General features: G+C 60.1%; 55 protein-coding genes, 4 tRNA genes and 1 riboswitch (1 of these 60 only partly in view). Of the genes, 42 read left to right on the top strand and 17 right to left on the bottom strand.

All coding sequences use genetic code 11. The features are described 5' to 3' along the window. Together htpG and EYC95_RS22070 are read left to right on the top strand one after the other, a co-directional pair. On the top strand, positions 1–544 hold the 3' portion of the coding sequence (gene htpG / locus EYC95_RS22075; RefSeq protein WP_131062216.1) for a molecular chaperone HtpG. It extends 1,361 nt beyond the left edge of the window; 544 of the gene's 1,905 nt are visible here — the last part of the coding sequence; the start codon falls outside the window, past its left edge; its stop codon occupies positions 542–544. A 66-nt stretch (positions 545–610) separates the two neighbouring features. Then, positions 611–1,339, top strand: a complete 729-nt coding sequence (locus tag EYC95_RS22070; RefSeq protein WP_131062215.1) for a dienelactone hydrolase family protein — start codon at positions 611–613, stop codon at positions 1,337–1,339. Positions 1,340–1,473: 134 nt separating this feature from the next. Here EYC95_RS22070 and EYC95_RS22065 read toward each other — a convergent pair whose 3' ends face one another. After that, complete coding sequence (locus EYC95_RS22065) at positions 1,474–2,334, bottom strand: pirin family protein (RefSeq protein ID WP_131062214.1); 861 nt, start codon at positions 2,332–2,334, stop codon at positions 1,474–1,476. A gap of 61 nt (positions 2,335–2,395) precedes the next feature. Then, entirely contained in the window at positions 2,396–2,812 is a 417-nt protein-coding gene (locus EYC95_RS22060; protein ID WP_131062213.1) for an OsmC family protein, read from the bottom strand. A gap of 142 nt (positions 2,813–2,954) precedes the next feature. Between EYC95_RS22060 and EYC95_RS22055 the strand changes: the two genes are divergently transcribed. The 3 genes from EYC95_RS22055 to EYC95_RS22045 all read left to right on the top strand — a co-directional run bounded on the left by EYC95_RS22055 (position 2,955) and on the right by EYC95_RS22045 (position 6,664). Next, positions 2,955–3,965: an amidohydrolase family protein gene (locus tag EYC95_RS22055; RefSeq protein WP_371928432.1), complete on the top strand. Its 1,011-nt coding sequence runs from the start codon at positions 2,955–2,957 to the stop codon at positions 3,963–3,965. A 147-nt stretch (positions 3,966–4,112) separates the two neighbouring features. Then, positions 4,113–5,489, top strand: coding sequence for a pyridoxal-phosphate dependent enzyme (locus EYC95_RS22050; RefSeq protein WP_131062211.1), 1,377 nt, complete (start codon positions 4,113–4,115; stop codon positions 5,487–5,489). Next, entirely contained in the window at positions 5,486–6,664 is a 1,179-nt protein-coding gene (locus EYC95_RS22045) for a PLP-dependent aspartate aminotransferase family protein (protein ID WP_131062210.1), read from the top strand. Before EYC95_RS22050 ends, EYC95_RS22045 begins: the two co-directional genes overlap by 4 nt. 63 nt (positions 6,665–6,727) lie before the next feature. Here the strand turns inward: EYC95_RS22045 and EYC95_RS22040 are convergent, their stop codons facing one another. From EYC95_RS22040 to purM, 3 genes are read right to left on the bottom strand one after another with little or no spacing between them, the layout of a single operon-like run. Continuing rightward, positions 6,728–7,441, bottom strand: a complete 714-nt coding sequence (locus EYC95_RS22040; RefSeq protein WP_131062209.1) for a DUF3108 domain-containing protein — start codon at positions 7,439–7,441, stop codon at positions 6,728–6,730. Between the two features lie 8 nt (positions 7,442–7,449). Then, positions 7,450–8,100, bottom strand: a complete 651-nt coding sequence (gene purN / locus EYC95_RS22035) for a phosphoribosylglycinamide formyltransferase (RefSeq protein WP_077749781.1) — start codon at positions 8,098–8,100, stop codon at positions 7,450–7,452. Between the two features lie 11 nt (positions 8,101–8,111). Then, a complete protein-coding gene (purM, locus tag EYC95_RS22030; RefSeq protein WP_131062208.1) occupies positions 8,112–9,170 on the bottom strand; it encodes a phosphoribosylformylglycinamidine cyclo-ligase in 1,059 nt (352 codons plus the stop codon). Between the two features lie 384 nt (positions 9,171–9,554). Here purM and EYC95_RS22025 point away from each other — a divergent pair, with 384 nt between their 5' ends. From EYC95_RS22025 to EYC95_RS22000, 6 genes are all read left to right on the top strand, one after another. Beyond that, positions 9,555–10,616: a DUF2066 domain-containing protein gene (locus EYC95_RS22025; RefSeq protein ID WP_131062207.1), complete on the top strand. Its 1,062-nt coding sequence runs from the start codon at positions 9,555–9,557 to the stop codon at positions 10,614–10,616. 38 nt (positions 10,617–10,654) lie between these two features. Next, the gene (locus EYC95_RS22020; RefSeq protein WP_131062206.1) at positions 10,655–11,728 is read left to right on the top strand and encodes an AI-2E family transporter; all 1,074 of its coding nucleotides are present in this window, start codon (positions 10,655–10,657) and stop codon (positions 11,726–11,728) included. Between the two features lie 230 nt (positions 11,729–11,958). Next, positions 11,959–12,663 carry a DnaA regulatory inactivator Hda gene (gene hda, locus EYC95_RS22015; protein ID WP_010456804.1) on the top strand — a complete coding sequence of 235 codons (705 nt, stop codon included), beginning with the start codon at positions 11,959–11,961 and terminating at the stop codon, positions 12,661–12,663. Between the two features lie 226 nt (positions 12,664–12,889). Continuing rightward, the gene (locus EYC95_RS22010; protein ID WP_131062205.1) at positions 12,890–13,531 is read left to right on the top strand and encodes a C40 family peptidase; all 642 of its coding nucleotides are present in this window, start codon (positions 12,890–12,892) and stop codon (positions 13,529–13,531) included. Positions 13,532–13,750: 219 nt separating this feature from the next. After that, complete coding sequence (locus tag EYC95_RS22005; protein WP_131062204.1) at positions 13,751–14,287, top strand: C40 family peptidase; 537 nt, start codon at positions 13,751–13,753, stop codon at positions 14,285–14,287. Between the two features lie 22 nt (positions 14,288–14,309). Further along, on the top strand, positions 14,310–14,963 hold the full coding sequence (locus tag EYC95_RS22000) for an O-methyltransferase (protein WP_131062203.1): 654 nt from the start codon (positions 14,310–14,312) through the stop codon (positions 14,961–14,963). Between the two features lie 56 nt (positions 14,964–15,019). Here the strand turns inward: EYC95_RS22000 and EYC95_RS21995 are convergent, their stop codons facing one another. Beyond that, the gene (locus tag EYC95_RS21995; protein WP_131062202.1) at positions 15,020–16,333 is read right to left on the bottom strand and encodes a sorbosone dehydrogenase family protein; all 1,314 of its coding nucleotides are present in this window, start codon (positions 16,331–16,333) and stop codon (positions 15,020–15,022) included. A gap of 67 nt (positions 16,334–16,400) precedes the next feature. Further along, a complete protein-coding gene (locus EYC95_RS21990) occupies positions 16,401–16,985 on the bottom strand; it encodes a hypothetical protein (protein ID WP_131062201.1) in 585 nt (194 codons plus the stop codon). A 156-nt stretch (positions 16,986–17,141) separates the two neighbouring features. Then, positions 17,142–17,445, top strand: a riboswitch (cobalamin riboswitch). 275 nt (positions 17,446–17,720) lie between these two features. Between EYC95_RS21990 and cobO the strand changes: the two genes are divergently transcribed. The 14 genes from cobO (at position 17,721) to EYC95_RS21925 (ending at position 29,371) form a co-directional block, all read left to right on the top strand. Then, complete coding sequence (gene cobO, locus EYC95_RS21985) at positions 17,721–18,332, top strand: cob(I)yrinic acid a,c-diamide adenosyltransferase (protein WP_131062200.1); 612 nt, start codon at positions 17,721–17,723, stop codon at positions 18,330–18,332. A gap of 10 nt (positions 18,333–18,342) precedes the next feature. Continuing rightward, a complete protein-coding gene (locus EYC95_RS21980) occupies positions 18,343–19,758 on the top strand; it encodes a cobyrinate a,c-diamide synthase (protein ID WP_131062199.1) in 1,416 nt (471 codons plus the stop codon). Beyond that, positions 19,755–20,405 carry a 5,6-dimethylbenzimidazole synthase gene (gene bluB / locus EYC95_RS21975; protein ID WP_131062198.1) on the top strand — a complete coding sequence of 217 codons (651 nt, stop codon included), beginning with the start codon at positions 19,755–19,757 and terminating at the stop codon, positions 20,403–20,405. The genes EYC95_RS21980 and bluB overlap by 4 nt, the downstream gene beginning before the upstream one ends. After that, on the top strand, positions 20,402–21,310 hold the full coding sequence (cbiB, locus tag EYC95_RS21970) for an adenosylcobinamide-phosphate synthase CbiB (RefSeq protein WP_131062197.1): 909 nt from the start codon (positions 20,402–20,404) through the stop codon (positions 21,308–21,310). The genes bluB and cbiB overlap by 4 nt, the downstream gene beginning before the upstream one ends. Further along, a complete protein-coding gene (gene cobD, locus EYC95_RS21965; RefSeq protein WP_131062196.1) occupies positions 21,303–22,295 on the top strand; it encodes a threonine-phosphate decarboxylase CobD in 993 nt (330 codons plus the stop codon). The genes cbiB and cobD overlap by 8 nt, the downstream gene beginning before the upstream one ends. Then, complete coding sequence (locus EYC95_RS21960; protein WP_131062195.1) at positions 22,292–23,743, top strand: cobyric acid synthase; 1,452 nt, start codon at positions 22,292–22,294, stop codon at positions 23,741–23,743. The genes cobD and EYC95_RS21960 overlap by 4 nt, the downstream gene beginning before the upstream one ends. 154 nt (positions 23,744–23,897) lie before the next feature. Continuing rightward, positions 23,898–24,419 (top strand): bifunctional adenosylcobinamide kinase/adenosylcobinamide-phosphate guanylyltransferase, encoded by a 522-nt coding sequence (cobU, locus tag EYC95_RS21955; protein ID WP_131062194.1) that lies wholly within the window; start codon positions 23,898–23,900, stop codon positions 24,417–24,419. Then, positions 24,416–25,471 (top strand): nicotinate-nucleotide--dimethylbenzimidazole phosphoribosyltransferase, encoded by a 1,056-nt coding sequence (gene cobT / locus EYC95_RS21950; RefSeq protein WP_131062193.1) that lies wholly within the window; start codon positions 24,416–24,418, stop codon positions 25,469–25,471. The genes cobU and cobT overlap by 4 nt, the downstream gene beginning before the upstream one ends. After that, positions 25,468–26,043, top strand: coding sequence for an alpha-ribazole phosphatase family protein (gene cobC / locus EYC95_RS21945; RefSeq protein WP_131062192.1), 576 nt, complete (start codon positions 25,468–25,470; stop codon positions 26,041–26,043). The genes cobT and cobC overlap by 4 nt, the downstream gene beginning before the upstream one ends. 2 nt (positions 26,044–26,045) lie before the next feature. Beyond that, on the top strand, positions 26,046–26,777 hold the full coding sequence (locus EYC95_RS21940; protein ID WP_131062191.1) for an adenosylcobinamide-GDP ribazoletransferase: 732 nt from the start codon (positions 26,046–26,048) through the stop codon (positions 26,775–26,777). 202 nt (positions 26,778–26,979) lie between these two features. Next, positions 26,980–27,384: a MarR family winged helix-turn-helix transcriptional regulator gene (locus tag EYC95_RS21935; RefSeq protein WP_131062190.1), complete on the top strand. Its 405-nt coding sequence runs from the start codon at positions 26,980–26,982 to the stop codon at positions 27,382–27,384. Between the two features lie 52 nt (positions 27,385–27,436). After that, positions 27,437–28,645, top strand: coding sequence for an MFS transporter (locus EYC95_RS21930; RefSeq protein WP_131062189.1), 1,209 nt, complete (start codon positions 27,437–27,439; stop codon positions 28,643–28,645). Beyond that, a complete protein-coding gene (locus EYC95_RS30715) occupies positions 28,642–28,764 on the top strand; it encodes a hypothetical protein (RefSeq protein WP_255142658.1) in 123 nt (40 codons plus the stop codon). The genes EYC95_RS21930 and EYC95_RS30715 overlap by 4 nt, the downstream gene beginning before the upstream one ends. 55 nt (positions 28,765–28,819) lie before the next feature. Then, on the top strand, positions 28,820–29,371 hold the full coding sequence (locus EYC95_RS21925) for a glutathione peroxidase (protein WP_131062188.1): 552 nt from the start codon (positions 28,820–28,822) through the stop codon (positions 29,369–29,371). A gap of 89 nt (positions 29,372–29,460) precedes the next feature. Here EYC95_RS21925 and EYC95_RS21920 read toward each other — a convergent pair whose 3' ends face one another. The 3 genes from EYC95_RS21920 to EYC95_RS21910 form a co-directional block, all read right to left on the bottom strand. Continuing rightward, positions 29,461–30,732 (bottom strand): OmpP1/FadL family transporter, encoded by a 1,272-nt coding sequence (locus EYC95_RS21920; RefSeq protein WP_131062187.1) that lies wholly within the window; start codon positions 30,730–30,732, stop codon positions 29,461–29,463. A gap of 146 nt (positions 30,733–30,878) precedes the next feature. Then, entirely contained in the window at positions 30,879–31,361 is a 483-nt protein-coding gene (locus tag EYC95_RS21915; protein WP_131062186.1) for a hypothetical protein, read from the bottom strand. A 277-nt stretch (positions 31,362–31,638) separates the two neighbouring features. Further along, complete coding sequence (locus EYC95_RS21910; RefSeq protein WP_008031832.1) at positions 31,639–31,863, bottom strand: hypothetical protein; 225 nt, start codon at positions 31,861–31,863, stop codon at positions 31,639–31,641. A gap of 940 nt (positions 31,864–32,803) precedes the next feature. On the opposite strand from EYC95_RS21910, the gene EYC95_RS21900 reads away from it, so the two are divergent. Both EYC95_RS21900 and rmuC read left to right on the top strand, forming a co-directional pair. Then, positions 32,804–33,127 (top strand): sel1 repeat family protein, encoded by a 324-nt coding sequence (locus EYC95_RS21900; protein ID WP_131062185.1) that lies wholly within the window; start codon positions 32,804–32,806, stop codon positions 33,125–33,127. Positions 33,128–33,302: 175 nt separating this feature from the next. Beyond that, on the top strand, positions 33,303–34,667 hold the full coding sequence (gene rmuC / locus EYC95_RS21895) for a DNA recombination protein RmuC (protein WP_165557492.1): 1,365 nt from the start codon (positions 33,303–33,305) through the stop codon (positions 34,665–34,667). A gap of 163 nt (positions 34,668–34,830) precedes the next feature. On the opposite strand, the gene EYC95_RS21890 is transcribed toward rmuC, so the two are convergent. Then, complete coding sequence (locus EYC95_RS21890; RefSeq protein WP_131062183.1) at positions 34,831–38,301, bottom strand: hybrid sensor histidine kinase/response regulator; 3,471 nt, start codon at positions 38,299–38,301, stop codon at positions 34,831–34,833. Between the two features lie 259 nt (positions 38,302–38,560). Further along, the gene (locus EYC95_RS21885) at positions 38,561–39,100 is read right to left on the bottom strand and encodes a TetR/AcrR family transcriptional regulator (RefSeq protein WP_131062182.1); all 540 of its coding nucleotides are present in this window, start codon (positions 39,098–39,100) and stop codon (positions 38,561–38,563) included. 91 nt (positions 39,101–39,191) lie between these two features. On the opposite strand from EYC95_RS21885, the gene EYC95_RS21880 reads away from it, so the two are divergent. The 4 genes from EYC95_RS21880 to EYC95_RS21865 all read left to right on the top strand — a co-directional run bounded on the left by EYC95_RS21880 (position 39,192) and on the right by EYC95_RS21865 (position 43,970). After that, entirely contained in the window at positions 39,192–40,385 is a 1,194-nt protein-coding gene (locus EYC95_RS21880; protein ID WP_131062181.1) for an MFS transporter, read from the top strand. 42 nt (positions 40,386–40,427) lie between these two features. Next, positions 40,428–40,739, top strand: a complete 312-nt coding sequence (locus EYC95_RS21875; RefSeq protein WP_131062180.1) for a cupin — start codon at positions 40,428–40,430, stop codon at positions 40,737–40,739. 106 nt (positions 40,740–40,845) lie between these two features. Next, the gene (locus EYC95_RS21870) at positions 40,846–41,997 is read left to right on the top strand and encodes a TDT family transporter (RefSeq protein ID WP_131062179.1); all 1,152 of its coding nucleotides are present in this window, start codon (positions 40,846–40,848) and stop codon (positions 41,995–41,997) included. A 98-nt stretch (positions 41,998–42,095) separates the two neighbouring features. Further along, positions 42,096–43,970: an MFS transporter gene (locus EYC95_RS21865; RefSeq protein WP_131062178.1), complete on the top strand. Its 1,875-nt coding sequence runs from the start codon at positions 42,096–42,098 to the stop codon at positions 43,968–43,970. Between the two features lie 98 nt (positions 43,971–44,068). Here EYC95_RS21865 and sugE read toward each other — a convergent pair whose 3' ends face one another. From sugE to rdgC, 3 genes are all read right to left on the bottom strand, one after another. After that, the gene (gene sugE, locus EYC95_RS21860; protein ID WP_131062177.1) at positions 44,069–44,383 is read right to left on the bottom strand and encodes a quaternary ammonium compound efflux SMR transporter SugE; all 315 of its coding nucleotides are present in this window, start codon (positions 44,381–44,383) and stop codon (positions 44,069–44,071) included. 119 nt (positions 44,384–44,502) lie between these two features. Beyond that, positions 44,503–45,468, bottom strand: a complete 966-nt coding sequence (locus EYC95_RS21855) for a bile acid:sodium symporter family protein (RefSeq protein ID WP_131062176.1) — start codon at positions 45,466–45,468, stop codon at positions 44,503–44,505. 195 nt (positions 45,469–45,663) lie between these two features. Next, on the bottom strand, positions 45,664–46,584 hold the full coding sequence (gene rdgC / locus EYC95_RS21850) for a recombination-associated protein RdgC (protein WP_131062175.1): 921 nt from the start codon (positions 46,582–46,584) through the stop codon (positions 45,664–45,666). A gap of 160 nt (positions 46,585–46,744) precedes the next feature. Here rdgC and EYC95_RS21845 point away from each other — a divergent pair. The 4 genes from EYC95_RS21845 (at position 46,745) to EYC95_RS21830 (ending at position 47,286) form a co-directional block, all read left to right on the top strand. Further along, positions 46,745–46,820 (top strand) — tRNA-Val (locus EYC95_RS21845). A gap of 18 nt (positions 46,821–46,838) precedes the next feature. Further along, positions 46,839–46,915 (top strand) — tRNA-Asp (locus tag EYC95_RS21840). 199 nt (positions 46,916–47,114) lie between these two features. Next, positions 47,115–47,190 (top strand) — tRNA-Val (locus EYC95_RS21835). Between the two features lie 19 nt (positions 47,191–47,209). Beyond that, positions 47,210–47,286, top strand: a tRNA-Asp gene (locus EYC95_RS21830). Positions 47,287–47,371: 85 nt separating this feature from the next. On the opposite strand, the gene EYC95_RS21825 is transcribed toward EYC95_RS21830, so the two are convergent. Continuing rightward, a complete protein-coding gene (locus EYC95_RS21825) occupies positions 47,372–48,505 on the bottom strand; it encodes a catalase family protein (RefSeq protein ID WP_131062174.1) in 1,134 nt (377 codons plus the stop codon). Continuing rightward, a complete protein-coding gene (locus EYC95_RS21820) occupies positions 48,502–50,313 on the bottom strand; it encodes a di-heme-cytochrome C peroxidase (RefSeq protein WP_131062173.1) in 1,812 nt (603 codons plus the stop codon). The genes EYC95_RS21825 and EYC95_RS21820 overlap by 4 nt, the downstream gene beginning before the upstream one ends. Before the next feature lie 269 nt (positions 50,314–50,582). Here EYC95_RS21820 and EYC95_RS21815 point away from each other — a divergent pair, with 269 nt between their 5' ends. The 7 genes from EYC95_RS21815 to EYC95_RS21785 all read left to right on the top strand — a co-directional run. After that, complete coding sequence (locus tag EYC95_RS21815) at positions 50,583–51,296, top strand: FKBP-type peptidyl-prolyl cis-trans isomerase (RefSeq protein ID WP_131062172.1); 714 nt, start codon at positions 50,583–50,585, stop codon at positions 51,294–51,296. A gap of 293 nt (positions 51,297–51,589) precedes the next feature. Further along, on the top strand, positions 51,590–52,045 hold the full coding sequence (locus tag EYC95_RS21810) for a YkvA family protein (protein WP_131062171.1): 456 nt from the start codon (positions 51,590–51,592) through the stop codon (positions 52,043–52,045). A 115-nt stretch (positions 52,046–52,160) separates the two neighbouring features. Continuing rightward, the gene (locus tag EYC95_RS21805; RefSeq protein WP_131062170.1) at positions 52,161–52,502 is read left to right on the top strand and encodes a helix-turn-helix domain-containing protein; all 342 of its coding nucleotides are present in this window, start codon (positions 52,161–52,163) and stop codon (positions 52,500–52,502) included. Beyond that, positions 52,499–52,870 carry a hypothetical protein gene (locus EYC95_RS21800; RefSeq protein WP_003223109.1) on the top strand — a complete coding sequence of 124 codons (372 nt, stop codon included), beginning with the start codon at positions 52,499–52,501 and terminating at the stop codon, positions 52,868–52,870. Before EYC95_RS21805 ends, EYC95_RS21800 begins: the two co-directional genes overlap by 4 nt. Then, entirely contained in the window at positions 52,871–53,278 is a 408-nt protein-coding gene (locus EYC95_RS21795) for a sel1 repeat family protein (RefSeq protein WP_131062169.1), read from the top strand. 496 nt (positions 53,279–53,774) lie between these two features. After that, the gene (locus tag EYC95_RS21790) at positions 53,775–54,101 is read left to right on the top strand and encodes a hypothetical protein (protein ID WP_131062168.1); all 327 of its coding nucleotides are present in this window, start codon (positions 53,775–53,777) and stop codon (positions 54,099–54,101) included. Positions 54,102–54,545: 444 nt separating this feature from the next. Beyond that, the coding region (locus tag EYC95_RS21785) for a DUF6531 domain-containing protein (RefSeq protein ID WP_256656987.1) at positions 54,546–56,118 on the top strand (1,573 nt) is incomplete at its 3' end.

The raw sequence follows: 56,118 nt of genomic DNA, 5'->3' as shown, positions 1-56,118 counted from the left end.
AGTCTTCCGCAAGAAAGGCATCGAAGTGCTGCTGCTGACCGATCGCATCGACGAGTGGCTGATGAGCTACCTCAGCGACTTCGACGGCAAGAGCTTTGTCGACGTAGCGCGCGGTGACCTGGACCTGGGCAACCTGGACTCGGAAGAGGACAAGAAAGCCGCGGAAGAAGTCGCCAAGTCCAAAGAAGGCCTGGTTGAGCGTCTGAAAACTGCACTGGGCGATTCCGTCGCCGAAGTACGGGTTTCCCACCGCCTGACCGATTCCCCGGCGATTCTGGCCATCGGCGAACAGGACCTGGGCATGCAGATGCGTCAGATCCTCGAAGCCAGCGGTCAGAAGGTTCCGGACTCGAAGCCGATCTTCGAATTCAACCCGGCTCACCCGCTGATCGAGAAACTCGACAACGAGCAGAGCGACGAGCGCTTCGGCGACCTGTCGCACATCCTCTTCGATCAGGCGGCCCTGGCGGCCGGCGACAGCTTGAAAGACCCGGCGGCGTATGTGCGCCGCCTCAACAAGCTGCTGGTTGAACTGTCGGTTTAACGGCGTTGTACAAAAACCCGCTTCGGCGGGTTTTTTCATTCTGGTGTCTTTTGCTGGGAGTTCGTCATGAGCCAAATCACTGTTCGTTCTGTCGCTTATCAGATTGATGGCCAGTCATATGAAAGCCGTCTGGCGTTCGATGCCGACCACAAAGACCCGCGTCCCGGTCTGTTGATGGCGCCGAACTGGATGGGTGTCAGCGCCGGTGCCGAGGAGATCACCAAGTCGGTGGCGGCCAAGGGTTATGTGGTGCTGATCGCGGACCTGTACGGCCAGTCGGTACGTCCGCAGAACGGCGACGAGGCGGGCGCGGCGATGATGCCGCTGAAGAACGATCGCACGTTGCTGCGCAAGCGCATGCAGGCGGCGTTCGAACAGTTGCAAGGGCAGGGCGAGGCGGCGGTTGATACCTCGAAGCTGGCGACCTTCGGTTTCTGCTTCGGGGGTTGCTGCGCGCTGGAGCTGGCCCGCACGGGCGCGCCGGTAAATGCGGCCGTTTCGTTCCATGGCACGCTGGATACGCCGAACGTCAATGATGCGAAAAACATCAAGGGCTCGGTGCTGGTACTGCACGGTGCATCCGATCCACTGGTGCCGAAAGAGCAATTGCCGGCGTTTGAAGAGGAAATGAATGCGGCGGGCGTGGATTGGCAGCTGCTGAGCTACGGTGGCGCGGTGCATTCGTTTACTGATCCGCATGCGAATGTGCCGGGGAAGATGATGTATGACGCGAAGACGGCGAGGCGTGCGTTTACCTCGATGCACAATTTGCTGGATGAAGTGTTCAAGGGCTGACAGCTGTTCTTTGCCCTGACACTTTTGCTGTTAGTGCTGGCCCCATCGCGAGCAGGCTCACTCCTACATTGGAACGCATTCCCCCTGTAGGAGTGAGCCTGCTCGCGATGGCGGTGTAACTGATGTCGAAGGTCCTAGGGCAGTTCGATCCGCTCAACTTCCCCGGGCACCGTCGGCCAATCCCCGGCCGCCCAGCGTCGCCGCGCTTCATCGATCGCGGCCGGATCGCTCGCAACAAAATTCCAGTTGATTCGCCGCGGCCCGTCCAGCGGTGCCCCACCAAACAGCACCGCATGACAGTCGCTTTCGGCGAACAACGTCATTTCCTCTCCGGCAGGCAGCACCACTAGCGCATTCTGCTCCAATAGCTCGCCATCCAGCTGCGCTTCTCCACTGAGCACATACAGCGCCCGCTCTTCATGCTCGGTCGGAATCAGTAAGGTGGTCGCGGTTTGCAGGTTCAATTCTGCATACAACGTCGGAGAAAGCACCGGCACCGGCGATTCCAGGCAAAAGCCTGACCCGGCAATCATCCGGATCTTCACACCAAGGTTATCGCTGACCGGCAACGTCGCTGCCGGGTGATGGCTGTAGTGGCCCGGTCCCTGTTCATGCTCCTTGGGGGAAGCATGCCAAACCTGCAAACCGTGCATCGTGAAGCCAGTGTCCTTCAACGCCTCAGGCGTGCGCTCGACATGGGTGATCGCGCTGCCCGCCGTCATCCAGCTGACATCACCGGCGTCCACCACCTGGTCGGAACCGAGGCTGTCCTTGTGCTGGATTTTTCCTTCGAACAAATAGGTGAGGGTGGACAGGCCAATGTGCGGATGCTGACGGATGTTCATGCCTTTACCCGCCGGATAACGGGTCTCGAGCATGTGGTCGAAAAACACGAAAGGCCCGACGCTACGGCATTGGGCTGACGGCAGCGGGCGCAGAATCGGCTGGCCTTCGACATCTTCGGCGCGAGGGCGGATCACGAGCGGAGTGTTCATGGTGCATTCCAGGCTGAGCGGGTGACGCGTGGAGCATAACCCGCTTGTGCAGCCCTTGCCGCTATTGGCTGAAGGCACCTTCGGACAGATGGGTTTCGATGCTGACTTCCGTGCTTGTCATCAGCTTGTGCACCGGGCAACGATCGGCCACACGGTGCAGCTCGTCGCGCTGGGCGTCGGTGAGCACACCCTTGAGGGTCAGTTTGACGTGCAGGGCATATTTGCCTTTCTGCTCCTCGCTGTTGTCACGTTTGACCTCAACCGTAACGCCGGTCAGCGGGATGTCTTTCTTCTTCGCGTACATCTTCAGCGTCAGGGCCTTGCAGGCGCCCAGGGCTGCGTCGAAATAATCGTGTGGCTCTGGGGCCGTGCCTTCGCCGCCAGACGCGGTCGGCACATCGGCAAAGAGTTCGTGGTCATCGATCTGGACGCTGTGGCGAAAACCTTCGGCGGAAACGGTATTGACGGTAACGGTCATGAGAAGCCTCCCAGGCTAAAAAGTCATTCGATCAAAAAAGACCTTGAAGGTATAGAGCATTCCTACTGATGCGCGTTCCACTTTCTTACAGGCTGAACCGTCTCGCGTGTGCGGAGGTCTACGTTTTTCCTGCCCCCGGAGAATGCCCGTGCCCTTGTTCCGTTTGAGCTTTGCCTGTTTGTTGGCGCTGTCGAGTGCTTACGTCAATGCACGCGAATACGCCTACAGCGATGCGCACCTGCATTACGTGGACTTTTTCCAGGAAACGGCGGGCATGCCGAAACTGCTCAAGGCCATGGACGACAATGTCATTGAGCATGTGATGATTTCCGGCATCCCGGTGGCGAAGAAATGGCACGAAGACGAACCCAAGCGCCCGCGCTACTACGCCGGTGATGACGCCGATGCCTATTGGTACAGCGCGACGGATGTGATCGTCGCTGCGGCGGTGAACAAACTGACGCCTGCACAGCGTCAGCGCTTTCACCCGTTCCTGTCGGGCTTCAATCCCAACGACAAAAATTCAGCGACGCACATCCAGCGCATGCTCGACCTCAATCCGGGGCTGTGGCAGGGGATCGGCGAAGTGTTTACCCGGCATGACGACCTGACAGCGCTGACTTCCGGAGATACGCCACGCGCCAACAACGAAGCCATGACACGGATTTATCACCTCGCGGCCGAGAACGACTTGTCGGTGATGCTGCACTCCAACATCACCTCCAAGCGCGAGAAAAATCCGCTGTACCTGTCGGAGATCGAGGAGCCGCTGCGTAATCATCCGCACACGCGCTTTATCTGGGCGCACGCGGGGACCAGCGCCGAGGTCCATCGCCATCAGACCCAGCTGGATTTTCTGTTGCCGACCCTGACCCGGATGCTCGAGGCTTACCCCAATCTGTTCATCGATCTGTCCTGGAGCATGCTGACGCCTTACCTGCTGGATGCGCAGGGCAAACCCTCAGAAGCGTGGTTGAAGCTGGTGGAGCGCTTCCCGGATCGCTTCATGCTTGGCTCTGATGTGGTGGGACGTTTCAACAAGCTCGGTAAGGAAATGCGCAGCTTCGATCCGTTTCTCGACGCCTTGCCTGAGCAGGTTGCAAGGAAAGTCGCGCGGGACAATTTCCTGGCGATCCTGCCGCGCAACCGTTAAGACGACCAGGCGACCGATTGGCTGCGCACGGTTGCGAATGGCGCAATCCCTGCCTATGTTCCATGCAAGGCATTACCGGCGACTGGCGCGAAGACTTGCCGCAAGTTGCTGTCCATCCAGTGCGGATTCTCGCAGCGAGGTTACGACATGCCAAACGACTCCCGCCCTGCCGTGCTTGAACTCATCGGCAATACGCCGCTGGTGCGCGTCAGCCGCTTCGATACCGGCCCGTGCACACTTTTTCTCAAACTCGAATCGCAGAACCCCGGCGGCTCGATCAAGGATCGCATTGGTCTGGCGATGATCGACGCCGCCGAACGCGATGGCCGTCTGCAGCCCGGCGGCACCATCGTCGAGGCCACAGCCGGCAACACTGGCCTGGGCCTGGCGCTGGTCGGCCGTGCCAAAGGCTATCGAGTGGTGCTGGTGGTGCCGGACAAAATGTCCACCGAGAAGGTCTTGCACTTGAAGGCGATGGGCGCCGAGGTGCACATCACCCGCTCCGACGTCGGCAAGGGCCATCCCGACTACTATCAGGACGTCGCAGCGCGGTTGGCGCAGGAAATTCCCGACGCCTTCTTCGCCGACCAGTTCAACAACCCGGCCAACCCGCTGGCCCATGAGTGCAGCACCGCGCCGGAGATCTGGGCGCAGACCCAGCATGATCTGGACGCCATCGTCGTCGGCGTCGGTTCGGCCGGCACGCTGACCGGGCTGACCCGTTTCTTCCAGCGTGTGCAGCCGAACCTGGAAATGGTGTTGGCCGACCCGGTCGGCTCGGTGATGGCCGAGTACAGCCGCAGTGGCACCCTCGGGAAAGCCGGCTCATGGGCGGTGGAAGGCATCGGTGAAGACTTCATTCCGTCGATTGCCGACCTTTCCAGCGTGCGCCACGCCTATTCGATCAGCGACGAGGAAAGCTTCGATCATGCCCGGCAATTGCTGCGCGCTGAAGGCATTCTCGGCGGCTCCTCGACCGGCACTTTGCTGGCGGCTGCGTTGCGCTACTGTCGCGAGCAAACCGAGCCGAAGCGGGTGGTCAGCTTCGTCTGCGACACTGGCACCCGTTACCTGTCGAAGGTCTACAACGACCAATGGATGAACGATCAGGGCCTGCTGCAATACAAACGTTACGGCGATTTGCGCGACCTGATCGCGCGGCGCTTCGAGGATGGCCGAGTGATCAGCGTCGGCCCCGACGACACGCTGCTCACTGCCTTCCAGCGCATGCGCCTGGCGGATGTGTCACAACTGCCGGTGCTGGTAGACGGAAAGCGGCTGGTCGGCGTGATCGACGAGTCCGATATTCTGCTGGGCGTGCACGAAGACGCTTCGCACTTGCGCAGGCCCGTGGCCAGCGCAATGACTGACAAGTTGCAAACCCTGCCGGCTGGCGCCAGTCTGGCCGAACTGCAGGCGGAGCTCGATCGTGGGCTGGTGGCGATCATCGCCGACGCCTCGGGCTTCCACGGCTTGATTACGCGAGTCGACATGCTCAATCACTTACGGAGATCCCTTACATGAGTCAGCACGATGAAACCGGCTCGCCACGCGGCTTCGGCACCCGTGTGATCCATGCCGGACAGACACCGGATCCTTCCACCGGGGCGCTGATGCCACCGATTTATGCCAACTCTACGTACTTGCAGCAGAGCCCCGGTGTACACAAGGGCTTCGACTACGGGCGTTCGCACAACCCGACGCGCTTTGCGCTGGAGCGTTGCGTGGCTGACCTTGAGGGCGGGACCCGGGCGTTTGCCTTCGCCTCCGGGCTGGCGGCGATTTCCACCGTACTGGAGCTGCTCGACGCTAACGCGCACATCGTCTCCGGCAACGATCTGTACGGCGGCACGTTCCGACTGTTCGACAAGGTGCGTCAGCGCAGTGCCGGGCATCGCTTCAGTTACGTCGACCTGACCGACCTGGCGGCCTTCGAAGCGGCGTTGCAGGACGACACGCGGATGGTCTGTGTCGAGACGCCGAGCAATCCCTTGCTGCGGCTCTCTGATCTCACCGCCATTGCGCGCATCTGTCGCGAGCGAGGCATCCTCTGTGTGGCCGATAACACCTTTGCCAGCCCGTGGATACAGCGCCCGCTGGAACTGGGTTTCGATATCGTGGTGCACTCGACGACCAAGTACCTGAACGGCCACTCAGACGTCATCGGCGGTATCGCGGTGGTCGGGCAGAACGCCGAACTGGCCGAGCGGCTGGGCTTTTTGCAGAACGCGGTCGGCGCTATCGCCGGGCCGTTCGACGCATTCCTCACCCTGCGCGGCGTGAAGACCCTGGCGCTGCGCATGGAACGCCACTGCAGCAACGCGTTGGAGCTGGCGCAATGGCTGGAGCGTCAGCCGCAGGTGGCGCGGGTCTACTATCCGGGCCTGCCGTCGCACCCGCAGCACGAACTGGCACGGCAGCAGATGCATGGATTCGGCGGGATGATTTCCCTCGACCTGAACAGCAACCTGGCCGGCGCCAGACGCTTCCTCGAAAGTGTGCAGATCTTCGCCTTGGCCGAGAGCCTGGGCGGGGTGGAAAGCCTGATCGAGCACCCTGCGATCATGACCCACGCTACCATCCCCGCCGACACCCGCGCACAACTCGGGATCGGCGATGCGCTGGTGCGTTTGTCCGTGGGTGTCGAGGATGTCGAAGACCTGCGCACCGACCTGGCCCAGGCGTTGGCGCGGATTTAACTTTCTACAGGCATAAAAAATCCGGAATCCTTGGCGGATTCCGGATTTTCGTGTCAGTCGGGATCAGCTGCCTTTGACAGCCTTGCCGTTGACCGTACCGTCGAGGAGCATGATGTTGTACTCCTTGCCGTCGGTTTCGACCTGTTGCAGACGAACCAGCAGGTAATCCCAGTCCTTGGCGAACCACAGGACGGTGATGCGTTTGCTTTGTGTCGGGTCGCGCACGCGTTCGACCTTGATCGCTTCGATCTGGCCAGCCTTGGTGTCGACTTTTTCCGAACCCAGCACGCGGAAGTCATAGGTATCGACTTCACCATCATCGACAACCTGATAGCTCATGCTTTTCTTGCCGGCAGCCACATCGTGTTGCAAGGCCAGCTGATACGTGGATTTGTCGACCATGCCACGGTTGAGCGGGATCTTGACCGCGTCACCACGATCGGTGCCGGTGACCATTTTGTTGGTCCAGTCAAAGTCCAGGTCGGCTTTCTTGGCTTTGCCCAGACCGCCACGTTCGAAGTGGTAGGACTGTGGCAGCAGCGTATCCTTGTCCACAGTCAGGGTGCTTTCTTCGGTCAGGCTGGCGATCATCATCGATGCCTTGAAGCTGAGCTTCCAGACGCCGTTGGCTTCCTTGGTCAGGCTGCGTTCAGCCGTGCCACTCATGGGCAGCTGCTTCCAGTCAGCGGTGTAGCTGGCGGAGAAAGGTTGAAGTTCTGCAGCCTGCGCAAATGGCAGTGCAAGCAGAGCGCAAGCGAAGAGCAGGGCGCGACGCATAAAATCTCCTAGTTTCGAATCAAGTGGCCGCTGGCCGCGAGTAGCTTTCCATCCAGTAAAGCACCTTGTTCACCGAGCGATAAACGACCTTCGGCAAACCAGCGTACAGCCATCGGGTAAATCAGGTGTTCCTGAACGTGAACTCGCTGCGCCAGACTCTGCGGCGAATCGTGCAACTCTACCGGTATTACTGCCTGTACGACCAGTGGTCCGCCATCGAGTTCCTCGGTGACGAAGTGCACGGAGCAGCCGTGTTCCGTGTCGCCGGCCTCCAACGCGCGCTGATGAGTGTGTAACCCTTTGTATTTGGGCAGCAACGAGGGATGGATGTTGAGCAGGCGACCCGCGTAGTGGCGCACGAAGTCAGCGCTGAGAATGCGCATGAAACCGGCCAGTACCACGAGTTTGGGGTTGAAGGCGTCGATCAGTTCGATCAGCGCGGCATCGAAGGCTTCGCGGCCTTCGAAAGCCTTGTGATCCAGGGAGCGGGTGTCGATACCCGCGTCCCTGGCGCGTTGCAGGCCGTAAGCATCGGCGCGATTGGAAATCACCGCGGCGATGCGGACCGGGCTGTCGCCGGTCCGCGTGCTGTCGATCAAGGCCTGCAAGTTACTGCCGGTGCCGGACAACAGCACCACCACATCACAGGTCTGGGACATCCGCTCTTGCATCAGTGTGCCTTGAGGTTCTTCAGTTCAACCGAGGCCGCGCCTTCGGCAGCGGTGGCGATCTGACCGATGACCCAAGGCTGCTCGCCGGCTTCACGCAGGACGTTCAGGGCGGTTTCAACGTGCTCTTGAGCCACGCAGATAACCATGCCGACGCCGCAGTTCAGCACGCGGTGCATTTCGTTTTCGTCGACGTTGCCTTTCTCTTGCAGCCAGTCGAATACGGCAGGACGGGTCCAGCTCGCAACGTCAACCACCGCTTGGGCGCCTTTTGGCAGAACGCGCGGGATGTTGTCCAGCAGGCCGCCACCGGTGATGTGGGCCATGGCTTTGACGGCGCCGGTGTCCTTGATCAGCTTGAGCAACGGCTTCACATAGATGCGGGTCGGGGCCATCAGCAGGTCGGTCAGCGGTTTGCCGTCGAGCTGGATGTTTTCGATGTCGGCACCGGACACTTCGATGATCTTGCGGATCAGCGAGTAGCCGTTGGAGTGCGGGCCGGAAGACGGCAGGGCGAGCAGGGCATCGCCGGCAGCGACTTTCGAACCGTCGATGATTTCGGATTTTTCCACGACGCCGACGCAGAAGCCGGCCAGGTCGTAGTCTTCGCCTTCGTACATGCCAGGCATTTCAGCGGTTTCGCCGCCGACCAGGGAGCAGCCGGACAATTCACAGCCAGCGCCGATGCCGGTCACGACCTGGGTCGCGGTTTCGACGTTGAGTTTGCCAGTGGCATAGTAGTCGAGGAAAAACAGCGGCTCGGCGCCGCAGACCACCAGGTCGTTCACGCACATGGCCACCAGGTCGATGCCGATGCTGTCGTGCTTGTTCAGGTTCAGTGCCAGGCGCAGCTTGGTGCCCACGCCGTCGGTGCCGGAAACCAGTACGGGCTGCTTGTAGCCGGCCGGGATTTCGCAGAGGGCGCCGAAACCGCCCAGGCCGCCCATGACTTCCGGGCGCGCAGTGCGCTTGGCGACGCTCTTGATGCGTTCGACCAATGCTTCACCGGCGTCGATGTCTACACCGGCGTCCTTGTAGCTCAGGGAGGGTTGCTTGCTCATGATCCAGGCCTTTAGGGGGGATTCAGGGGTAACGACCGAGTCCAGTGGGGCCGCCGAAACGGCGTAGGCGAGAGCCTTGCGCGCTATTCCGACACTGCCCGGCTGTTGCCGGTCTGCGAAGGCGCGCGATTTTATCAGGCTTGAGGGGCAGCGGCCATCCTCACGCCGACGGCAGGGGCATATCGGCCGAAAAAAACCGTTATTGCCCGTGTTGGTCGCCTCCCCGATGGCTGTATAAGGTATCGCGATTAACCGTCTATCGTTATGACAGTGCGAAAACTTAGTCAGACCGTGGTGAATGTTTTGCGCAGGGACGTGGTCACAGCCTTGCTCGATCATCTTCATGCGGTCTGTTCCAGCCGCTCTTGTCGTCAGGAATCTTCCATGCGTTTTTTTTCTAAATGTTTGTTTGCAGGCTGTTTGTCCCTGGTCAGCCTGGCGAGTCAGGCCGAAAACGTCAAAGGCCTGTTTCAAGTGCGCGAGCCTGTCAGCAGTCAGTCGGCCGAGGAGCGCGATCAGGCCACCCAGCGCGCGCTCGATACGCTGGTGCTGCGCCTGACCGGTGATCCCAAGGCTGCGCAAAGTCCGGGGTTGGCGGCGCTGCGCAAAGACCCGCAACAGATCATTAGCCAATACGGTTTCGACGCCGGTCCGCCGGAAGTGCTGAAAGTCAATTTCGACCCGGCCACCACGGAACAAACCTTGCGCCGCGCCGGGCTGTCTTTGTGGGGGGCGAATCGGCCTTCGATCCTGAGTTGGTGGTTGAACGACTCCGCAGAGGGTTCGAGCCTGGTGGGAGATGGCCAGGCCAGCGCCGCACCGTTGCGTCGCGCGGCTCAACATCGTGGTCTGCCGTTGCGTCTGCCGTTGGCCGACCTGAGTGAGCAACTGGTCGCTACGGCGCCGAATCTTGAAGGGACGGATGCAACGCCACTGCGCGGTGCATCGGACCGTTACAACGCTGACGGCCTGCTCGCGGTGCATGCCCGTGAAGAGGGCGGGCAGTGGCAGGCCAAGTGGAATTTGTGGCTGGGCGACAAGAAAGAGGCGGGCAGCGTGCAGGGCGCGGACCAGGCCGCTGTAGCCGATGCGGTGATGCTGGCCGTCAGTGAGCGTCTGGCGCCTCGGTTTGTCGTCAAGCCGGGAGCTTCGGGCGAACAATTGCTGGAAGTGCAGGGCATGAACCTGGAACGCTACGCCGCCCTTGGGCGCTTGCTGGAGCCTTTTGGTGCGCGCCTGCAAAGTGTCGACGGTGAGCGCATTCTCTATCGGGTCAATGGCAGCGCCGAGCAGTTGCGCTCGCAACTGTCCCTGGCGAAGTTGCAAGAGGTGCCGGCCGGTGAGGCGCCAGCTCCGGTAGCCCCTGTGCAACCGGTGGCCGATGGTTCGGCGCCTGTGGTCGCACCAACTCCGGCACGGGTGCCGCAGTTGCGATTCCGTTGGTAAGGTTTTCTTTCTTTATATAGAAGCATATGGAGTGGTACATGGCCGATACGCGGCGTTGGTTCTGGTTGGGTGGAGTGGTTCTGCTCTGCGTGTTTGTCTGGTTGTTGCATCCGATCCTGACGCCCTTTCTGGTGGCGTTGCTGCTGGCCTATCTATTCGACCCGCTGGTAGATCGGCTGGAAAGGGCTGGCCTGTCACGCACCTGGGGCGTGGTGGCGGTGTTCGCGTTGTTCACCTTGATCTTCACGACGTTGCTGTTGGTGTTGGTGCCGATGCTCGCCAAGCAGCTGTTTCGTTTGTATGAGCTGGCGCCGCAGATGCTCGACTGGCTGCAGCACACCGCACTGCCGTGGGCGCAATCGAAATTTGGGCTGTCGGATAATTTCTGGAAGTTCGACAAGCTCAAGGCAGCGATCAGCGAGCACATGGGCCAGACCACCGACATTGTCGGGGTGGTGCTGAGCCAGGCGACGGCTTCCGGGCTGGCGTTGATTGGCTGGCTGGCGAACCTGGTGCTGATCCCTGTGGTGAGTTTCTACCTGTTGCGGGACTGGGACGTGATGATGGCCAAGGTCCGCAGCCTGCTGCCGCGTGAAAACGAAGAGCGCGTCGTGACCTTGGCTGGTGAATGCCATGAAGTGCTGGGTGCATTCGTGCGCGGGCAGTTGCTGGTGATGGTGGCGCTGGGGGTGATCTACTCGGCGGGCCTGATGTTGATAGGGCTGGAGTTAGGGTTGCTGATCGGCATGATTGCCGGTTTGGCGGCGATCGTGCCGTACATGGGCTTTGTGATCGGGATCGGTGCGGCTTTGGTTGCCGGCCTGTTCCAGTTTGGTGGCGATCTGTATCCCATGATCGGCATAGTCGCGGTGTTCATGGTCGGGCAGGCGCTGGAAGGCATGGTGCTGACGCCCTTGCTGGTGGGCGATCGTATCGGTCTGCACCCGGTGGCGGTGATCTTCGCCATTCTGGCGGGGGGCGAGCTGTTCGGCTTTACCGGCGTATTGCTGGCGTTGCCGGTGGCGGCGGTGATCATGGTGCTGGTGCGCCATGTGCATGATTTGTATAAAGATTCGGATATCTACAGTGGTGTCGACGAACCTGGGCTATAAGGGGCGTTGAAGCCTCACGGCGGGCGGCCTGGTTTCTTGCCAGGTTGGCCCGTATCCCTCGCTCTACTGTCACATGCGCCGCCAAAGAAACTGTCATAAAACCAGGGCGTTAACGCAAACCTTTGATTTTGCTTGTGGTCTGTCGCATTGTGCGACCCGCCTCACGGGTATAAACTTCGCAAACTTTACACAGAGGCCACTAACGGTTCCTTTGGAACTGTTCAGTCAGCATGAAACCGATTCAGCTGCCCCTAGGTGTGCGTCTGCGTGATGACGCTACCTTTATCAATTACTACCCAGGCGCCAATGCCGCTGCACTCGGCTATGTCGAGCGGCTATGCGAAGCCGACGCCGGCTGGACCGAAAGCCTGATTTATCTTTGGGGCAAGGACGGGGTAGGGCGTACGCATTTGTTGCAGGCAGCCTGCTTGCGCTTCGAGCAACTGGGGGAGCCTGCGGTGTATTTGCCGTTGGCCGAGCTGCTGGATCGCGGCATCTCCATTCTCGACAACCTTGAACAATACGAACTGGTCTGCCTCGATGATTTGCAGGCGGTCGCCGGCCGGGCGGATTGGGAAGAGGCGCTGTTCCATCTGTTCAATCGTCTGCGCGACAGCGGTCGGCGTCTGCTGATTGCGGCATCGACCTCGCCGCGCGAATTGCCGGTGAAGCTGGCTGACCTGAAATCGCGCCTGACCCTGGCACTGATTTTCCAGATGCGTCCGCTCTCCGACGAAGACAAATTGCGCGCCTTGCAACTGCGGGCTTCCCGTCGCGGCCTGCACCTGACCGATGAAGTCGGGCATTTTATTTTGACTCGTGGCACCCGCAGCATGAGCGCGCTTTTCGAGCTGCTTGAACGTCTCGATCAGGCCTCCCTTCAAGCTCAGCGCAAGCTGACGATTCCCTTCCTTAAAGAAACGCTGGGCTGGTAAAAAAGTCCGATAAAACCCAAGCGTGGCGCGGGCTTTGGCATATTTCAGGCGTCAGAAAATCCGCTTTCCTGCAGGTCGCAGGCAGCGCAGGCGTTTAGAACGGGCTTAAGCGCTTAGATGTAAACGCGGAACCAGGAAGTCACATAAAGTTCGATAGAATTTGCAAATGAGGATGATAGCGGGCATAGTCTCGGCTTCTTTACAACTATCAGCCACGGTCGTGCCCATGCTAAAGCGCTTCGCACCCCTCGTGCCTCTCGCACTCGTCACCCTGTTGTTCGGTTGCGCTGCCCACTCTCCAGTGCCTCAGCAAGAGCAACAACAACAGGTTAAAAGTTCAGTTGCCGCCCAGTCCTCTTCCGTTCTTTTCCAGGAAGATCTTTACCAGGACGGCGTGGCCACCGATAAAGAACTGGCAAACTTCGCCGATGGCAAGTCGTACCAGCTTCCGGTTCTGGCCGACAGCATCCTCGAACGTGGCATGTCCCTGATCGGTACCCGTTACCGTTTCGGTGGCACCTCCGAGGCCGGTTTCGATTGCAGCGGTTTCATCGGTTATCTGTTTCGTGAAGAAGCCGGCATGAACCTGCCGCGCTCTACTCGCGAAATGATCAACGTGAACGCTCCGCTGGTGGCTCGCAGCGCGCTGAAGCCGGGTGACCTGCTGTTCTTCGCCACCAACGGTCGTCGCGGTCGTGTCAGTCACGCCGGGATCTACCTGGGTGACAACCAGTTCATCCATTCCAGCAGCCGCAAAAGCGGTGGTGTCCGGGTCGATAGCCTGGGCGACAGCTACTGGAGCAAGACCTTCATCGAAGCCAAGCGCGCACTCGCGATGGCCCCGACCGTGATCACCGCCCGCAAGTAAATCGTCAGCCTGTCGCCACGTCAGTCGACAAAAAGCCTCTTCGCAAGGAAGTAGGCGGACAGTTTGTAAGGCGAACTTAAAGTCTTACTTGAAGTTTGGCCCATAGCCGCTAGAATCCAGATCTATTATTGATGGCAAACCGCCTGCGTCCTGCGCAGGCGGTTTTCTTTTCTGTCTTTCCGGCAGAAAAAGCCGCAGCCAGATCAGGATGTTCTGCTAATGACGATGTCGGCCCGCCTCACCATCATGCTCTTCGCAGCCCTGCTCAGCGCTTGCGCCAGTCGCACACCGCCTCCTGCTCCGGTGGTTCGCGCGCCCATTGTTTTTGGTAACCCGCAACCCTTTTCCCCCGAGGCAGAGGACGTGCTGTTCCGCGCGCTTGGTCTTGTGGGCACGCCGTATCGTTGGGGCGGTAACACGCCGGATTCGGGTTTTGATTGCAGCGGCCTGATCGGTTACGTCTACCGTGACGTCACCGGTATTTCCCTGCCGCGTACCACCCGCGAAATGATCAGCATGCAGGCGGCCAACGTCGGCAAGGAAGGCCTGCAAACCGGTGACTTGATCTTCTTCGCCACCAATGGCGGCTCCCAGGTCAGTCATGCCGGTATCTACGTCGGCGAAGGTCGCTTCGTCCACGCGCCAGCCACTGGCGGCACGGTGAAGCTGGACAGCTTGTCCAAGGCTTACTGGCAGAAGGCTTACCTGAGTGCCAAGCGCGTTCTGCAGCCTGAGCACTTGGCGCGCAATCCATAGCGTCCTGTCCGAAGAGGTTGTCATGACCGCTCGCACACTCAATCTCGATGATTCCCTGTACCAATACCTGCTCGACGTTTCCCTGAGGGAAACGCCGCTGCTCAAGCGTTTGCGCGACGAAACCCAGGCGCTGCCCATGGCTCGCTGGCAGGTGGCGCCGGAGCAGGGGCAGTTCCTCGCGTTATTGGTCAAACTCATCGGTGCAAAGCGCCTGCTGGAAGTCGGCACGTTCACCGGTTACAGCGCGTTGTGCATGGCCGCTGCGTTGCCGGAGGACGGTTCGCTGATCTGCTGTGATATCCCCGGCGACTACAACGCTATCGCGCGTCGATACTGGCAGGAGGCGGGCCTCGCCCATCGCATAGATCTGCGTCTGGCGCCTGCGCTGGAAACCCTCGCCACACTGGATCAGCCTGGGCAGTTCGACCTGATCTTCATTGATGCCGACAAAGCCAATTACCCAGGTTATCTGGAGCATGCACTGCGTCTGCTGCGCGTCGGTGGACTGGCGGTGTTCGATAACACGCTGTGGAGTGGGCGGGTGCTCGAAAAGGATCCCGAGAGTGCAGACACCCGAGCCATCCAGGCGCTCAATCGCGCCTTGAAGGATGACTCGCGGGTGGATTTGTCGTTGTTGCCGTTGGGCGATGGATTGACGCTGTGCCGCAAACGCTAAACGCCCCCCTTGTAGGAGCGAGCGGTGCGGCGATCCTACAAGGGGGGCTGTTGCAGTTACTTCGCGGTCGACACCCGCCACACCTTGTTCCCCACATCATCAGCCACCAGCAAATCTCCCTGCTGATCAATCACCACGCCCACAGGTCGGCCCATGGCTTTCTCATCCGCGTTGAGGAAGCCTGTGAGCACATCAATCGGTTGCCCGGTCGGCTTGCCGCCCGCGAACGGGACGAAAATCACTTTGTAACCACTGTGCGGCTTGCGGTTCCACGAGCCGTGCTGGCCGATGAAGGCACCTTCCTTGAACTGCGCTGGAAGCGTGTTGCCCTCGGCAAACGACAGGCCCAGCGACGCGGTATGCGGGCCGACCGCGTAGTCCGGCGCAATGGCCTTGGCCACCAGGTCCGGGTTTTGCGGTTCGACGCGAATATCGACATGCTGGCCGTAATAGCTGAAGGGCCAGCCGTAAAACCCGCCGTCCTTCACTGAGGTGATGTAGTCCGGCACCAGGTCGCTACCGATTTCGTCCCGCTCATTGACCGCCGTCCACAGGGCACCGGTCTGAGGTTCCCAGGCCAGGCCGTTTGGATTGCGAATCCCCGAGGCGAAGATACGGTGATTGCCGGTGGCGCGATCCACTTCCCAGATCGCCGCGCGACCTTCTTCCTGATCCATGCCGTTTTCGCCGACGTTGCTGTTGGAGCCGACCGTGACGTACAGCTTGCTGCCGTCCTTGCTGGCGATGACGTTTTTGGTCCAGTGGTGATTCAGCGTGCCACCCGGCAGATCGATCACCTTGATCGGCGGCGACTTGATCGCCGTGTCGCCGTTTTCATAGTGAAAACGCAGCAAACGGTCGGTGTCGGCGACGTACAGGTCATTGCCGACCAGGGTCATGCCGAAAGGCGAGTTGAGGTTTTCCAGGAACACCGTGCGGGTTTCGGCGATGCCGTCGTGATCCTTGTCCCGCAGCAGCGTGATGCGGTTCGGGCTGGGGACGCCAGCGCCGGCACGCCCCATGACCTTGCCCATGACCCAGCCGCGAATGCCTTTACCGTCATCGGGTTTGGGGGGCGCGTTGGTTTCGGCCACCAATACATCGCCGTTGGGCAGCACATACAGCCAGCGCGGGTGATCGAGCCCTTCGGCAAATGCCGCCACCTGAGTGCCCGCCGCTGCGGTGGGTTTCGCACCCGCAGGCCAGCCGATCGCCGGGGCGATATTCACCGTCGGGATCAGGGTCTTGTTCGGTTCTGGCAGCTTGGGTGACGGGCCGGTGCCGTCGGAGACTTGCAAGCTGGAGGTTTCACCGCAGGCGGCGAGCCCTCCGGCGAGCGCGATGACGAGAACGAGCTGGGGCTTGCGCATGCGGGTCTTCCCTATGAATGCATTGACTTAATCATAGAGAAGATTTGAGGCGCGATGGTTCAACCGGTCAGCCGCGGGTTTCCTTGAACAGCACGGCGATGCCAGGGTGGTAGTTGCCGGCTTCGTTGCGCAACTTGCGATAGGCGTACGGGAAATACCAGGCCACGGCGCAGCTGTGTTCCTTTTGCAGGTCGTCGACCATGTCCTGAAGTTCTTCCGGCGTTGCGCTCTGCTGAGCCTTTTGTGGCGCAACGAACAGGCAGCCGAGTTTCAGGTCGCTGGCGTAGCTGATGCGTTTGGCGTCGCTGGTGATGTCTTGCAGCGCCTGAGTCAGGTTCAGGCTATTGACCCGCGGCCAGCGTTGAGTGGTCTGAAGGTAGGCGCGTTCTTCGGGGGAGGCGATAAACAGATCGGCGCGGCCGTTGCGTTCGCCTTCTTCGTTTTGCTTGCGCGTGGTGGTTTGTTGCAGTGTGACCATTTCCGCCATCCAGGCCGCGGCGGAGAGCAAACCAAGGTTGGCTTTTTCGTCGTACCAGTAAGGCGTGTCATTGTCGCCGCGAACGGCATTAAAGCGGTCGATACAGTCAAACCAGCGTTCCAGCACCGGTCGCAGGAATTCCAGCTTCGGGTTGCTGATGATCATGCCTTGCATGTTGCTCACCCTTGTAATTGTGTTATTGGGTTATGTGGCGCTTTGATATCACTGCTGGCAGTGTGGTGCAAGATTGGCGTCAGGTAATTGATGGGCGGCAGTATATCGAGCGCCCGGGCTTTGTCTTCAATTGACGCTCCACCCCCAACCCTCTAACCTTCGCGGCTTGTTTCAGGTGCTCTGTGGCGAAGGTCGACAGAGTGAAACAGGGAAGCCGGTGAGTGACTACCTTCGCGCGGCGAAACGTCATGAACCCGGCGCTGCCCCCGCAACGGTAAATGAGTAAAGGCTGCGCGAGGGCCTGTCATCAGCTTTTTCCTATACAGCGTTGATGTCTGAAAGCGGACCAGGCAAGGCGCAGTCCGATGGTAATGGTTCTTCCCTTACCAAGGACTGCAACGCAGTCTGGTCCGCTTTCAGACACAACCCGAAGGGCCGGGCCTGCTGTGGCGCAGGGCTGCGTTGCTCGGAGCTTGTTTGGAACGACCAAACCACGCTCCTCGCGCCTTGCCTGCGCCACAGCAGCCCCGGCGCGGTATAGGAAAAAGCTGATGACAGGCCCTAGCCACTGTGTCGACTGTCGACATGGGAAGGCGCGCAGTCCGGCGCAAGCCGCTCATGAGCCCGGAGACCGGCCTGATTCATCCAACGGCATCACGGTGGGCGATGCCAGGCTTCTTGCCGTCTATTCTTGTGCCTGCCCGCCGTTATCCAGTCTCAACGGAGAGCTCCCCCATGACTGATTCCCCTGATCGTGACGAACGCCATCTGGCGCGCATGCAGCGCAAAAAAGCCGTGATCGACGAGCGCATTGCCAACTCGCCGAATGAGTGCGGCCTGCTGCTGGTGCTGACCGGCAACGGCAAAGGCAAGAGCAGCTCGGCCTTCGGCATGCTCGCCCGGTCCATGGGGCACGGCATGCAGTGCGGCGTGGTGCAGTTCATCAAGGGGCGCAACAGCACTGGCGAAGAATTGTTCTTCCGCCGCTTCCCGGAGCAAGTGCGTTTTCATGTGATGGGCGAGGGCTTCACCTGGGAAACCCAGGATCGCCAGCGTGACATCGCCGCCGCCGAAGCTGCTTGGGAAGTGTCCCGCGAACTGCTGCGTGATCCATCGATCGGCCTGGTGGTGCTCGATGAGCTGAACATTGCCCTCAAGCACGGTTACCTCGACCTGGATCAAGTGCTCACTGACTTGCAGGCGCGTCCGCCGATGCAACACGTGGTGGTCACCGGCCGCGGCGCCAAGCCGGAGATGATCGAGCTGGCCGATACGGTCACCGAAATGGGCGTGATCAAGCACGCATTCCAGGCTGGAATCAAAGCGCAAAAAGGCGTCGAGCTGTGAATACTATTTTATGAAAAGCATCCGTCATTGCCCGGCGGTGTTGATCGCTGCGCCGGCCTCCGGTCAGGGCAAGACCACCGTCACTTCCGCGCTGGCCCGTTTGCATCGCAATCAGGGGCGCAAGGTTCGCGTGTTCAAGTGCGGCCCGGACTTTCTCGACCCGATGATTCTCGAGCGCGCCAGCGGTGCGCCGGTGTATCAACTGGACATGTGGATGGTCGGCGAGCAGGAAAGTCGCCGACTGTTGTGGGAAGCCGCCGGTGAAGCCGACCTGATCCTGATCGAAGGCGTTATGGGATTGTTCGACGGCACGCCGTCCAGCGCGGACTTGGCGCGGCACTTCGGTGTGCCGGTGCTCGGTGTGATCGACGGAACGGCGATGGCGCAGACTTTTGGTGCGCTGGCGTTGGGGTTGGCGAAGTATCAGCCGGATTTGCCGTTTGCCGGCGTGTTGGCTAACCGTGTGGGCACGTTGCGCCACGCACAATTGCTCGAAGGCAGCCTGACTGAGGGCTTGCGCTGGTACGGCGCGTTGTCGCGCGAGACCGGAATCGAATTGCCGAGTCGTCATCTCGGTCTGGTCCAGGCCAGCGAGTTGAACGATCTCGACCTGCGCCTCGATGCGGCGGCTGAATCATTGGCCAGCAGTTGCGATGTAGCGCTGCCGCCGCCCGTGGAATTCGCGGCGCCTGAAATAATCGTCGCCGAGCCTTTGCTGGTCGGCGTGCGAATCGCCGTGGCCCGTGATGAAGCGTTCGCCTTCACCTACGGCGCGAGCCTGGATTTGCTGCGGGCCATGGGCGCCGAATTATTGTTTTTCTCGCCGATCCGCGATGCTGATTTGCCGGAGGCTGACAGTCTTTATCTGCCGGGCGGTTATCCGGAGCTGCACCATGTGGTGCTGTCACAGAACGCCTCGATGCTGGATGCGATCCGCGCCCATCATGCCGCCGGCAAACCGTTGTTGGCCGAGTGTGGCGGGATGTTGTACCTGCTTGATTCGTTGACCGACGTCGAAGGCACTCGCGCTGAATTGGTCGGTTTGCTGGCCGGTGATGCGGTGATGCAAAAGCGTCTGGCGGCGCTGGCGTTGCAAGCGGTTGAGTTGCCGGAAGGTTCGTTGCGCGGGCATACGTATCACCACTCGCTGACCAGCACCGAGCTTGAGCCGATTGCTCGTGGCTTGAGCCCGAACGGCGGGCGAGGGGCGGAGGCGGTTTATCGTGAGGGGCGGATGACCGCCTCTTATGTGCATTTTTATTTTCCGTCCAATCCTTCCGCTGTAGCTGCATTGTTTGCGCCTGACCGTGAGGCCGCCATCGCGAGCAAGTCGAATCGTCGCACCGCCGCTCCCACAGTTGAAAATGTGTTGCCTGAAGAAATGCGGTCCACTGTGGGAGCGGGCTTGCTCGCGAAGAGGCCATGACTGACAACGCATTCAGCCAAGCCGAACGCGAAGCGGTTTATCGGACAATTGCCGAACGCCGCGACATGCGCCACTTCAGCGGCGGCACGGTCGAGCCCGAGTTGCTACGGCGCCTGCTCGAAGCCGCCCATCAGGCCCCCAGCGTCGGCTTGATGCAGCCCTGGCGTTTCATCCGCATCAGCGACCGCACACTGCGCAGCAAGATCCAGCAACTGGTGGAAGAAGAACGCATTCGCACCGCCGAAGCCCTCGGCGAGCGCACCGACGAATTCATGAAACTTAAAGTCGAAGGCATCAACGACTGCGCCGAGGTGCTGGTCGCCGCGTTGATGGACGATCGCCAGCGCCACATCTTCGGGCGTCGCACCTTGCCGGAAATGGACACGGCCTCGTTGTCCTGCGCTATCCAGAACCTCTGGCTGGCCTCTCGCGCCGAAGGTCTGGGCATGGGGTGGGTGTCGCTGTTCGAGCCGCAAGCGCTGGCGGATCTGCTGGGTTTGCCGCCCGGGGCCAAGCCATTGGCGGTTCTTTGCCTCGGCCCGGTCAAGGAATTCTATCCGGCGCCGATGCTGGTACTCGAAGGGTGGGCGCAGGCGCGTCCGCTCAGTGAGTTGCTGTATGAAAATTATTGGGGAGTGAGTCAATGAGTGTGGCGTTATTGAGTGTCGCCGCGGTGGCGCTGGACGCGCTGCTGGGTGAACCCAGACGCTGGCATCCGCTGGTGGCGTTCGGCCGTTTTGCCGACCGCATCGAGCAACGTTTCAATGGTGAGGGGCGTGGCTGGCGCAGCCATGGTGTCACCGCTTGGGTGATTGCAGTATTGCCGCTGACGTTACTGGCCACGGCGTTTTCCTGGGCGCCCTATGTCGGCTGGATAGTCGAGATTCTTGCGCTCTATTGCGCCCTCGGCATGCGCAGCCTTGGTGAACACGTCGAGCCGGTGGCCAAGGCCCTGCGCAGTGGTGATCTGGACGAGGCGCGCACACGTGTCGGCTATCTGGTCAGCCGTCAGACCAGCGAGCTGGATAAAACCGAAGTCGCCCGCGCCGCCACTGAATCTGTATTGGAGAACGGCAGCGACGCGGTGTTTGCCGCGTTGTTCTGGTTTGCCGTGGCCGGCGCGCCCGGCGTGGTGCTCTATCGCTTGAGTAACACCCTTGATGCGATGTGGGGTTATCGCAACGAACGCTTCGAACGATTCGGCTGGGCCGCGGCGAAGATCGACGATGTCCTCAACTACATTCCTGCGCGCCTGGTGGCGTTGACCTACGCGTTGCTGGGCAAAACCCGACTGGCGTTGAAATGCTGGCGCACCCAGGGCCCGACCTGGGACAGCCCGAACGCTGGCCCTGTGATGGCGGCCGGTGCCGGTGCACTCGGCGTCGAGTTAGGCGGGGCAGCGATTTATCACGGTGAACTGCATCAGCGCCCGCAACTGGGCGAAGGTGTGCCAGCGGATGCCGACTCCATCGACCGTGGCTGGCAATTGGTCCAGCGCGGGGTATGGTTATGGCTGCTGATTCTCTGCGTGGGAGCTGAATTCTATGCTTGAGCACGGTGGCCGGTTGCGCAAGGCGGCGCTCGAATACGGCATTGCCGAAGCCGATTGGCTGGACCTGTCCAGCGGCCTCGCGCCGTGGCCATTCCCGATCCCGGACATTCCGCTGCGGGCCTGGGCGCGCTTGCCGGAAACCGATGACGGCCTGGAGCAGGCAGCTTGCGACTATTACGGCGCCGCCCAGGTGCTGCCGGTCGCCGGTTCGCAAATGGCCATCCAGTTGCTGCCGCGTTTGCGTCGAGCCGGCAAGGTCGGCGTGCTGTCGCCGTGCTACGCCGAACACGCGCAAGCGTGGCGGCTCAATGGCTACATCGTGCGCGAAGTGCTGGAGCAGGAAGTCGACTTCTATATCGACAGCCTCGACGTACTGGTGGTGGTCAATCCGAACAACCCGACGGGCCTGAGCCTGAGCCCGAGTCGTCTGCTCGACTGGCATGCCCGGCTGGCCTCGCGCGGCGGCTGGCTGGTGGTGGACGAGGCGTTCATGGACAACACGCCGCATCTGAGCGTGGCGCCGTTTGCCCATCAGGTCGGCTTGATCGTGCTGCGCTCCTTCGGCAAGTTTTTTGGCCTGGCCGGTGTGCGGCTGGGCTTTGTGCTGGCTGAGCGCAAGCTGCTCAAATTGCTCGCCGAGCAGGTGGGGCCTTGGGCGGTCAGTGGGCCGACACGGGTGTTGGGCCAAGCCTGTTTGCTTGACACCGAAGGCCACGCCAGGCAGCGGGTGCGCAGCGAAGCGGCCAGCGAACGCCTGGCGCTTTTGCTCGGGCAGTATGGTTTGCAGCCGCAGGGTGGCTGCGCGTTGTTTCAATGGCTGATCACCGAGCGTGCCGAAGCGCTTCACGAGTTCATGGCACAACGTGGCATCTTGCTGCGGTTGTTCGCCCACAACAGCAGCGTGCGTTTCGGCTTGCCTGCGGATGAGGCGGACTGGCTGCGTCTAGAACAAGCACTTCAGGCCTTCGCTAAGGAATTCCAATGACCACGTTAATGGTGCAGGGCACCACGTCCGACGCCGGTAAAAGCACGCTGGTGACGGCGTTGTGTCGCTGGGTCACGCGTCATGGCGTGCGTGTCGTGCCGTTCAAGCCGCAGAACATGGCGCTCAACAGTGCCGTGACCGCCGACGGTGGCGAGATCGGCCGCGCCCAGGCCGTGCAGGCCCAGGCCGCCAACCTTGAGCCGCACACCGACATGAATCCGGTGCTGCTCAAACCCAACAGCGATACCGGCGCCCAAGTGATCATTCATGGTCGCGCGGTCACGACGATGAATGCGGTTGCCTATCACGACTACAAAGCCATCGCCATGCAGGCGGTGCTGGCCTCCCATGAACGATTGAGCGCGGGCTATCCGGTGGTGATGGTCGAAGGCGCGGGCTCGCCGGCCGAGATCAATCTGCGTGCCGGCGACATCGCCAACATGGGCTTTGCCGAAGCGGTGGATTGCCCGGTGGTGCTGATCGCCGACATCAACCGCGGCGGGGTGTTCGCGCATTTGGTGGGTACATTGGAACTGCTGTCGCCCACCGAGCAGGCACGGGTCAAAGGCTTCGTCATCAACCGTTTTCGCGGCGACATCGCCTTGCTGCAACCGGGGCTGGACTGGCTGGAAGCGCGCACCGGCAAACCGGTGATCGGTGTTCTGCCGTATGTGATGGATCTGCACCTGGAAGCCGAGGACGGCATCGATCAGCGCCAGACCGACAAGGCTGAGCGCGTGCTGAAAGTGGTGGTGCCAGTACTGCCGCGCATCAGCAACCACACCGATTTCGATCCGCTGCGCCTGCATCCGCAAGTGGACCTGCAATTCATTGGCCCCGGTCAGGCGATCCCGCCGGCGGATCTGATCATTCTCCCCGGCTCAAAGAGCGTGCGCAGCGACCTCGCGTATTTGCGCGCCAATGGTTGGGACACGGCCATCAGCCGTCATCTGCGCTACGGCGGCAAAGTGCTGGGGATCTGCGGCGGTCTGCAAATGCTCGGTGAGCAGGTGCATGACCCGCTGGGCCTCGAAGGCGCGCCGGGTTCCAGTGCCGGCCTGGGCTTGCTGGCGTTCGAAACCCGGCTCGAAGAAGAGAAGCAATTGCGCAATGTGCGCGGCCATCTGGCGCTGGAAAATGCTGAAGTCAGCGGCTACGAAATTCATGCCGGCGTGACCACCGGGCCGGCGCTGGAAAACCCTGCCGTGCAGCTGGACGATGGTCGCTGCGAGGGTGCGCAAAGTGCTGACGGGCAGATTTTCGGCACCTACCTGCATGGCCTGTTTGAATCCCCGGCAGCGTGCAGTGCGCTGCTGCGCTGGGCGGGTTTGCAGGATGTGCAAGAAGTGGACTACCACGGGTTGCGCGAGCGCGATATCGAGCGGCTGGCGGATCTGGTGGAGAAGCATTTGGATACCCGATTGCTGCGTGAACTCTGCGGGATTTGAGGTGGATGAGAGGACGCCTTCGCGGGCAAGTCGGATCGCCGCACCGCTCGCTCCTACAAAAGCACTGCTGCCACCTGTAGGAGCGAGCGGTGCGGCGATCCGACTTGCCCGCGAAGAGGCCAGTAGTTACACCGAACATTTATAGGATGTAACCATGCTGCAACTGATCATCGGCGGCGCCCGCTCCGGCAAAAGTCGCCTCGCTGAAAAACTCGCGACAGACAGCCAGCTTCAGGTCACCTACATCGCCACCAGCCAACCGCTGGACGGTGAAATGAACGAGCGGGTTGCCCATCACCGCGCCCGTCGTCCAGCCGAATGGGCGTTGATCGAGGAACCGGTCGAACTCGCCCGCGTTTTGCGCGAAAGCGCCCGCGCCGACCGTTGCCTGCTGGTGGATTGCCTGACCCTGTGGATGACCAATCTGCTGATGCTCGACGACAACGAACGCCTCAACGCAGAACGCGAAGCCCTGCTGGACTGCCTGGCTTCTTTGCCGGGTGAAATCATTTTCGTCAGCAACGAGACCGGAATGGGTGTCGTGCCGCTGGGCGAATTGACTCGCCGCTATGTCGATGAAGCCGGTTGGCTGCATCAAGCCCTGGCCGAGCGCTGCCAACGTGTCGTCCTGACCGTCGCCGGTCTGCCCCTGACTTTGAAAGGAACCGCGTTATGACTCAATCCTGGTGGCTGAACCCATGCAAGCCGATCGACGCTCAAGCCGTCGAACAGGCGCAGGCACGTCAACAGCAACTGACCAAACCCGCCGGTTCTCTCGGCCAACTTGAATCGGTGGCCGTGCAATTGGCGGGGCTGCAGGGGCAGGTCAAACCGAGTCTTGAGCAACTGTGGATTGCCATTTTTGCCGGTGACCATGGCGTTGTGGCTGAGGGCGTGTCGGCATTTCCTCAGGAAGTCACCGGGCAGATGCTGCATAACTTTGTCAGCGGTGGCGCGGCAATCAGCGTGTTGGCGCGCCAGCTCGGCGCTTCCCTGGAAGTGGTGGATCTCGGCACGGTGACGCCATCGTTGAGCCTGCCAGGCGTGCGTCACCTCAACATTGGTGCGGGTACCGCCAATTTCGTCGAAGGTCCGGCCATGACTCAGGCCCAGGGCGAACTCGCCTTGCAGGCCGGTCGCGACAGCGTGCAGCGTGCGGTCGCCGCCGGTGCGCAGTTGTTTATCGGCGGCGAGATGGGCATCGGCAACACCACCGCGGCCAGCGCGCTGGCCTGTGCCTTGCTCGATTGCCCGGTGGTGCATCTGGCCGGGCCGGGCACCGGTTTGAACGCGGCGGGGGTCAGCCATAAAGCCCAGGTCATCGAACGTGCCTTGGCATTGCACGGCGCTCAGCGCGGTGATGCGTTGCAGACGCTGTTCAACCTCGGCGGTTTTGAGATTGCGGCGTTGGTCGGTGCGTATCTGGCGTGCGCCCAGGAAGGCGTTGCAGTGTTGGTGGATGGCTTTATTTGCAGCGTCGCCGCGTTGGTGGCGGTGCGCTTGAACCCTGAATGCCGTGAGTGGTTGTTATTCGGCCATCGCGGTGCCGAGCCGGGCCATCGTCATGTGCTGGAAACCCTCAATGCCGAGCCACTGCTGGACCTCGGCCTGCGTCTGGGCGAGGGCAGTGGCGCCGCGTTGGCTGTGCCGTTGCTGCGTCTGGCCTGCGATCTTCACGGGCAGATGGCAACCTTTGCCGAAGCAGCGGTGGCGGATCGTCCAGCATGACGTTGCGTCTGGATCTTCTGCGCCACGGTGAAACCGAACTCGGTGGCGGTTTGCGCGGCAGCCTCGACGATGCGCTGACCGCCAAGGGCTGGGAGCAGATGCGCGCGGCGGTGGTCGAGCAAGGGCCGTGGGATCGGTTGATCAGTTCACCGTTGCAACGTTGTGCGCGGTTTGCGCATGAGCTCGGTGCGCAGCTGGGGCTGCCAGTGCACCTCGACAAAGATCTGCAAGAACTGCACTTCGGTGCCTGGGAAGGGCAGAGCGCGGCGGCATTGATGGAGACTGACGCCGAGGGGTTGGGTCTGTTCTGGGCCGATCCTTATTCCTTTACGCCGCCTGAGGGTGAGCCGGTCGAGGAATTTTCGACGCGGGTGCTGGCGGCGGTGGAGCGCTTGCACGCAGCGTATGCGGGCGAACGGATCTTGCTGATCAGCCATGGTGGCGTCATGCGCTTGTTGCTGGCGCAGGCGCGGGGTTTGCCGCGAGAGCAGTTGCTGAATGTCGAGGTCGGCCATGGCTCGCTGTTTTCGTTGAGCGTCGAGTCAGGCGTCATTCTCAAGGAAGCGATCTGACCATGTTGCCCTTTTGGATCGCCCTGCAATTTCTCAGCAGTTTGCCGATTCGCCTGCCCGGCATGCCCGCTCCTCAGGAACTGGGTCGGTCGCTGCTGTTTTATCCGCTGGTCGGACTGCTGTTCGGCGCACTTTTATGGGCGCTGAACTGGCTGTTGCTTGGCACGCCTCTGTTGCTTCACGCCGCGTTGTTGCTGACTGTTTGGGTATTGCTCAGCGGCGCGTTGCACCTGGACGGTCTGGCCGATAGCGCCGATGCCTGGCTCGGTGGCTTTGGCGACCGTGAGCGCACGCTGACCATCATGAAAGACCCGCGCAGTGGGCCGATTGCGGTGGTGACGCTGGTGCTGGTGTTGCTGCTCAAATTCGCCGCGTTGCTGGCGTTGATCGAGCAGCAGCACAGCGTTGTGCTGATCATCGTTCCGCTGATTGGTCGCAGTGCGATGCTGGGATTGTTCCTGACCACACCGTATGTGCGTGCCGGCGGGTTGGGGCAGGCGTTGGCCGATCATCTGCCGCGCTCTGTGGGTAAACAGGTGCTGGCGGTCAGTGCGTTGGCTTGTGTTTTGATCGCTGGAGTCAGCGGTGTCTGGGCGCTTTTGCTGGCGGGGGTGATGTTCGTTTGGTTGAGGCAGGTGATGCTGCGGCGATTGGGCGGGACGACGGGCGATACGGCTGGGGCGATGCTGGAGTTGATGGAGATGGCGGTGCTGGTAGGATTGGCGTTGGTCTGATGGTTTGTGGGCTGGATGTGCCGGCCTCATCGCGAGCGGGCTCGCTCCCACATTGATGGCGTCGTACATAAATTCAACGTCCACTGAAGATCCACTGTGGGAGCGAGCCTGCTCGCGATAGCGGTCTGCCAGACATTTCTATATCGCTGATTAAACCCTTCTGTAACTTGATTTAACACACTCGCGGGTATATACACGCACCATGCTCGACTCTCAATGTTTATGCATCAACCTGCGTCGCGCCGCCCGTGGCGTCAGCAGGCATTACGACGGCGCTCTCGACGGCTTCGGGATCAACGTTGCCCAGTATTCTTTGCTGTGCAATCTGCAGCGCCTGAATGAACCGAGTATTTCCACCCTGGCCGAAGCCATGGGCCTGGACCGCAGCACCCTGGGGCGCAATCTTCGGGTGCTGGAAGGTGAGGGCCTGGTCACGCTGGTCGAGGGCGAGGACATGCGTAATCGCATCGTCCGGCTGACCGAGGCGGGCGCCGATCGCCTGGCCGCGGCCTTGCCTGCGTGGGAAGCGGCGCAGCAGCGGTTGGTCGATCGTTTGGGCGCCGAGAAGCGCGAAACCTTGTTGCGATTGCTGGACGAACTGGCGTGATGCCGGTTTTTCCGATCTTAAGCGGGTATATACCCGCTACCGGAGAATAAGAATGACATCGATGTGGCGTACGTGCGGTTGGGTGTTGGTGGGGAGTGCGCTGATCCTGGCATTGTCTTTGGGCGTGCGCCACGGCTTCGGCTTGTTTCTGGCACCCATGAGTGCCGAGTTCGGTTGGGGCCGTGAGACGTTTGCGTTTGCCATTGCCTTGCAGAACCTGATCTGGGGCCTGGCGCAGCCCTTCACCGGCGCGCTGGCTGATCGCTTCGGCGCGGCGAAAGTGGTGTTGGTCGGTGGTGTTCTGTATGCATTGGGGCTGGTATTCATGGGACTGTCCGACTCGGCCGTGACCTTGTCCCTGAGTGCGGGCCTGTTGATCGGCATCGGTCTGTCGGGCACTTCGTTCTCGGTGATCCTCGGCGTGGTCGGCCGTGCCGTGCCGCCGGAGAAACGCAGCATGGGCATGGGCATCGCCAGCGCCGCCGGTTCTTTCGGTCAGTTCGCGATGTTGCCCGGTACGCTGGGGTTGATCGGCTGGCTTGGCTGGTCTGCGGCACTGCTGGTGCTGGGCCTGCTGGTGGCGCTGATTATCCCGCTGGTGAGCATGCTCAAGGACAAACCGCTGCCAGTCCTCGGCCATGAACAAACCCTCTCCGAAGCGCTGCACGAAGCCTGCTCCCACTCGGGTTTCTGGTTGTTGGCGTTCGGCTTTTTTGTCTGCGGTTTCCAGGTGGTGTTCATCGGCGTGCATTTGCCGGCGTACCTGGTGGACGAGCACCTTCCGGCCACGGTGGGCACCACGGTGCTGGCGCTAATCGGGTTGTTCAATATCTTCGGCACGTACACCGCAGGATGGCTCGGCGGTCGCATGTCCAAACCGCGCTTGCTCACTGGTTTATACCTGCTGCGGGCGGTGGTGATTACGTTGTTCCTGTGGGCACCGGTCACCACGACCACCGCGTACCTGTTTGGCATGGCGATGGGCTTCCTGTGGCTGTCGACTGTGCCGTTGACCAACGGCACGGTGGCGACCTTGTTCGGTGTGCGAAATCTGTCCATGCTCGGTGGGATTGTTTTCCTCTTTCACCAGCTCGGTTCGTTCCTCGGTGGCTGGTTGGGTGGGGTGGTGTATGACCGAACCGGGAGCTATGACTTGATCTGGCAAGTGGCGATTCTCTTGAGCCTGTTGGCCGCAGCCCTGAACTGGCCGGTGCGTGAGCAGCCGGTAGCGCGCCTGCAAACCCGGTTGAGCGCGATATGAACCGTCTCTGGCCGCGGATTGCAGTAGTCGCTGTCGGCGCCTTGCTGCTGGCGTTGGCCTGGTGGGGCTGGCATCAGGGCGGGTTGGCGCTGATGCAGTTGGGTATGGGTGCTTGCTAGAAACAGGCGTGGGCGAGTAACTTCGTTTGTGACCATTGATCAAGGAAGCACCGACATGTTGATGCGCTGGATTGCAGTCCCCGCGTTGCTGGTGGCGTTTACCGGATTGGCACAAGCGGCCGAGTGCCCGGAGCTGTTGCAGGGCTCGTTGCCCAGGTTGCGCGCCAAGGAATCCATCGACCTGTGCCAACGGTTTGAGGGTAAACCGCTGGTGGTGGTCAATACCGCAAGCTTCTGTGGTTTTGCCCCGCAGTTCAAAAGCCTTGAGGCGCTGAATCAGCGTTACAAGGACCAGGGGCTGGAGGTGATCGGTGTTCCGTCCAATGACTTCAAGCAAGAGTCCAAGGACGGCGCTGAGACCGCCAAGGTCTGCTACGTGAACTACGGCGTGACGTTTACCATGACTGAGCCGCAGAAAGTCCGCGGTGATGACGCGACTCACTTGTTCAAGGTCCTCGCCAAACAGACCAGCGCGCCGAAGTGGAATTTTTACAAATACGTGGTCGATCGCAAGGGCAAGGTGATTGCCAATTTCTCCAGCCTGACCAAGCCCGATGATCCCGAGTTCATTGCAGCGGTGGAAAAAGCCCTGGCTTCCCAGCCCTGATTTGCGCCCACTAAAAAGCCCCGCCTCTGTACAAGAGAGCAGGGCTTTTTAGATTCAGTCGGCGAGCGTTTCAGGCTCGCCGTGAATCATCAGAAGCGGTAGGTCGCGCCAACACCGAAACCGTTCGCCGAGTTTTCATACTTGGCGTCGTAGCTCTGGCCACGGTTGTTGCTGTTGCTGACCTTGACTGACTCTTCACGCAGGTACGAGTACGCCACGTCGATGGTCAGGTCGTCGGTCGGGCTCCAGCCGGCGCCCAGGCTGAAAATCTTGCGATCGCCAGTCGGGATGCGTGGGGAGCGATCGACGTTATTGGTCGGCGCCTGGTCGACGGACAGGCCGGTACGCAGTACCCATTGCTTGTTCAACTGGTAGGACGCGCCGATGGCGTGAGCCCAGGTGTCGTGCCAGTTCTGTTCTTCGGTGATGGTACCGAACTGGCCGTTCAGGATGGCAGGAACACCCTTGTTATCGACGGTGATTTCTTTCAGGCGGCTCCAGCGAGTCCAGGTGCTGCCTGCGTACAGAGTCCACTGGTCGTCCAGCTGATGAGTGACCGAGAAGTCCACCGATTCTGGGGTGGTCAGGTCCAGCGAGGCGTCGTACTTCTGGCTTGGATTCTGACCGACCAGGCCAAGCACGTTGTAGTTGACCTTGGTGTCACCCTCGAGCTTGTACTTCACTTTCGAGTGGTAGGTCAGGCCGACGCGAGTGCTGTCGGTGGCTTGAACCAGCACACCGATGTTGTAGCCCAGTGCGGTGTCGTCACCCTTGATTTTGACCTTGCCGTCCGGCGCGGCCTGGGTGATCGAGAGGTTCGATTCCAGGGTGCCGTCAATACGGTTGATGGTCGGACCGAAACCGATGGACACCTTGTCGTTGAAGGCGTAGCTGACTGTCGGTTGCAGGGTGACGATTTTAACTTCGCTCTTGCTGCCGAAGTAACGGCCGGCAAAGTTGTTCTCGTAATCGGTCACCAGGCCGAACGGCGCGTACATGCCGATACCGAATGCCCAGTGGTCGTCGATTGGCTTGACGTAGTAACCCATCGGCACGGCGATGAACGGAACCATGTCGCCGTCGTTGCTGCCGCTGTTCGGGCTGGAGCTGGCGTGGCTGATGTCAGTGTGTGCGTCGAGAAATGCAGCACCACCGGTGACTTGTTCGCGCTTGAGGCGGGACATGCCGGCAGGGTTGCCAAAAATAGTGCTTGCGTCATCGGCAGAGGAAGATCGCCCGGCAAAACCTGTACCCATCCCGCTGATGCTCTGTTCGTTGATGGCAAAGCCACTTGCGAAAATCTGGGTGGATGCCAAGGTAACAGCGAGGCTGAGTGTGGTTTTGAGCATTACTTTTTTCATTATTAGAACTCCTGGTGATCACCGGGGCGAAAATTACCAACATTTTCGTCCCAGCGCTATAGGCTGTATGGCTTGAGTTAGAGCGGTTTTGTAGGACAATCCGACCGAATTCGCGACCCGTTACAGGATCTTTGGAAACCGGTGGGTCAGCAGGCGACCTGATTCATTGGTGAAACACAGGTTTTCCAGGCGTAGGTAAAGTCGCGCAGGCGTCCTTGAGGCTGAAAAGTCTGGCGCCAGATTCGGGCCATACCCAACAAGTCATCCGCGGCGGGGAGTGGGGTGTTCTGTTCTTCTACCAGCAGCCAGGCGATGGCAGTGGCGTAACGCAGGTTGACGGTCAATTCCAGGTGCGGCCCACTGAGAAAGGCATGCTGACTGGCGAGGCCGCGCACGAGGCTCGCGCGCTCCGGGTCCAATGCCAGGTAGTGATCCCAGAGAGCCTGATGGCGGGGTTCGGCGATTCGGTACAGGCCGTGTCCACGGCGGTCATGCAGGGCGGAGCCGAGGGCTGACTGGCTGGCGGCGATGCCCAGTAACAGGGCTTCGGCAGTCGCGCTATGGCGTCCGAGGTAAATCAATGTCGGACGGATCACATAACGGCACAGTTCGCTGGCAGCGATACCCATAAAGCCCTCGAAACATGAAGTGGGCGGCGATACCTGAAGGGAGCGTTGGCAGCGGGTGAATCGAATCAGGCTCGCCGGAAGCGGATCAATCCGCTTGAGTTGAAGTGTAGTGTCATATTCGCGCTGTAAAGGACTGTTTTTAAAATATTTCCGGCTTCGAGTTATAACCGTTATACCGGTTAGTGCTTAGCCGCATGTTGCGCAATGAGAAATATCGGGCAATAAAAAGCCCCGCTTTTTGAGCAGGGCTTTTGAGGTTTTCAGTCGTTCTGGCGTATCAGGCAACCAGTGCCTGACGGGTACGCTCGATCACTGCCTGCAGCGGTTCTGCGCTGGAGTATTGATCGGGGTACAGGCGTTCGCTGTGACGAGCGATGCCGTGTTCGTTGACCAGAGTAAAGCTGAAGCAGCCTTTGCGAGCGGCCATGATCAGGCAATTCATTGGTGCAAAAGCGTTGGTTAGGGTGCGAATGGCATCTTGGGTGTGGATTTGAGTAGTCATTAAATGGGTGTTCCTACAAGCGACACGGATAAGAACCGTGCAAAATTAAAACGTTCCAGTGACGACGACCACCATTGGTCGAACGAAGAACCCGACTGGAACAAAGCAGCCAGTTTGAAGCGCTGATAATTGGCGCGCTTGGGCTGGCAGGTAGGTACTTAGGAGGGCAGGCAACACATCAAGGGCAAAGGTTCTGGGCCCGGGGTGAAGATCCTGATCAATTTGCAGGCTGGTTCGGTCAGAGTAAGTGAGCTTCGCAACACCCTTTGCTTTCGATTCAAAGGCTGTGTTGGCGCAAGGTTTACCTGGAAACCATCGAGGTGGTCGATCCCGCTTGTTCGGTGGAGGCTTCCTATGGGAAGGCTGACCGGGAGGATTTGTTCGACCAGAATTGACTTTCAGCTTGGTACTAACGCCGCGGATACTAACGGATCGAGTGGGTGAAGGGAAGCGCGAAAGCAAAATAATTTCAGACCTGAGCAATCTTGCTCCGCAATGGGACGATTTCCGACCACTGGTCGTCGGTCCGGCACAAGCCTGGGGCAAGGGTTTGCCAAGGTTATCCCCAGAAACGCACTCCAAAGCGCTCCGAAAAAGCGCATCGATATAACTGCCACGACGGTACTTGTGCACATAAGTTGCGCAGACCGTAACCGGACTGTCATCTGCGCCCCGACCACAGTGGGTGCCTGTATTGAAAATTTAAGTCAATGAAAAACATCGCTTTTTTTTACTGGTGAAAAAATCGTCAGTTTGACTGCGAGCCCCATTCCACAGGGCTTTGCGTAAGTTCAAGGACGGTTGTCCACTGAGTTATCCACAGCTTCTGTGGATTGTCCCGAGCGCTTGCTCTAGGACGGGCGTGCCGGGTTTTTTAGGCTTTACCTGTAAGAAAAAAAGAGTAGAGTGGCGCGCCTTCCGATCTGCCCCTCAGTGCTTTATGAAGTTTCGCTCCGTATCAGTTTCTGCCACCTCCACACCCCCCAGTGTTACCCCTCCCAAGCGCTTTTCGATGCGCGTGGCGGAGTGGTTGCTGGACAGCCCGCGCCTGAGTGAAAACACCAACGTTAAACACTTCGCCGGGCGCTTGCTCAAGCAGCCTGCTCGTGAAGGTGTGGTGGCCGCGCAAAGTCGTCTCGGCCAGCTGATGTGCCGCGAATGCGGCAATGCCCGGGATCGCCGCATTGGCCAGGACCTGTTGCGTCAGGCCGCGCGAGCGGGCGATCGGCGCGCCCTGCAGGAACTGGGCTTAGTCGAAGACTGAGCTGTCCAAGTTCTGACGCCTTGGTTAACCTTCAAGCTTTATCTCATCGGCAGGAGTCGCTATGGCTATGGACTTGACCAGCATTTTGCTGGGTCTGGCGGGCGCTGCACTGCCATTGCTGGTACTGGCCTGGCAAATCCAGCGCCGTGCGAGCGCGGGACAAGCCGAGGTGGCCATGCTGGAAGAGCGTCTGGCCATGTCGCAACTGGCGCAGGACGGCTTGAACGCCCAGCTCGAAACCTGCCGCGATGAAATCGGTGATCTGGGCCAGGCCAACGCCGCCAAGCAGGCAGACATGGCGGCCATGCGCCGTGAAATTGAACTGCTGCAGATCGAGCGCGACGACGCCCGCGACGCGTCTCACGCCTGGAACATCGAACGCGCCGGAAAAGAAGTCGAGCTGCGGCGCCTCGACGCCCAGGCGGCCTCGCTCAACGCCGAACTGCGCGAGCAGCAGGACAGCCATCAGCAACGCCTCAACGACCTGCAAGGCTCACGAGACGAGCTGCGAGCACAGTTCGCCGAACTGGCGGGCAAGATCTTTGACGAGCGTGAGCAGCGTTTCGCCGAAACCAGCCAGCAGCGTCTGGGCCAGTTGCTCGATCCTTTGAAGGAACGCATTCAGTCTTTCGAAAAACGCGTCGAGGAAAGCTATCAGGCCGAAGCCCGCGAACGGTTTTCCCTGGCCAAAGAGTTGGAGCGTTTGCAGCAGCTGAACCTGCGCTTGAGCGACGAAGCCACTAACCTCACTCGAGCGTTGAAAGGGCAGAAAACCCAAGGCAACTGGGGCGAGCTGATTCTTGAGCGCGTGCTTGAACACGCCGGGCTGGAGAAGGGCCGCGAATACCAGACCCAAGTCACCCTCAAGGGCCCGGACGGTGAGCGTTTCCAGCCGGACGTGATCATTTATCTACCGGGTGACAAGCAGGTGGTGGTCGACTCCAAAGTCAGTCTCACAGCCTATCAGCAATACGTAGCGGCCGAGGACGATGCCATCGGCCAGATCGCCATCAAGCAGCACGTGCTGTCGCTGCGCAATCACGTCAAAGGCCTGTCGGGCAAGGATTACAAACGACTCGACGGCTTGCACAGCCTGGATTTCGTCTTGCTCTTCGTGCCGATCGAAGCGGCTTTTTCCGCGGCGTTGCAGGCTGAACCGACACTGTTTCAAGAGGCGTTCGACCGCAACATCGTCATCGTCAGCCCGACCACGCTGCTGGCGACCCTGCGAGTCATCGACAGCTTGTGGAAGCAAGAGCGCCAAAGCCAGAACGCCCGGGAAATCGCCGAGCGCGCCGGATGGCTGTACGACAAGTTCGTGTTGTTCATCCAGGATCTGGACGAAGTCGGCAATCGCTTGCAGCAACTGGACAAGGCCTACAGCTCAGCGCGCAACAAGCTGACAGGAGGGCGCGGCAACCTCGTCAGCCGCAGTGAACAGTTGAAGTTGCTGGGTGCCCGAGCCAGCAAGAGCTTGCCGGCTGATCTGCTGGAGCGGGCGATGACCGATGTCGATGGGTTGGCTGAGTTGCCTGAATAGGTCAAAAGCCAAAAGCTTCGTCGGGACGCCGCCCGGAGCAAGCCCGCTCCCACAGGGTTTTTGTGTTGTTCACTCGATGTGTGCAACCACTCCGACCCACTGTGGGAGCGAGCGTGCTCGCGATATAGGTAGTCCAGACACTACCGTGTTAAAACCTGCCGCATCACAACGGCAAATGCCGACTCAACAACGCCCGCAACGCCGCCGGTTTCACCGGTTTGGCCAGGTACTCCAGGCCCGCCGCATGCACTTGGGCCACGGTCTCCGGCCGGCCATCGGCACTGATCACCACCCCGGGCACCGGCTCCCCAAGCTGGGTGCGCAGCCACGCCATCAACTCGGTCCCGGTCTCGCCATGGTCCAGGTGGTAATCCACCAGCGCCAACTGCGGACGTACACCGTCGTTCAACAGCGCCGCACATTCATCGCGGTTGCGCGCGGTCCAGACCTGGCAACCCCAGCGTGTCAGCAGGCTGTTCATGCCGATCAGGATGCTGTCTTCGTTATCGATACACAGCACCTGCGCGCCGCTCAACACATGGCCATTGAGCTCGCTGACCTTGGCCGGCGCGACAGTCTGTGCCCGCGCCAGCGGCACGCTGACACTGAACACGCTACCGCGCCCCGGCCAGGACCGAACGCGCAAGGTGTGACCCAGCACGCGACACAGCCCATCCGCAATCGCCAGCCCCAGGCCCAGGCCTTTCTCGGCGCGCGTCTGGTGGCTGTCGAGGCGTTTGAATTCCTCGAAAATCACCTGCTGTTTATCTTCAGGAATCCCCGGTCCTCGGTCCCAGACCTCCAGGCACAACTCGCCCTTGCGCCGCCGGACGCCGAGCAGCACGGGCCCATTGGCGTAGCGGAAGGCGTTGGTCAGGAAATTCTGCAAGATCCGGCGCAGCAATTTGATGTCACTGTCGACCCGCAACGTGCTGCCCCGAACTCGGAATTTCAGCCCCTGCTCCTGAGCCAGTGCCTTGAATTCGGCACCGAGCGCGTTGAACAGCTCGTTAAGCACAAAGGGTTTGGGGTCCGGGTTGATCTTGCCGTTTTCCAGGCGGGAAATGTCCAGCAGGTCGCTGATCAGGTCCTCGGCCGAGCGCAGTGAACTGTCCAGATGATGCACCAGTTTCTGCGCCTCGCTGGACAGGCCATCGTCTTGATGGGAGAGGGCAGCGGAGAACAGGCGTGCGGCATTCAGTGGTTGCATCAAGTCATGGCTGACCGCCGCCAGAAAGCGGGTTTTCGACTGGTTGGCCGATTCGGCGGTGCCCTTGGCTTCGGTCAGGGCAACGTTGAGTTGTGACAGTTCGTGGGTCCGTGCGGTGACCCGCTGCTCCAGGCCTTCGTTGGCTTCGGTCAGCGCCTGCTCGGCCTCGCGGAACGCGGTGATGTCAGTGAAACTCATGACGAAACCGCCGCCGGGCATCGGGTTGCCGATCAGCTCAATCACACGTCCGTTGGGGAAAAGTCTTTCAGAGGTATGGGCGCGCCCCTGACGCATCCAGTGCAAGCGGCGGGCGACGTGCACTTCGGCTTCGCCGGGGCCGCACAGACCGCGCTCGGCGTTGTAGCGAATGATGTCGGCAATCGGTCGGCCAAGCCTGATCAGCCCATCCGGGTAATTGAACAGCTCCAGATAGCGCCGGTTCCAGGCCACCAGTTTCAGCGACTGGTCGACCACGCTGATGCCCTGGGTGATGTTTTCGATAGCGCCTTGCAACAGGGCGCGGTTGAACTGCAGCACTTCCGAGGCTTCGTCGGCGATCCGGACTACATCCTCCAGCTGCATTTCCCGACCTTCGATGGCGGCTTTTACCACCGCGCGCGTCGACGAAGCGCCGAGTACACCGGCCAGCAAGCGTTCGGTATGGGCGATCCATTCACCGTCGGCGTTCTGGTTCGGGTTGAAGCCTTTGCCCTGGCGGTAGGCAAATCGGATGAAGCTCTGCCGCGCCCGTTCTTCACCGACGAAGCGGGCGGCCAGTTGCAGCAAATCGTCGATCTGCACCGCCAGCATCGAGCGGGCGCTGGGGCGAGCACTGATTTCCTGACCGATGAAACGACCCGCCTGCCAGTGCTCGGAAACCCTCGTGCGTGACAGCACCGACACCCAGGCGAACAGCGTGAAGTTGGCCGCCAGCGACAACACCACGCCTTGTGTCAGCGGGGTAAGCGGCAGATTCAGCGGGTTGCTGTGAAGCCACGCCAACCCTGGAAAACTGCTCAGGGACAACCCGAGGCTGTGGGCCGCGATCGGCAGAATCAGGGTGTAGAACCAGAGGAATGTGCCGGCGGCGAGGCCCGCGAATACGCCCCGGCGGTTGGCCTGTTTCCAGTACAGCGCGCCGAGCATGGCCGGGGCCAGTTGGGTCACGGCGGCGAAGGCGATCTGGCCAATGGTTGCCAGGCTCGCGGTGGAGCCGAGCAGGCGATAACTGACGTAAGCCAGCAACAGAATCACCACGATGCTGACCCGGCGCACCGACAGCATCCATTGGCGGAACACTTCGAACGGCCGCTCAGCGTTGTTTCGGCGCAGCAACCACGGCAGCAACATGTCGTTGGAGACCATGGTCGACAGCGCGACGCTGGCGACGATCACCATGCCGGTCGCCGCCGAAGCACCGCCGATAAAGGCCAGCATTGCCAGGGCCGGGTGGGCTTGGGCCAGGGGCAGGCTGATGACGAAAGAGTCCGGCAGCACTGAACTGGGCAGCAGCATCTGACCGGCGAGGGCGATCGGTACTACAAACAACGCCGCCAACGCCAGGTAAGCAGGGAACACCCATTTCGCCAGGCGCAGATCCTGAGGGTCGATATTTTCCACCACCGTCACGTGGAACTGCCGGGGCAGGCAAATGATCGCCATCATCGCCACGCCGGTCTGCACCACCATCGACGGCCAGTTGATGGTTTCCTTCCAGTACTCCTCCAGGCGCGGGGCGAGCATGGCCTGGTCGAACAGGTCTTCGAATCCGTCGTACAAGCCGTAGGTCACGAACGCGCCGACCGCGAGAAACGCGAACAGCTTGACCAGCGATTCGAAGGCAATCGCCAGCACCATGCCGCGGTGGTGTTCCGTGGCGTCTAGGTTGCGGGTACCGAAAACAATGGTGAACAGCGCCAACACCAGCGACACGATCAGCGCCGTGTCCTGAGCGCGGGTGCCCATGGCGTCGGCACCGGCGCCGATCAGCAGGTTCACCCCGAGGACGATGCCCTTGAGTTGCAGCGCGATGTAGGGCAACACGCCCACCAGGCAGATCAGCGCCACCACCACCGCCAGCGACTGGGATTTGCCGTAGCGGGCGGCGATGAAGTCGGCGATGGAGGTGATGTTCTCCTGTTTGCTGATCATCACCATTTTTTGCAGGACCCACGGCGCGCAGATCAGCAGCAGGATCGGCCCGAGGTAGATCGGCAGGAAAGACCAGAGTTGTTCGGCGGCCTGGCCGACTGCGCCAAAGAAGGTCCAGCTGGTGCAATAGACCGCCAGCGACAGGCTGTACACCCACGCGCGCACTCGCGGCGGCAACGGCGTGCTGCGGCGGTCGCCGTAAAAGGCGATGGCGAACATGATGGCCATATAGGCCAGGGCGACGGCGGCGATCAGCCCGCTGGACAACGGCATGGGAACTCCCGACAAAAGACACCCGGGACTCCCGCCCGGTCAGACAGTCTCGCACGATGGCAGGGGTTAGTCAGTGTCGACCAAGGTCGTGGCGTGGTGGGGTGTCGCAGGGTGTTTGTCAGTGGGATTTATGGCGTCCAGGCCGGCCTCTTCGCGGGCAAGCCTCGCTCCTACAGGTTTTGTGTTGTTCACCGATTATGTGTACGACACAGAACCTGTAGGAGCGAGGCTTGCCCAAGGCTTGCCCGCGAAAGCGGTCTCACTGCTGCAACGCAATCTCGATCAACCGGTGCAACTCCTCAACCTCCAGCGGCGCCGCTGAAAACAGGATACGAAACACCGTCGGTGCCGCCACCAGGTTGATCAATCGGTCGACACTCGGCTTCGGCTCATCCGGGTAACGATCCAGAATTGTCTGCAACTGCCCGCCGATGATTGTCGCGCAATAGACCGGTGTGGTGCTGCATTGCACGTCGCGCAGCATGTTGCGGCCGGGTTCGGAGCTCATTTCGTCCAGGTACTGCTCCGCCCAGGCCTGCACATCACTGCGCAGGCTGCCGGTGTTGGCCGGTTCGCTGTCCGGGCGCAGGCGGGCGAGGGCGACGTCGGCCAGCAGCGTCGACAAATCCCCCCAGCGCCGATAGATGGTCGACGGTGTAACCCCCGCGCGCGCAGCGATTTGCGGCACGGTCACGGTGGTGCGGTCCTGCTCTTCGAGGAGTTGGCGCGCAGCCGAATGAATCGACTCTTGCACCCGGGCGCTTCGACCGCCCGGGCGTAAACCTTCTTTAATAGCCATACGGCAGACCTTAACACAAAGAATTTGCTTTAAGCGCTGGCCGGTAGCACACTCCGCAAAAGCAATAAATTAGCTTTTGCGGAGTGTGCGCATGTCCAGTTCGATATCAAACCGTTCCAGCCTGTGGTTTCTGGCAATCACTTTACTGAGTTTTCTCGCCGCTTCCACTGCGCCGACGCCTCTGTACCACTTGTATCAGGAACACCTGCAATTCTCGGCAGCGACCCTGACCCTGATTTTCGGCGTGTACGCCATCAGCCTGCTCGCGGCGCTGCTTACGGTCGGTTCGCTCTCGGATTACCTGGGACGCAAACCGGTGATCTTTACCGCTGTGGCGCTGAACATGCTGGCCATGCTGCTGTTTATCAATGCCGACAGCGTCGCGTGGTTGATCAGCGCCCGAGTGCTTCAGGGTTTTGCTACCGGGATGGCCACGGCTGCGCTGGGTGCCGCGTTGCTGGACACCGATCGCCAGCAAGGTCCGCTGGTCAATAGTGTTGCGCCGCTGCTCGGCATGGCGGTTGGCGCCATGGGCTGCGGCTTGTTGGCCGAGTTCGCGCCGCTGCCGCTGCAATTGACCTTTTGGGTGCTGCTCGCGCTGTTCGGGTTGCAGGCGCTGTACGTCTGGCGTCTGCCGGAAAGCGTCAGTGCGCAACGTGGTGCGTTGGCATCGCTGCGTCCGACCCTGCATGTGCCCACCCAGGCGCGGCGTGCGTTGTGGCTGGTGCTGCCGATCAACACCGCCGCGTGGGCGCTCGGTGGTTTCTACGCGTCCCTCGCCCCGTCGCTTGTGCGGACGGCTACCGGATCGACGTCGAATCTGATTGGCGGGGCGACAGTGGCGGTGCTGACCGTCACCGGCGCGTTGATGATCTACACCTTGCGCAGTCGTCCGGCCGATAAAGTCTTGCTGGTCGGCGCGAGCATTCTGCCCGCGGGGGTGGCGCTGATTTTACTGGCGGTCCACAGCGCCAGCCTGCCGCTGTTTTTCATCGGGACGCTGGTCGCCGGTTGCGGTTTCGGCGCCAGTTTCCTCGGCTCGTTGCGCAGCGTGGTGCCGATGGCGCTGCCTCACGAACGGGCCGGGTTGATGTCGGCGTTTTATGTGCTCAGTTATCTGGCGTTCTGCTTGCCATCGTTGCTGGCAGGGAATCTGACTCGGGCCTTTGGCTTGGTGATCACGACCGATGGCTATGGCGCGGTGCTGATTGTCCTGTCGCTCGGTGCACTGCTCGCGCTGATGCGTCAGCAGCCTGTCAAAGTCTGTGGCGTCGATGTTCGATGACCGCTAGCCTTGGCACCGCCACTCATTTCGACGGACCGCCCCATGAAGATTATCCGCAGCAAATCCTTCACCGCTGACCGTGCCTGGGGCGCCTTGGATATCGCCAACATGAACGGCATCACCACCCGTTTGCACTGGACTGACCAACCGTACAAATGGCACGTCAACGATGGGCAGGAAGTGTTCGTCGTGCTCGATGGCCAGGTGCAGATGCGCTACCGCGAAGAAGGCGTCGAAAAGGAAGCGCTGCTGGACGTGGGCGATATTTTCTATGCGTCGATCGGTACCGAGCACGTCGCCCATCCGCTAGGCGCGGCGAGGATCCTGGTGATCGAGACTGAAGGCAGCGTTTGACGCTATATCTGCAAAACAGATAACAGTTAGAGATATTACCCGTTATATAGATATTCGATTCAGATCTACCATGAGTTCCACCTCACAAGAGGAAGAGGAATTCACCATGACATGCCCCAACACCACGACCCTCGGTTTAAAACCGCTCAGCCATTTGCAGCACCCGCTTGAGGCCATTCGCCAATTCACCCCCAACTGGTTCGCCGCAACCATGGGGACGGGCGTGCTGGCGTTGGCGCTGGCGCAATTGCCCGTATCCATACCCGGCCTGCACGCGGTGGCCGAAGGTCTCTGGCTGCTCAATATCTGCCTGTTTGTATTGTTCACCGCAGCGTACGCGGCACGCTGGGTGCTGTTCTTTGATGAGGCGCGACGGATTTTCGGCCACTCCACGGTCTCGATGTTTTTCGGCACCATCCCCATGGGGTTGGCGACCATCATCAACGGTTTCCTGGTGTTCGGCTTGCCGCGCTGGGGCGACGGTGTGATTCATGTCGCCGAAGTGCTGTGGTGGCTCGATGTGGCCATGTCTGTGGCCTGCGGCGTGCTGATTCCCTACATGATGTTCACCCGCCAGGAACACAGCATCGACCAGATGACAGCGGTCTGGCTGTTGCCTGTGGTCGCGGCGGAAGTGGCCGCCGCCAGCGGTGGTTTGCTGGCACCGCACCTGGCCGATGCCCATTCGCAACTGGTGATGCTGACGACCAGCTACGTTCTCTGGGCCTTTTCCCTGCCGGTGGCGTTCAGCATTCTGACGATTCTGTTGTTGCGCATGGCGCTGCATAAACTGCCTCACGAAAACATGGCCGCCTCCAGCTGGCTGGCGCTGGGGCCGATCGGCACCGGGGCGTTGGGCATGTTGCTGCTGGGCGCCGACGCGCCAGCCATTTTCGCGGCCAACGGTTTGCCAGGCATGGGGGAAATTGCCGCCGGGTTGGGCCTGGTGGCCGGGATCACGCTGTGGGGCTTCGGCTTCTGGTGGATGTTGATGGCGGTGCTGATCACCGTGCGTTACCTGCGCGACGGTATCCCGTTCAACCTTGGCTGGTGGGGCTTCACCTTCCCGCTGGGCGTCTATTCTCTGACGACGTTGAAACTGGGCAGCACCTTGAACCTGACGTTTTTCAGTGTCTTTGGCTGCGTGCTGGTGGCGATGCTGGCGGTGATGTGGCTGATCGTCTCCCTACGCACGGTGCAGGGCGCGTGGCGGGGCGAGTTGTTTGTCTCACCGTGCATTGCAGGATTAAAGAAATAACCTGCAAAGATTAGGTAATGTGTGGCCTGGATCGACGCTCGACATTCCAATAACAATCGCCACGCCACTCTTTACCCAACATCAGGGACACATGGAAGATGAGCCACCCCTCACAGTTCACCTTGCTTCGCACCCGGCGCTTCCTGCCGTTCTTCGTCACGCAGTCCCTCGGGGCGTTCAACGACAACATCTTCAAGCAGTCGTTGATTCTCGCCATTCTGTACAAGCTGACGATCGAGGGTGACCGTTCGATCTGGGTCAACCTGTGCGCGCTGCTGTTTATCCTGCCGTTCTTTCTGTTTTCGGCGCTGGCCGGCCAGTTCGGGGAAAAGTTCGCCAAGGACGCGCTGATTCGGCTGATCAAGCTCGGGGAGATCGCCATCATGGCGGTCGGCGCGGTCGGTTTCCTGTTCGATCACCTGTCGCTGATGCTGGTGGCGCTGTTCGCCATGGGCACGCACTCGGCGCTGTTCGGGCCGGTGAAGTACTCGATTCTGCCGCAAGCCCTGCGTGAAGAAGAACTGGTGGGTGGCAACGGGCTGGTGGAAATGGGCACGTTTCTGGCGATCCTCGCGGGGACCATCGGCGCCGGGATCATGATGTCGTCCAGTCATTACGCGACCATCGTTTCCACTGCGATCATCGGTGTCGCGGTGCTCGGTTACCTGGCCAGTCGCAGCATTCCCCGGGCGGCGGCTTCATCGCCGCACATGCGCCTGAACTGGAACATCTTCAGCCAATCCTGGGCCACCTTGAAACTGGGCCTGGGGCAAACGCCTGCGGTGTCGCGTTCCATCGTCGGCAACTCGTGGTTCTGGTTTGTAGGGGCGATTTATCTGACGCAGATCCCGGCCTATGCCAAGGAGTGGATGCACGGCGACGAGACCGTGGTGACGCTGATTCTGACGGTGTTCTCGGTGGGCATCGCGCTGGGCTCGATGCTCTGCGAGAAACTCTCCGGACGCAAAGTCGAGATCGGCCTCGTGCCGTTCGGTTCGTTCGGGCTGACGGTGTTTGGCTTGCTGCTGTGGTGGCATTCCGGCGGTATTCCGGACAGCGTTGACGGCCATGGCTGGATCGAAATCCTCGGTTTTGGCCACACCTGGCTGGTGCTGATCGACATTCTGGGGCTGGGGATTTTCGGCGGTTTCTATATCGTGCCGCTGTACGCGCTGATTCAGTCGCGCACCCCCGAGAACGAGCGGGCGCGGGTGATTGCTGCCAACAACATTCTTAACGCACTGTTTATGGTGGTGTCGGCGATTGTCTCGATCGTTCTGCTGAGCATGGTCGAGCTGTCTATCCCGCAGCTGTTTCTGGTGGTGTCGCTGCTGAACATTGGCGTCAACGCCTACATCTTCAGCATCGTCCCCGAGTTCACCATGCGCTTCATGATCTGGCTGCTCAGCCATTCCATGTACCGCGTGGAGCATCGCAATCTCGATCTGATCCCGGATGAAGGCGCGGCATTGCTGGTCTGCAACCATGTGTCGTTCGTCGACGCGTTGCTGATTGGCGGTGCAGTGCGTCGGCCGATTCGTTTTGTCATGTACTACAAAATCTACAACCTGCCGGTGCTGAACTTTATCTTCCGTACCGCCGGGACGATTCCGATCGCGGGGCGCCAGGAAGACATTCAAATCTACGAAAAGGCCTTCACGCGCATCGCTCACTATCTGAAGGACGGTGAGCTGGTGTGCATCTTCCCTGAAGGCAAGTTGACTGGTGACGGAGAGATGAGCGAGTTCAAGGGTGGGCTGGTGCGGATTCTCGAAGAGACACCGGTGCCGGTGATTCCGCTGGCGTTGCAAGGGTTGTGGGGGAGTTTCTTCAGCCGCGATCCGGGCAAGGGGTTGTTTCGTCGGTTGTGGTCGCGGGTGACGTTGGTGGCGGGGCCGGCGGTGGCGGTTGAGGTGGCGGAGCCCCTGAAGTTGCAGCAGTTGGTAGGAGATTTGCGTGGGGCCGTCAGGTAGTCGGTGACTTTAAGGGCCTCTTCGCGGGCAAGCCTCGCTCCTACAGGGTTAACAGTTCCATGTAGGAGAGAGGCTTGCCCGCGAAGGCGATCGTAAGGTCAGGCGCTAACCTTGAGGCCAACCAACCCGGCAATAATCAACGCCACACTGGCCAGCCTGAACAGCGCCATGGATTCACCAAACAGAATGATCCCGGCGATGACCGTGCCCACGGCGCCCACGCCCGTCCAGATCGCATAGGCAGTGCCCAGCGGCAATTCCTTCATGGCAAGGCCGAGCAAGCCAAGGCTGATGACCATGGCGGCAACGGTCAATGCGGTAGGGAGAGGGCGGCTGAAACCGTCGGTGTATTTCAGGCCGACGGCCCAGCCCACTTCGAACAGGCCGGCGAAAAACAGAATGATCCAGGACATGAGAGACCTCCATCGATTGACGGGGTCGTCCCCAGATTAATGACTCGATCGAGCCGCGAGGTCGTCCTCGCGTTGCGCAATAGAGTGCCCAACATTAACCCGAGGATCAAGTTTTCGGATTACTCGGTCGCTTGCTGAGCAGCGGTGTCGCGGTCTTCTTTCTCGCTCATGCGGCGGAAATACGTCGAGAGCAACGCTCCTGAAATGTTGTGCCAGACGCTGAACAACGCGCTAGGCACCGCCGCCAATGGCGAGAAGTGCGCACTGGCCAACGCGGCACCCAAGCCGGAGTTCTGCATGCCGACTTCCAGTGCCAGGGATTTTCGCTGGGCCAGCGGCAACTTGAACAGGCGTCCGGTGAAGTAACCCAACAAATAGCCGAAACTGTTGTGCAGCATCACCACGGCCATGATCAGCAGGCCGGACTCGGCAATCTTCGCCTGGCTGGCGGCCACCACGGCGGTGACGATGATCACGATGCTCACCACGGAAATCAGCGGCAACACTTCCACTGCATGGCGAACCCGATCACCCAACAGGCGCTGGGCAACCACACCGAGTACGATCGGCAATAGCACCACTTGCAGGATGGACCAGAACAGCTCCATGAAGGACACCGGCAACCATGCCGAAGCCAGCAGCCAGATCAGCGCGGGTGTCAGCAGCGGAGCGAGGAGGGTAGTGACGGCGGCGATGGCCACCGACAGCGCGAGATCGCCACGCGCCAGCCAGGTCATCACGTTCGACGAGGTGCCGCTTGGGCAGCAGCCGACCAGAATCACGCCGACGGCGATTTCCGGTGGCAGGTGAAACGCCTGGCAGAGCAACCACGCCACGCCGGGCATGATCACGAAATGTGCAACCACGCCCAGCGCCACGCGCCACGGATGGCGTGCGACTTCGGCGAAGTCTTCGAGTTTGAGGGTCAGGCCCATGCCGAACATCACCAGGCCCAGCAGCGGCACGATCGCGCCTTTCAGGCCGATGAACCACGTCGGCTGAAGGAACGCCACGACCGCGAAGATCAGGACCCAGTAAGCGAAGGTGTTGCCGACAAAACGACTCAATGCAGCCAGAGCACGCATGGCCTGATCCTTGTTTTAAGTAACACCACAAAACCAATGTGGGAGCGAGCCTTTGTGGCGAGGGGGTTTACCCCCGTTGGACAGCGCAGCAGTCCCATTTTTTTGGGGCCGCTTCGCGACCCAACGGGGCGGTGCGACGTTTCGCTAAACCCCCTCACCACAAAGGCTCACTCCCACAGTAGTAATCACAAGACTTTAGATGCCCTGCGGAAGCTCTTCGCCGCCCAACGCTTCAACCAGCCCCGGCAGGAAATCGCCGAAGGTCAGCATCATCAGGGTGAAGCTGGCGTCCAGCTGGCCGAGGGCTTCTTCGCCACCGTCCTGTTCCGCCTGGTCTTGCAGCAGGTCTTCGAACTTCAGGCGCTTGACCACCATCTTGTCGTCGAGGACGAAAGACAGCTTGTCTTGCCAGGCCAGCGACAGCTGAGTCACCACCTTGCCGGTGCTCAAGTGCAGCTGAATCTCTTCGCTGGTCAGGTCCTGACGCTTGCAGCGCACGATGCCGCCGTCTTCGTGGGTGTCGCGCAGTTCGCACTCGTCCAGCACAAAGAAGTCGTCCGCGGCTTTCTGGGTGGTGACCCATTCAGTCATGGTCGCAGTTGGCGACATTTTAACGGTCAGTGGACGTACCGGCAGGGTGCCGATCACTTCACGCAAGGTGGACAGCAAGTCTTCGGCGCGTTTCGGGCTGGCCGAGTTGACCAGGATCAGGCCCTGTTTCGGCGCAATGGCAGCGAAGGTCGACGAGCGACGGATAAAGGCACGCGGCAGGAACGCCTGGATGATTTCATCCTTGATCTGGTCGCGTTCCTTTTTATAGACCTTGCGCATTTGTTCGGCTTCGATCTCTTCGACCTTTTCCTTCACGGCGTCACGCACGACGCTGCCCGGCAAGATGCGCTCTTCTTTACGGGCGGAGATCAGCAGGAAGTCGCCGCTGACGTGCACCAAAGGTGCATCTTCGCCTTTGCCGAAGGGCGCGACGAAACCGTAGGTGGTCAACTCCTGGCTTGCACATGGACGCGCCAGTTTGGTGGCCAGTGCAGTTTCCAACGCCTCGGCATCAAAAGGCAGATCTTGGGTCAGGCGATAGATAAGCAGGTTTTTGAACCACATGGGGCGAGTCTCTCCTTTATACAAAGGGGGGCATTATTCTCTTAGCGAAGCCATAGGCCAACCCTTCTCTAAGCCTTTGGAAGGCCTGCAAAAATTATTGTAAAAAGTGCTTGCCAGAGGTTGGGTCGCTCCGTAGAATGCGCGCCACACCGAAAGTGAAGGGTGATTAGCTCAGCTGGGAGAGCGTCTGCCTTACAAGCAGAATGTCGGCGGTTCGATCCCGTCATCACCCACCATTCGCTTTAGTGTTACGCGCAGCGGTAGTTCAGTCGGTTAGAATACCGGCCTGTCACGCCGGGGGTCGCGGGTTCGAGTCCCGTCCGCTGCGCCATATTCGGTAACCTGGAGCGCTGAACGCCAGGTCACCACGGAAAAGCCCGCTCACGCGGGTTTTTTTCTGTCCAAAGTTTGTACGTTGTTCCTGCAGGTCGTGTCGTTCTACCGGTTTTCAGATTTTTTTGAAAAATTATTCAATAAAATCAACACTTTATGAAAATCTGTGGCACAATGCGCCCCGCAACGAAGGTAAAGGGTGATTAGCTCAGCTGGGAGAGCGTCTGCCTTACAAGCAGAATGTCGGCGGTTCGATCCCGTCATCACCCACCATTTACTTTCAACGCTACGCGCAGCGGTAGTTCAGTCGGTTAGAATACCGGCCTGTCACGCCGGGGGTCGCGGGTTCGAGTCCCGTCCGCTGCGCCATATTCGGTAACCTGGAACGCTGAACGCCAGGTCACCACACAGAAAGCCCGCTTAATGCGGGCTTTTTGCTGTCCGGGATTTGGCTTTATTGCTCGGCGTTGCGGCTGTGGCGGTAATCGCTCACGGCTTCATACACTGCTTTGCGCAGGCGGTTGATGCCGCCAATCGGTCGATGGGCCTCTAGCCCGAACCACGGATTGAACGACTGGTTGTCGCATTGCACGTTCAGCGCTGGCGTATCGAAATCCTGGGCAGGCAGTTTGATCCGCGCCACGGTCTCGAACGGTGCATCCTTTTCCTTCCACTCAATACTCGTGTCCTCGATCGGCATGTACTTGCCCTGATCCTGGCGCTGGATCTGCAACACGAAGCACGCGGGCACCCGATCCGTCGACAATTGCTGATTTAGCGCGTTGCGCAAAAAATTTGGCAGCTTCTGATTCTGCGCCGGCAAGGTGTAGGCCGGGCAGCTGTCGGGGTCCGGCATGACCCGGAATTTGGCGTTGGCTTCACCAAACTTGTAGGGCGAAACCGAAAAGTAAGTCGTCTTTGTCGGACTTTCCGGGGCCGAGGAGAGTGTCGCCAAGGCAATAAACAGATGACGAATCTGCCACGTGCGCGGATCCCAGCCGGGGAAAAACGCCGTCAGCTTCTTGCCATCGGCCTGAGCGGCCACATTCTGACGGTATTCGGCGACATCGCTGACGAAGAAATTCGGGTGGCTGAACATCACGAAGTCCTGTTCGCCGCGGCTTTGTTGATCGGCGAACAGTTGTTTGCCGGGCACGTCGAGCAGCTTGATCGCCATGCCCCGGGCATCGCGGATACTGTCGAACTGTGGATAGGCATTGCCGTTGGACAGCCGCATCGTCGCTTGCCAGGTTTTGCCGGGTTCGCTGAACACGCCCTGACGCAGCTCATCCGCCAGATCCGCCAGCACCTGAACCTCGGCCTTCACGCAACCGTGCGCCTTGGCATGCGCATCGCGCAGGTAGCGGGTACTTTCACGGTGCTGATCGACGATGCGCACGGCGGTCTGAATGATGTCCTGAGTCATCGCCGCTTCGCCGTCCGGGATCAGTTCTTCAGCCGAGACCGGCCCCCGGTGTTGCCAGGCAAACCATGCCGTGGCCAGCGCCCAACCCAGCAATCCCAAGCCAAACAAGCAAAGCAGGACTTTGCCGAGAAACGCGCCAAACAAGATCCAGAGTCTGCTCATGGCAATTGTGCCTCCAACGGGCCGCCCAACACTTTCAGGTACTCCAGCAGCGCCCAGCGCTCCTCCGGTTGCAGCAGGCGACCGATGACGCCGTTGCCACGCTTGCCGGCACGGAACTCGTGGCCGCTGTTGTGATTGCCGGTGATGCGTGTGTCGAACTTGAAGCCATTGGTGAAGGCTTCGGTGCGATAACCCAGGTGCCTGGGGTCATACTCGAACGTGCCTTTGTAGAAGTTCGTTGCGCGTTCATCCTGAGGCGAGAGCAGTTGATAGATGCTCGGCACCGAACCGTTGTGCAGAAACGGCGCCGTCGCCCAGACGCCGGCCAACGGACGGGCCTTGTAGGCGCGCAGTTCGCGCACGCCAATCGGCAGGCCGAAGCCATCCATGTCCGGGCGCTCGGCTTCGGGGATTTTCGCCTCGCGGTAAGCGCGGTTTCCTACGAACGCGGTGACGTAGGCCAGGCCCTTGGCGGACGAGAGCTTGCTCATGTCCAGCGGTTCGGCGGGCGGTGGCTGCAATTGCACATCCAGTTTCGCCAGTTCTGCCGGGTCCCATTGCAAGGCGCTGAGGTCGAAGCGATGGTCGGCGATGTTATTGGCCGCACCCGGGTCTGTGCCGATGTATTCCACCGGCAGCATTTTCAGGTGTTGCACCCAGCGTCCGTTGGTTTGGACCGATCGAGGCACGTGACAATCCGCGCAATTTTCGCTGAACAATTCGCGACCTTTGACGGCCAGGGGCTTGTCGACAGCGCCCAGCACGTCTTCCGGCCAGGCCGGTGGTTTGAGCCGTTGCAGGGTTTGTTCGATCTTGTGCAAATCACGCAATCGGACACTCGACGGATAGCGCTCGTCACCTTTAAGCGGTTGGCCGTTGGCGTCGAAGAAATTCAGGGTCGCGCCGACGCCAAGGGCCTCGCCGATGTTGCGCGCCATCGGTTGCTGCGCCGAACCGTTCCATTGCACCCAGTCAAAGGTCCACATGTCCCACAATTGCGGGTAGTCAACCGGGGCATTCGCCACGCGGTAGTTATCGGCCGAAATCGCATCGCCGAAGCTGGCGTTGGCGATACGCCCGAAGGCATCGGTACGGCCGGGGCCTTCCTCGGTCGGGTAGAGCCCGCGATGGGTATCGTTCCAGGCCACCTTCACGAAGATGTTCAGAGAGGTTTTGAAGTCTTCGCGCAGTTGTTGGCGCCGGGCGTCGTAGTCCTCGCCGAGCACGTTGCGGGCGAAGCGTTCGAATTTCCACGGGTTGTAGTAAGTCGAGATCAGACTGGCTACCAGCGCCTGTCCGAAACTACCGCCGCGCAGTGTAGGAACACTGGAAGGCAGGACATGCTGCGCCGAACCTCCGTCGATGCGCACTGCCTGGCCGTTGAAACGCAATTCACCGGTGTGGCAGGCGGCACAGGTGATGTCGAGGTATTCGTCCAGGCTGCCAGGATTTTGATGGCGGGCAAAACCCACAGGCAAGTTGTCGGGATTGCTGTTCGGCGTGGTTTTCTGCTCGGAGTCGATCAGAAATCCAAAGCGTGCCAGATACTCGGGGGCGGCGAATCGTTGTTCCGAGAAGGGCAGCTCGAGTTCCTTGAACCAGTCATAGCGCAAGCCTTTGACCTGAGTGCCCTGAGGGGTGAAGTAGTAAGCCTGGCGGTCGGCGGCACTCCACTGCTCCAGGTAATGCACCTGTTGTGCGGGTGACCAGGTCGGCAGTTTCGGGTTGGCGACGTAATACAGAACCACGGCCAGGCCCAGCCCCAGCAGCACAGCGAACAGCAACAGCAGGCGTAATAAGAGGCGCAAGATAAACGTCCTTGTCGATTTGTAGCTCTCTTATGCCTCAGTGTTCGGGGTGAGGCAAGTGGCCATTACGCCAGAAGCTGTGGGATACGGCACCCGTCTCTGCGGGCACAAGATGACAGAAGCTTCATCATTCCAATCCCGAAATGCGTTAAAACACCTGAACTTATCAGAAGTTTCCTGCTCTCATGCCGGTAGCCATTGGTCGTGGCCGCCTGATAAGCTCGCGGCTTTACTCGATTGCCCTTTAGGCGCATGAACAAGGAAATAGCATGAAACAGCATCGGTTGGCGGCGGCGGTGGCCCTGGTTAGCCTGGTACTTGCGGGTTGTGATTCGCAGACCAGCGTAGAGCTGAAAACCCCGGCGCAAAAAGCTTCCTACGGGATTGGCCTGAACATGGGCAAGAGCCTGGCTCAGGAAGGCATGGATGACCTGGACTCCAAAGCCGTAGCCCAAGGCATCGAAGATGCCGTCGGTAAGAAAGAACAGAAGCTGAAGGATGACGAACTGGTCGAAGCCTTCGCAGCACTGCAGAAGCGTGCTGAAGAGCGTATGGCCAAAATGAGCGAAGAGTCGGCATCCGCCGGCAAGAAATTCCTCGATGAAAACGCCAAGAAAGCCGGTGTAACCACCACTGCTTCGGGCCTGCAATATGAAGTGGTCAAGAAAGCTGATGGCGCACAGCCTAAGCCGACCGACGTAGTGACTGTTCACTACACCGGCAAGCTGACCAACGGCACTACGTTTGACAGCTCCGTCGATCGTGGCAGCCCGATCGATCTGCCGGTTAGCGGCGTGATTCCGGGTTGGGTCGAAGGCTTGCAACTGATGCACGTTGGCGAGAAGTACAAACTGTACATCCCTAGCGAACTGGCCTACGGCGCCCAAAGCCCAAGCCCGGCGATTCCAGCCAACTCGGTGCTGGTATTCGACCTGGAACTGCTGGCGATCAAGGATCCAGCAAAAGAAGACGCCACCAAGTAATCAGCGTCTGCTCTAAAAACAACGCCTCGCTTTATGCGGGGCGTTGTTGCATCTGGCGTTCAGCGAGGGTAAACAAAGCGAACGGATGCTGTACGTTGCAGTCATAGCCATTGAGACGCCCGTGCTAGCCGCGCCGGCGCGCCAAGTCAATGAAATCTTGGGTTTTTTTATGTGAGTAAAAAACGCCCGATCTGAGTTAAGCCCTTATGAAACGGGGCTTTCAGCCGTGAAAAATAGCTCTGTTCACAAGGTTATCCACAATTTGTGTGGATAACATTTCAGAGGGAGGAATGATGAAAGCACCCTGGAATTTCGCTCGTTTCCTGCCACTTGCCGGACGCTTGTTGGCCCGTGGACGATTACCGACCCTGCTGTTCGCCGTCGCCAGCAAAGGTGCCAGCCAAGGCAACCGATTGGGCAAACTCAAGGACGATTTGCGCCTGTTGCAGGCACTGTGCCTGGCCTACTGGCGCGGGGAGTACCGCGCTATCAGCCCGAAGGCGTTGCTCTCGGTGGTTGCCGGCCTGATGTACTTTCTCAGTCCGGTGGATGCGATTCCCGACTTCATCCCGGTATTCGGCATGCTCGATGACATCGCCGTGCTGGCCTGGTTGATGAAAGTCCTCGATGACGAACTCAATGCCTTCCGTGCCTGGCGCAATCGCCAGTTGCCGGAGAAGCTCGCGGTGGCCGAGCGCCTTCCCGACACCCCCGAGCAACTTCAGCTTCAAGGACCGAAAAAAACCTGATTTGATTGAGGATCGTCCTTATATTCATACCCCCCCGCGACCGTGGCCGCTGTTAGGATTACACTTCTAGGGAAAAGTGCCGACTCGCTAAGTGTCGTTGTCCTACGGGGAAGTCATGGATATTCAGATAATCACACGCGAAGGCGAGCCCGAATACGCGGTTCTGCCGTGGGCTCAGTATCAGGCTTTACTGAAAGCAGCAGGCATCAACGAACAACCGGCACCCGACACGCCGGTGCGTCACGCAGCATCACCAGACCAGATTCTTCCAGGTCTGGATCAACTACGCAGTTTGCGCGAAGGGAAGGGCATCGCCATTGAGGCGCTCGCCCGCACGGTAGGCATCAGCCCGTCTTATCTGGCCTTGATCGAAAGTGGCGAGCGTCAACCCGACGCTGCGATTCGCCGCAGCCTGGCCTGGGAGCTGACGGTGCCAGGGTGGAGGGATGAATCGTGAGCGTACGCATCAGTCGTCAACATTGGGACGGGTTGCTGGGTGAGCTGGATCAGGCCCGCCGCCAGCGCCATCTGCTGACTTATCGAGCCTTGCTGGAACGTTTGCAGTTGCCCACGCCGGCCATGCAAACCCTCACCGCAGCGCTTGAACATCTGGCCGCGCTGGACGCCAAGGCCGAGCAGCCGCTGCGCAGCTCGCTGGTGATCAGCCAGGGCGCCAGTCGCCTGCCACGCACCGGTTTCTTCGAATGCGTCGAACGTCTGGGGCGTTTCTCCGGGCCGTCCGACGGCGTTGCTGCCGCCTCGTGGCACGCCTCGGAAGTGGTGCGCGTGTTCGAATACGAGTACCCGGAATCGGCGGAGGCCTGAGTGTTTTTAAAGCTCAAGGCACGGGCCGGTTACTGGCTGGCCCGCCGGTTGTTTCACTGGTCGTGGTTCGTGCGACAGCCCCGTGGCTGGAGCTGGCTCGAAGGCCAGTTCGCGCGCATGGCCAATCTGGGTGACGTCGGCGCGCAAAGCTTCTATGGCCACATCCTGACCTTTCGCGGCGTCGGCCTTGGGGCTCGTGAGGAAGGCGTGCGATTGCTGCGCCTGGCGGCGTTGGCGGGGGATGGCAAAGCGGCGTATCAAGTGGGCGTGATCAGTTTGGCGGGGACGCCGAGCAAGGCGCCGGATGCGATTGAAGCGGCGCGGTTTTGGGGAATGGCGGCGAAGGCGGGGCATCCGTTGGCTGAGATGAAGCTTAAAGAGATGGCGTCTCGCGATTCGGCGAAATAAAGACATAGCGGTTCGACAAATGAACGTGGCGTGAGGGAAACCTCCCGCCACGTTTGCGTTTCTGACGGTTCGTTTATTAGTGGCGACGTATTAGAGAATTGCCCTACGACAACATCGTCCGTTCCTGACTTCTTTCCTGATTGATCACCCGCAAAGTGCAGCGCGTTTAAAGCCGGGCAAATTCATCGGAGATTTCCTTCGAGTTGTGGCGGCTTTCATGAACTGGTGCGAACTGAGTTCACCCGATAGCCTTTGATGGTCACTGAAAACTCAGTGGTGGGGTGTAGGAACCCTTTCAGCATCGGTATTGCGTTAGCGTCGAAACCTGATTTGCGGCCGTCTATATGCGTCCGTAAGATCTGTTGCGGCGGCTGTGCGCGGGCACGCTTCGGCGTGGTCGAGTCTCCGATGCTCGGTATTCCTACCCCGCGTATAGCTGCCACCCAGGCCTGTAGGAAGGCTTTTGGCAGCTCCCATTGTCATCGGAAGGTCTCAAATGCCAACACTTCATCCTGATCCACCCTACGAAAAACCGGTTTCCCACCCAAAAAACCGCTTCATGGCGCTCACCAGCAACTGCAGCGACATGCCCACCTTGTTCGTCGACACCCACGCGCCCCTCGATATTTTGACCGACGCCGCCCGCTACCGAATCCGTGCGGTAACCCAAGTGCTGGAGAACCTGTCCATGCGCGGTTCGATTGAGTGCGATTCCATGATTCTCAGCGACTTCGCGTTGCTCTGTGCGATTCCGTTGCGCGATGGGTGTGATGTGCTGGATGTGGTTGGGCGGCGGTTGGGGGCGCGGTCAGCGGCGGATTGATTCCAGAGATTTTGGTTGTCTGGTCTGGCCTCTTCGCGGGCAAGCCTCGCTCCTACACGGGTTCTGTGTCGTTCACAATCATCACAAACAACACAAAACCCTGTAGGAGAGAGGTTTGCCCGCGAAGGCGTCAGTACAATCAGCGATGCCCCAACAGCAACTCATCCTCTCGCCCCGGCATCACCAAACTATCAATCACATGCACGCTATACCCCGGCACATTCTTCGCGTGATGTTTGGACTGCGATGCCCGCCACGTTTGCGTTTTGCCTTTTCGTTGTTGGCGGGTTGTTAATTAGGGATTTTTCCTACATTCAACACCTACTTTCCTGACTTCTTTCCTGATTGATCCCCCGCAAAGTCTCGCGCGCTCCATTTTCTGCGCGAGGGATTGCTCATGTTCGACCCGATTTTCTACTCCACTTCATGCCGTTCGGTGCGCTGATGGATCAGATCGCCCGCATCGAGCAGGAACTCGACGACTTTCCGGACACCCTGACGCTGTATCGCGAACAGCTGAAAAGTTGGTATAGCCAAGCAGCGGACAAGGTCAGCCGTGCTACCGATTTGCCATCGCTGATGGACATGGATCGGAAGATAAAGCTGGGGAATACCAGCACGACGGTTAGCAGTGGTGATGACGACTTTCTCTCCAGCGTTGCGCAGTGTCCGGCCAATCGAATTCTTGAAATCGAAAGCAAGTTTGAGTCGGTCTATGACATTCCGTTGGGGAATATATCGGTCGATGTGATTGCCATGGATGGCGGCAAGCGCACAACGGTGCCGCTCGATGAACATGGCAAGGGGCAGTTTAAAGGCACTCCCGGCAAGTTCTACCGCGTTCATGTCCAGAGTGAAGTCACTCCAGAGCAAATTGATGATCTTTTTTCCTCTTACGACGGCCTGACCACAGAGCTGGATAGCTGGTTGCGCAAAGAGTGGGAGGGTTTCAAACCGCAGTGGTCGCAGCAGTCGGCATCGGCTTCATTGGCGGCGGTGGGCAATGGAATGCTTGCAGGAGGTTGGGCAGCGATTCAGGAGGTTTGGGATGGCATCGGTGAAATTACCGACATCCTGAAAGACCCCGGCGCCTTTGCCGAGAAGTTGGGTGAAAGCGCTGGCCAATTTGCCGAACTGGCCGAATCTGCCCCCGATTTGATGGAAAAAGCCATGTTGCTGGCCAGCGACGAGGCGGCACTGTGTTTGCTGATGCGCACCGCGGTGTTGTGGCTCGAAGCATTGCCACCTTCGCAACTGGCCGGGTCCTCGGCCGAAGCCATCTCCAAAGTCGTAGTTGGTTTGGTCATCGACTTGTTGATTGGCTTGGTGCTGAGCGTGGTTGGGGTGGGCATTGCCTGGCTGACAGTAAGGCTGGCCAAGTACAGCGCGCAAATTTTTAAGGCCGCCATGGGTTTCGTGAAGTCGATGGTCACGATCATCAATAACTTCATGGAGTATGTCGACCGCTACAAAACAGTCGCTGTGCGCGGTGTGGCCGCGGGTCTCAAACAAGGTCGCATGCAACTGCGCTGGAATGGCCGCAAGAACACCACGCTCAAGCATAACGAACACCACGACGACGTCTCAAAGCAGGCCACGAACCCCAACGGCGACAGCGCCGACTCCGCCGATAAAACCGCCACCAACAAATGTCCGGTCTCGATGGTCACGGGCGAAGAACTGCTGACCCTCACCGACGGTTCGCTGGACGGCATCCTGCCGTTCGCCTTCACCCGGCTCTACCGCACCAGCGCCGCTGAGATCGATGCCGGCCTCGGATTCGGCTGGAGCCATTCGTTATCCCATCGATTGGAAATCGACGGCGACACCGTCATCTGGATCGACCACGAAAACCGTCGCACCACCTTCCCGCTGCCGAGCAGCGAACGTCCGGCGATCCACAACAGCCTCTCGCGCGCCGCGATTTACCTCGGCAATGAACCCGAAGAACTGATCCTCGCCCAGGCCGGCGACGAGGCACGTTTCTACCATTTTCATAATGGTTTTCTCACAACCA

The sequence above is a fragment of the Pseudomonas sp. BGI-2 genome (assembly GCF_004310295.1).
Classification (GTDB): domain Bacteria; phylum Pseudomonadota; class Gammaproteobacteria; order Pseudomonadales; family Pseudomonadaceae; genus Aquipseudomonas.
This window is presented reverse-complemented; position numbering and strand designations above follow the sequence as displayed.

Coding starts and splice junctions, on each gene's coding strand:
- EYC95_RS22070 (WP_131062215.1), top strand. CDS start 611: ATGAGCCAAATCACTGTTCGTTCTGTCGCTTATCAGATTGATGGCCAG.
- EYC95_RS22065 (WP_131062214.1), bottom strand. CDS start 2,334: ATGAACACTCCGCTCGTGATCCGCCCTCGCGCCGAAGATGTCGAAGGC.
- EYC95_RS22060 (WP_131062213.1), bottom strand. CDS start 2,812: ATGACCGTTACCGTCAATACCGTTTCCGCCGAAGGTTTTCGCCACAGC.
- EYC95_RS22055 (WP_371928432.1), top strand. CDS start 2,955: ATGCCCGTGCCCTTGTTCCGTTTGAGCTTTGCCTGTTTGTTGGCGCTG.
- EYC95_RS22050 (WP_131062211.1), top strand. CDS start 4,113: ATGCCAAACGACTCCCGCCCTGCCGTGCTTGAACTCATCGGCAATACG.
- EYC95_RS22045 (WP_131062210.1), top strand. CDS start 5,486: ATGAGTCAGCACGATGAAACCGGCTCGCCACGCGGCTTCGGCACCCGT.
- EYC95_RS22040 (WP_131062209.1), bottom strand. CDS start 7,441: ATGCGTCGCGCCCTGCTCTTCGCTTGCGCTCTGCTTGCACTGCCATTT.
- purN (WP_077749781.1), bottom strand. CDS start 8,100: ATGTCCCAGACCTGTGATGTGGTGGTGCTGTTGTCCGGCACCGGCAGT.
- purM (WP_131062208.1), bottom strand. CDS start 9,170: ATGAGCAAGCAACCCTCCCTGAGCTACAAGGACGCCGGTGTAGACATC.
- EYC95_RS22025 (WP_131062207.1), top strand. CDS start 9,555: ATGCGTTTTTTTTCTAAATGTTTGTTTGCAGGCTGTTTGTCCCTGGTC.
- EYC95_RS22020 (WP_131062206.1), top strand. CDS start 10,655: ATGGCCGATACGCGGCGTTGGTTCTGGTTGGGTGGAGTGGTTCTGCTC.
- hda (WP_010456804.1), top strand. CDS start 11,959: ATGAAACCGATTCAGCTGCCCCTAGGTGTGCGTCTGCGTGATGACGCT.
- EYC95_RS22010 (WP_131062205.1), top strand. CDS start 12,890: ATGCTAAAGCGCTTCGCACCCCTCGTGCCTCTCGCACTCGTCACCCTG.
- EYC95_RS22005 (WP_131062204.1), top strand. CDS start 13,751: ATGACGATGTCGGCCCGCCTCACCATCATGCTCTTCGCAGCCCTGCTC.
- EYC95_RS22000 (WP_131062203.1), top strand. CDS start 14,310: ATGACCGCTCGCACACTCAATCTCGATGATTCCCTGTACCAATACCTG.
- EYC95_RS21995 (WP_131062202.1), bottom strand. CDS start 16,333: ATGCGCAAGCCCCAGCTCGTTCTCGTCATCGCGCTCGCCGGAGGGCTC.
- EYC95_RS21990 (WP_131062201.1), bottom strand. CDS start 16,985: ATGCAAGGCATGATCATCAGCAACCCGAAGCTGGAATTCCTGCGACCG.
- cobO (WP_131062200.1), top strand. CDS start 17,721: ATGACTGATTCCCCTGATCGTGACGAACGCCATCTGGCGCGCATGCAG.
- EYC95_RS21980 (WP_131062199.1), top strand. CDS start 18,343: ATGAAAAGCATCCGTCATTGCCCGGCGGTGTTGATCGCTGCGCCGGCC.
- bluB (WP_131062198.1), top strand. CDS start 19,755: ATGACTGACAACGCATTCAGCCAAGCCGAACGCGAAGCGGTTTATCGG.
- cbiB (WP_131062197.1), top strand. CDS start 20,402: ATGAGTGTGGCGTTATTGAGTGTCGCCGCGGTGGCGCTGGACGCGCTG.
- cobD (WP_131062196.1), top strand. CDS start 21,303: ATGCTTGAGCACGGTGGCCGGTTGCGCAAGGCGGCGCTCGAATACGGC.
- EYC95_RS21960 (WP_131062195.1), top strand. CDS start 22,292: ATGACCACGTTAATGGTGCAGGGCACCACGTCCGACGCCGGTAAAAGC.
- cobU (WP_131062194.1), top strand. CDS start 23,898: ATGCTGCAACTGATCATCGGCGGCGCCCGCTCCGGCAAAAGTCGCCTC.
- cobT (WP_131062193.1), top strand. CDS start 24,416: ATGACTCAATCCTGGTGGCTGAACCCATGCAAGCCGATCGACGCTCAA.
- cobC (WP_131062192.1), top strand. CDS start 25,468: ATGACGTTGCGTCTGGATCTTCTGCGCCACGGTGAAACCGAACTCGGT.
- EYC95_RS21940 (WP_131062191.1), top strand. CDS start 26,046: ATGTTGCCCTTTTGGATCGCCCTGCAATTTCTCAGCAGTTTGCCGATT.
- EYC95_RS21935 (WP_131062190.1), top strand. CDS start 26,980: ATGCTCGACTCTCAATGTTTATGCATCAACCTGCGTCGCGCCGCCCGT.
- EYC95_RS21930 (WP_131062189.1), top strand. CDS start 27,437: ATGACATCGATGTGGCGTACGTGCGGTTGGGTGTTGGTGGGGAGTGCG.
- EYC95_RS30715 (WP_255142658.1), top strand. CDS start 28,642: ATGAACCGTCTCTGGCCGCGGATTGCAGTAGTCGCTGTCGGCGCCTTG.
- EYC95_RS21925 (WP_131062188.1), top strand. CDS start 28,820: ATGTTGATGCGCTGGATTGCAGTCCCCGCGTTGCTGGTGGCGTTTACC.
- EYC95_RS21920 (WP_131062187.1), bottom strand. CDS start 30,732: ATGAAAAAAGTAATGCTCAAAACCACACTCAGCCTCGCTGTTACCTTG.
- EYC95_RS21915 (WP_131062186.1), bottom strand. CDS start 31,361: ATGGGTATCGCTGCCAGCGAACTGTGCCGTTATGTGATCCGTCCGACA.
- EYC95_RS21910 (WP_008031832.1), bottom strand. CDS start 31,863: ATGACTACTCAAATCCACACCCAAGATGCCATTCGCACCCTAACCAAC.
- EYC95_RS21900 (WP_131062185.1), top strand. CDS start 32,804: ATGAAGTTTCGCTCCGTATCAGTTTCTGCCACCTCCACACCCCCCAGT.
- rmuC (WP_165557492.1), top strand. CDS start 33,303: ATGCTGGAAGAGCGTCTGGCCATGTCGCAACTGGCGCAGGACGGCTTG.
- EYC95_RS21890 (WP_131062183.1), bottom strand. CDS start 38,301: ATGCCGTTGTCCAGCGGGCTGATCGCCGCCGTCGCCCTGGCCTATATG.
- EYC95_RS21885 (WP_131062182.1), bottom strand. CDS start 39,100: ATGGCTATTAAAGAAGGTTTACGCCCGGGCGGTCGAAGCGCCCGGGTG.
- EYC95_RS21880 (WP_131062181.1), top strand. CDS start 39,192: ATGTCCAGTTCGATATCAAACCGTTCCAGCCTGTGGTTTCTGGCAATC.
- EYC95_RS21875 (WP_131062180.1), top strand. CDS start 40,428: ATGAAGATTATCCGCAGCAAATCCTTCACCGCTGACCGTGCCTGGGGC.
- EYC95_RS21870 (WP_131062179.1), top strand. CDS start 40,846: ATGACATGCCCCAACACCACGACCCTCGGTTTAAAACCGCTCAGCCAT.
- EYC95_RS21865 (WP_131062178.1), top strand. CDS start 42,096: ATGAGCCACCCCTCACAGTTCACCTTGCTTCGCACCCGGCGCTTCCTG.
- sugE (WP_131062177.1), bottom strand. CDS start 44,383: ATGTCCTGGATCATTCTGTTTTTCGCCGGCCTGTTCGAAGTGGGCTGG.
- EYC95_RS21855 (WP_131062176.1), bottom strand. CDS start 45,468: ATGCGTGCTCTGGCTGCATTGAGTCGTTTTGTCGGCAACACCTTCGCT.
- rdgC (WP_131062175.1), bottom strand. CDS start 46,584: ATGTGGTTCAAAAACCTGCTTATCTATCGCCTGACCCAAGATCTGCCT.
- EYC95_RS21825 (WP_131062174.1), bottom strand. CDS start 48,505: ATGAGCAGACTCTGGATCTTGTTTGGCGCGTTTCTCGGCAAAGTCCTG.
- EYC95_RS21815 (WP_131062172.1), top strand. CDS start 50,583: ATGAAACAGCATCGGTTGGCGGCGGCGGTGGCCCTGGTTAGCCTGGTA.
- EYC95_RS21810 (WP_131062171.1), top strand. CDS start 51,590: ATGAAAGCACCCTGGAATTTCGCTCGTTTCCTGCCACTTGCCGGACGC.
- EYC95_RS21805 (WP_131062170.1), top strand. CDS start 52,161: ATGGATATTCAGATAATCACACGCGAAGGCGAGCCCGAATACGCGGTT.
- EYC95_RS21790 (WP_131062168.1), top strand. CDS start 53,775: ATGCCAACACTTCATCCTGATCCACCCTACGAAAAACCGGTTTCCCAC.